A 57671-nucleotide genomic window follows, 5' to 3' on the forward strand; every position below is an offset into this window, starting at 1 on the left:
TTATAAAAAAAGGAGATAAAGATGAAAAGAGCATTGATAAGCGTATATGATAAACAAGGAATTGTTGGATTTTCAGAAAAGTTAATAGAATTTGGTTGGGAAATAATATCCACTGGAGGAACGTACAAAGAACTTAAAAAAGCAGGTATACCTGTCATTGAAATAAATGAAATAACTAAATTTCCCGAAATATTGGATGGGAGGGTAAAGACTTTAAACCCAATTTTACACGGAGGTATCTTATACAGGAGAGATAATGAGAAGGATTTAGAAACCGTAAATGAATACGGATTATGCAAAATAGATATGGTCGTCAATAATTTTTACCCATTCGAAGAAACCATGAAAAAAGAAGGGTTAACTGAAGAAGAGATCATTGAAAACATAGATATAGGCGGTCCTTCAATGCTTAGAGCTGCAAGTAAAAATTTTAAATTTGTAACTGTGATATTTGATCATGAGGATTATGAGATTGTAATAGAGGAGATAGAGAAATTTGGGGATACTACTTTAGAAACTAGAAAAAAACTAGCAGGGAAAGCTTATTCATATACTGCATATTATGATAGCTTGGTTGCAGACTATTTTAATAATACAAATTCTACATTATTTCCTAAACATCTCACAATAGGCTATAAGAAAAACAGCGATCTTCGATATGGAGAAAATCCACATCAAAAAGCAGCACTATATGAAAAAAGTATACAAAATATACCAAATACAATAAATGCTAAGAAACTTCATGGCAAAGAGATGTCATATAACAACATATTTGATGCGAATGCTTTACTGGAACTATTAACTGAGTTTGATGAACCTACAGCTGTAGCTATAAAACACGGTAACCCCTGTGGAATTAGTTCATCACATGATATATATACAGCTTATTTAAACGCATATAACGCCGATACTGAATCAATATTTGGAGGTATAGTCGGCTTAAATAAAGAAGTGGATAAGAAACTAGCCAGTAAATTATCAGAGATTTTTCTAGAGATAATACTAGCACCTTCATTTACCTCAAAAGCACTTGAAATACTACAAAAGAAGAAAAACATAAGGTTGATAGAAATAGATAAATTAAATGAATTCAAGAAAGACAAAATGACTTTTAAAGCAATAAATGGAGGGCTATTATATCAAGAAAAAGATAATTTGCTATTTAATGGTGAATTAGAAGTAGTGAGTAAAAGAAAGCCAACCCAAAGAGAACTTGATGATATGAATTTTGCGTGGATTATTTCTAAATACATAAACTCAAATGGCGTTGTACTAGCTAAAGACAAAACATCTCTTGGAATCGGACTCGGAGATGTAAATAGATATTTTGCAGTTGAATCTGCTTTAAAAAAAGCAAAAGGGAATACTGAAAATTCTGTTTTAGCTTCTGATGGATTTTTTCCATTCGATGACTCAATAAAATTATTAGCACAGCACGGTGTGACAGCAATAATCGAACCAGGTGGCTCAATCAGAGATAAAGAAGTAATAGAAGAAGCTGATAAAAATAATATCGCATTGGTATTTACGGGGATTAGACATTTCAAGCATTAGGAGGTGTGAGATGAAAGTTTTAGTTGTGGGAAGTGGTGGTAGAGAGCACGCAATCATAAGAAAACTATCAGATTCAGAGATAGTTGATAAAATTTATTGTGCACCTGGGAATGGTGGAACTTTAGCACTTGCCGAAAATGTAGAGATAGATTCTTTAGACATAGATAATTTAAAAAAATTTTCTATTGACAATAGTATAGATTTAACCATAGTAGGGCCTGAAGATCCACTAGCTAAAGGAATTGTCGATGAATTTAAAGAAGAAAATTTAGTGGTATTTGGACCAGACTCTAAGTGTGCACAACTTGAAGCAAGCAAAGACTTTTGTAAGAAATTTCTAATTGACAATGGTATTCCTACCGCGAAATATAAAACTTATTACAATTATGAAAAGGCAATAGAGGGATTGAATCAATTTAATTATCCATTGGTTATAAAGGCTGATGGGCTTTGCTTAGGGAAAGGTGTAACCATTTGTGAAAATGAGGAAGAAGCAGTCCAAAATTTGAAGAGCATTTTTATAGATAAAGTATTTGGATCTCAAGGTGAAAAAGTAATCATAGAAGAGTATTTAGATGGAATTGAAGCTTCACTAATGTGTTTTGTATCTCACAATAAAATATATCCAATGGAAAGTGCAAAAGATTACAAGAAAATATATGACGATGATTTAGGACCAAATACCGGTGGAGTGGGGGCATATTCGCCAAGCCCACTATTTACAGATGGATTCAAGACAATAATAGATAATAATATAATAAGAAAAATCGAAAATGGCTTCGAAAAATATGGATTTGATTATACAGGGATACTATTTATTGGATTTATGATTTGCAATTCTACTCCTTATGTATTGGAATTTAATGTAAGATTTGGAGATCCGGAAACAGAGGTAGTATTACCCAGATTAAAATCGGATCTAGCAAAGATAATAATTGACGCAATTGAAGGCAAATTAATAGCAGAATCTTTAATATGGGATGAAAGACCATCTGTTGCTGTAGTTCTAACATCTGGAGGTTATCCAAAAGAATATGTAAAAGGATATGAAATAAGTGGAATAGAAAAGGTGGATAATGATGTATACGTGTTTCACAATGGAACTAAAAGAATTGATGGGAAGCTTTTAACAAATGGTGGGAGAGTTTTAACAATTGGGTGTGTTGATGAAATAAGTAAAGCTATTGAAAAGGTTTATGAAGAGATTAAAAAAATTAATTTCAATAAAATGCAGTATCGAAAGGACATAGGAAAATCTTTCTTTTTGTAGGTATTTTATATTTTAATATATTTTTTCTTTATGATATACTTATCTTAAAGTTAAAATATAGCTTATTCTAAGGAGGAGATGGCTTGAAAACAGATGTTCAAATAGCACAAGAAGCTAAGATGTTGCCAATTAAAGACATAGCAAAAGATTTAGGAATATCAGAAGATGAAATCATTAATTATGGCAAATACAAAGCAAAGATTTCATTAGATGTGTATAAAAGATTAAAAGACAAAAAAGATGGTAAACTTGTATTAGTTACAGCTATAAACCCGACTCCTGCAGGGGAAGGTAAGACTACAACTAACATCGGCTTGTCAATGGCGTTAAATAAAATAGGGAAAACTTCTATTTCAACACTTAGAGAGCCTTCACTCGGACCTAGTTTTGGAGTAAAAGGTGGAGCTGCAGGTGGGGGATATTCACAAGTAGTTCCTATGGAAGATATAAATCTTCATTTTACAGGAGATTTTCATGCTATTACATCTGCTCACAATTTGATTTCAGCTTTACTTGATAATCATATACAACAAGGGAATGAATTGGGCATAGATCCTAGAAGAATTGTATGGAAAAGAGTTATGGACATGAATGACAGAGCCCTAAGGCATATTGTTATAGGGTTAGGTGGCAAACCAAATGGCATGCCTAGAGAAGACGGATTTGACATTACCGTTGCATCTGAGATAATGGCTATTTTCTGTCTTTCTGAAAGCCTTGAAGATTTAAAAGAAAGAGTGGCAAATATAATAGTAGCTTACAAATTTGATGGCTCACCTGTATTTGTCAAAGACTTGAAAGCACAAGGAGCAGTAGCACTTTTGATGAAAGATGCAGTAGCACCTAATTTAGTGCAAACGTTAGAGAACACTCCTGCAATAATTCATGGAGGACCATTTGCCAATATTGCTCATGGAAGTAATTCAATATTAGCAACCAAATTGGCATTAAAACTATGTGACTATACAGTGACAGAAGCAGGATTTGGCGCAGATTTAGGAGCAGAGAAATTCTTTGATATTACATCTAGATTTGGCGGATTCAATCCAGATGCTGCAGTTGTAGTTGCTACAGTGAGAGCTTTAAAGCATCACGGTGGTGCTAAAAAAGATGAATATGGAGTAGAAAATTTCGATTATTTAAGTAAGGGTTTTGAAAACCTTGAAAAGCACATAGAAAATTTGAAAAAATTTGGTGTTCCAGCAATTGTCGCTATAAATCAATTCCCTACAGATACTAAAGCAGAGCTTGACTTTGTAATAAATAGATGCAATGAATTAGGGGCAGAAGCAGTATTATCTGAAGTGTGGGCAAAAGGTGGAGAAGGTGGAATAGAGTTAGCAAAGAAAGTTGTAGAAGTTGTAGAAAAGAATGAGGCTGATTTTAGATTTTTATATGATATTAACGAAACGATAAAAGAAAAAATCGAAAAGATTGCTGTTGAAGTTTATGGTGCAGACGGAGTAGAGTTTACTTCTCAAGCCATGAAGCAGATTAAAGACATAGAAAAACTCGGATTGGATAAAATGCCAATATGCATGGCAAAAACTCAATACTCTTTATCCGATGATCCTACTTTGTTGGGTAGACCTAAAAATTTCAAAATCACTGTAAAAGAGGTAAAGATTTCCAATGGAGCTAAATTTTTAGTTGCTTTAACAGGAGATATAATGACTATGCCAGGACTTCCTAAAGTGCCTGCAGCAAATAGCATTGACATATTGGAAAATGGAGAAATAGTAGGATTGTTTTAAGGCTGGATTTTTTCCAGCTTTTTATTTACTTTTTCGCTTTTATACTGTAATATATATATATATATTAATAAATAAAAGGAGGACAAGAAATGGCATATAATTCAAAGATAAAAAGTAAGCAAGCAGACGAGTTGTTTAAAGCTATATTATTGTTAGAGGATTTAGATGAATGCTATAGATTTTTTGAAGACATTTGCACGATTAAAGAAATACAAGCAATTGCTCAAAGATTCGAAGTAGCAAAGTTACTATTAGCCAAAAAGACTTACAACGAGATAGAAGAAGAAACAGGTGCTTCCACAGCAACTATAAGCAGAATAAATAGATCTTTAAACTACGGTGCAGATGGTTATAAAATTGTATTTGAGAGAATGGGTCTTATAGATAAAAGATAATTTATAGTTTTATACTAAGGTATAAAAGAATCAAAAATTATTGAATCAAAGAAATTTATATTATTATTGAAAGTTTCTTCTGATTTTATAGTGAATCCTATACAATAAATTTTATATAAATATTTATTGATAAGAAAAGATAAATTTTTTTTAAACCTAAAATCATATGCTATAAAATCTGGTTTTGACAAAAAATTTAGAAGTAAATTGGAGAGTAGAAAATCTATGATAGAATATTCTTTCCCTCTAATTAAACTTGATGACAATTGACCTCTTATATAAAGAGGTCTGTTTTCTTTTATCCATCTTAAAACTATAGGATTAAAAGATTCAATCATAAATTTACCATTATATTTGTCTAAGATCTCTACAATATAAAATAAATCATTCATTTTACTGATACTGTTTTTCTTTATTTCTATTATCAGTGGGACTTTATCATTAACTATTGATAAAACTTCAGATAATGAAGAAATATATTCTTCGGAATTCAATAATTTTATTTTTTTTAACTCTACAAAAGTAATTTCGTTTATTTCTTTATTCACTCCTGTAACTCGTAAAAGGTTTTTATCATGAATTATTACTGGAATGTTGTCTTTGGTAAGTCGTACATCACATTCAATACCATAGTTTAAAACAATTGCTCTATTAAAAGCATCAATAGTATTTTCTACATTATTTTTACTGTTATCATGTATGCCTCTATGAGCATATAGATAATTCATATAATAGGTTAAATCTTTTCTATTGAATATCTTTGGTGAAATTAAATATAAATATAATATAATAATTAAAATGAAATAAATTATAAAATTCCTCTCCAATCTTTAATTTACATTATATTTGTTATATACCCATAGATAAGCAGATTGACAATATAATATTGCAGTAATAAAATAAAAAAATAATTTATATTAGGAGATGATTAAATGAGCTTAGATATGTGTTATTTTATAAAACCTGAACAACATAATAAAAAGGATCTAATTAGGATACTCGAGAAAAATACTCAAATTAAATTTGTATCATTAGCTGGAGTGGATTTAGTTGGGCATGAAACAGATGAAAAGATACCTATAAAACTATTTTTAGAAAATATAGATGATTTTCTAGAAAAAACTGCAGTACAAACTGATGGATCTTCAGTTTATTTACCTGAGATAGCAACCCTAAATGATGCTAAGATTGATATGAAAGTTGATTTAGATGTTAACTGGTTTGTAGATTATAATTATGATAATCTAGATGAATCTTCAAAACTACCTGTAGGGACACTGAAGATTCCTGTTTTTTTATATCACAACAACATTGCTGTTGATTCAAGACATATATTGAATATGGCAGTTTCATACTTTGAAAAAGAAATATTAAGATTAATAGAAAACCACAAAGAGCAATTTAGAGACTATGGGATAGAGTTTGAGGATATAGATAAAATAATGATAACATCTGCTACTGAGCTAGAGTTCTGGGTTAAAACACCTGACTACGAAAGGGAATTAGAAGAACTTACCAGTTCTCAAGAGTTACATGAACAGTATTGGGCAAAGACAAGAGCAGAAGTGAGAACTGCACTTGAAAATACATTGCTAGAAATGGAAAAGTATGGATTTAATCCAGAGATGGGGCATAAAGAGGTCGGGGGTGTAAAAGCTAAATTAAATCAAGATGGTTCATTATCTGGAATCATGGAGCAACTAGAGATTGATTGGAAATATGATGATGCACTTCAAACGGCAGATAATGAAATGTTTATTAAGAATATAATCAGAGAAATTTTTAGACAAAATGGAATGGATGTAACATTTCTAGCAAAACCAATTCAAGGGGTAGCAGGAAGTGGAGAACATACACACTTTGGAGTTGTAGTAAAATTAAAAAATGGTAAAAACGTAAATTTATTTTCGCCTGTAAAAAAACATTTTTTAAGCAAAATTGGGTACGGAGCACTTATGGGGGTATTAAAAAACTACGAAATAATAAATCCATTTATAACTTCTTCCAATGAAGCTTTTAAAAGACTTAAAAAAGGATTTGAAGCTCCAATATGCATTGCAACTTCACTTGGGAGTGATTTTGATACACCTTCAAGAAATAGAACTATACTAATAGGATTAATAAGAGATAATGAAAATCCATTAGCTACTCATTTTGAACTGAGAAGTCCAAATCCTCACACAAACACATATCTATGTATAGCTAGTGTTTTGATGAGCATGATTGATGGTATAGACTACGCTCTATCTAACGATATCGACGAAGACAATTTATTAAGAGAACTATCTAAAGAATACGGTGAAGAATATAATTATTTAGAAAAATATAGGGTATATAGAACAGAGAATAATATATTTGATGATTATTCAGATGAAGAAAGAGAAAAAATGTTTGGAAAAGTTCCATTTAATGTTTTTGAAAACGTAAAATATTTCAATGAACAAAAAGAAAAATTGAGTGTTTTATATAAAGGAGAGGTATTCACCCCTAAAATTATTGAGAGCTATACGATAGCTATTATTGACAAATGGTTAACTGAAATTGAATATAGAATTATACCCAATTTCATAAAAGAAATTAGAAATTATAAATTACTTCATAATTTAGATTCATCAAACGAACTTGATATAATAAACTGGGCGAAAATAGAAAGATTAAGAAATGAGCTTATGAAAGATAATTCAAATGTAAACAGTCTATTTACACAGATAAAAAAAGCAATATCTGAAAGAAATTTAGAAAAAGTATCAGAGTTACAAAAAGAGATTTATCAAAAAATGGATTGTTTACAAGAACTTTATAGCAGATATAAGTTGAATTTATTAGATATTTAAACTTTATTGTTTTGAATGAGAGGGTTTTAATCCTCTCATTCTGTACTTATCATATTTTTACCGTTTTTTTTAGCTTTAAGTAGCTCTATATCTGCTTTTTCAATTGCTTTTCGATAATCATCTAAAACTTCATCCAACTCTATTTCATAAACTCCAAAGCTAGCGGTTATATTAATCACTTTATCTTTATAAAATATTACTTTTTTTTCAAGAGCATTTCTTATTCTGTCTGCTACTTTATAGGCATTCAAAGCATCTGTATTATTTAATACAATAATAAACTCATCTCCGCCGAATCTAGCAATCCAATCATCTTCTCTTATGCACATCTTTGCTAAATTAGTAAACGTTTTAAGTGCCTCATCACCTGCAAGATGGCCATAAGTATCATTTATGTCTTTAAAATTATCTAAATCAGCCATGATTATTGAAATTGTAGAATTATTTACAGCAGATTTATAAATATCAGCAGGTAACTTGGTTTCCAAATAATATCGATTATTTGCACCAGTGACTAAATCAACAGACATTGAATTGGGGGTATTTGATAATTGATTATTTAATTCTAGATTTAAATTGTTTTCTACATCTTGTAGTGTTAGGGAATTGGAAGAGTTTTTAATGAATTCTAAAATTAATTTTTCGTTATTCACATATATTGGCACAGCCATAACAATATAGGTATCTTCACCTTTCCCTTCAATTTTGATGCTTGTGTTTTCTGTATTATATGCTTTCATTGAAACGCAATTCTTGCATATTTTATTTCTATTCCAATAGGTATAACATGGAAAATCTTCTAATACAAGTTCATAACTGCTTGATTTGAAATCATATATCTTTTTTGTTACTGGATGGATAATCCTTATAGCGTCATATATATTAGACAATGTATCAATTGTATTCATTAAAGAATCTATGCTTAAAAGCTTTACCAAGCGAATCTCCCCCTATTAGTAGAATTATACTAGATAGTTGTAATGACTGCAATAATAATATTATTATTATTATTGAGAGTTATTAAAAATTTCTTCAATTAACTTTCATTGGAAATTAAACCAATAATGCTATATAATTATTGATAGATTAGTTAGGATGGTGAAATGATGAATTATTTAGAAGGACTTAATGATAGGCAGAAAGAAGCTGTTTTATATAATGAAGGGCCATTGCTCATCATGGCAGGCGCAGGAAGTGGCAAGACGAAAGTTGTGACTCATAAAATTGCATATATAATTGATAAAAATCTTGCAAAACCATCTGAAATTTTAGCTATTACATTTACGAACAAAGCTGCAACAGAGATGAGTGAAAGGGTTGAAAAATTAATTAATGTTGATACACCTTCCATGTGGATAGGGACTTTTCATGCTATATGCGTGAGAATACTTAGAAGAGATATAGACAAATTAGGATACTCGACAAATTTCACTATTTATGACAGAGATGACCAAATCACTCTTATTAAAGAATGCATGAGGGAACTTAATTTAAGCAAAGAAACATATAAAGAGAGCTCAATATTAGCGAAGATAAGCAGTCTCAAAAATTCAGGAATTACACCTGATGAATATATAAATGAAAATTATAAAGACTTTAGAGAGAGAAACATAGGGGAAACTTTTGCATTGTATCAAAAGAAATTAAAGGAATATAATTCCCTTGATTTTGATGATTTATTGATTAAGACGGTGGATTTATTAAATGAAAATATAAACATAAGAAAATACTATCAGAACAAATTTAAATATATTTTTGTAGATGAATATCAAGACACAAACAAAATTCAATATATGTTTGTTAGATTATTAACCACAAATGAAAACAAGATTTGTGTAGTTGGAGATTCTGACCAAGCGATTTATTCTTGGAGAAATGCGGATATATCAAATATTCTTGATTTTGAGAAAGACTTTGATGGGGCAAAAGTAATACTCTTAGAGCAGAACTACAGATCCACAAAAAAAATATTGAAAGTAGCTAATGAAGTCATAAAAAACAATAATTATAGAAAACACAAAGATCTTTGGACCGACAAAATTGATGGAGAAAGTGTTACTTATGCTGAACTGGAGTATTCAGAAGATGAAGCTTATTTTGTGGCAAATAAAATTCATAACTTGTTGTACAAAGGATATAGACTCAAAGATATAGCTATTTTATACCGTACAAATGTACAATCAAGGCCATTTGAAGAAGCATTTATGTCAGAGGAAATACCCTATAAAGTAGTTGGTGGACTAAAATTCTATGATAGAAAAGAAATAAAAGACATAGTTTCATATCTTAAATTTATTCAAAACCCAAATGACAATATCTCATTGAAGCGGATTATAAATGTTCCAAAGAGAGGAATTGGAGATTCTACCATAAAAACTATAGAAGAACTATCTAATAAACGAAATGAATCAATATATGAAACAATGTTAGATAAAAATTTAATCGATGATAATTTAACCAAAAGGGCTGCAAATAGTATTGATTATTTTATGCAGCAAATAAATTTATTAATTGCTAAAAAAGAACTGTTTGGAATAAAAGATTTTTTAGAAGAAGTGATAAATTCTACAGGTTATATAGAAGAACTCGAAAAAGAAAATACAATTGAAGCTAAAACTCGTATTGAAAACATAAAGGATTTTCTATCAGTTGCAGTTAATTTTGAAAACAAGAACCCAGAAGGCAAACTAGAAGATTTTTTAGCTTCTGTGTCGTTATTATCAGATGTAGATAAGACAAATGATCAAGAAAATGCTGTATCTTTGATGACGGTACATAGTGCGAAAGGGCTGGAATTCAAAGTGGTATTTTTAGTGGGAATGGAGGAAGGATTGTTTCCTATATCCAGAAGCTTAGACAGTGAAGATGATCTCGAGGAAGAAAGAAGGTTGTGTTATGTTGCTATTACAAGGGCAAAAGAGAAACTCTTTGTAACTAGTGCTAAAAGAAGGACTATGTATGGAAACACTAATTATACCTTGCAATCAAGATTTATTAAAGAAATGGGAGAACATCTTGAACTTGATGAGCAGATAATCAAGGAAAAGAAGGAAAAGGAGATAAAGGCTAAAGAAAAATTAGTTGACTATATAGATTATACAAAGGACCATTATTATCCTAAAATAAACTATAAAAAAGAAGAAAACAAGCCAAATAATTTCAAAAAAGATAATATTGAAATTGGTGTGAAAGTAGAACACCCTAAGTTTGGAATTGGTATGGTTGTAATGATAAAAGAAGAAGGAAATGATAAAAAAATTACTGTTGCCTTTGATCAAGGAGGAGTTAAAACTCTGCTATATTCAGTCGCACCTATAACTATATTATAGGAGGTATTTATGGACGATTTAAAGAAAATGGAAGAGCTAATTGCCATAATTGAAGATTTAAATTATCACTATTATACATTAGATGAGCCCAAGGTAAGTGACATAGAATATGACAAGTTGTATGATGAATTAGTAGAACTTGAAAAGAAAACAGGCATTGTTTTACCTTATTCGCCTACTCAAAGAGTAGGAGCTCAGATATTGGAAGGATTTCAAAAACACACTCATCTTTCGAGATTATGGAGTTTAGATAAGGTTAGAGACTACAGTGAATTGAGAAACTGGGCAAAAAAAATAGAGCAATTTGTAAATGAATACAACAACTCGAATGCTCAGAAATTACCTGAAGTATCATACGTACTTGAGTATAAATTTGATGGGCTCACAATCAATTTAACTTACGACAATGGAAATTTAATAGAGGCAGCTACGAGAGGAAATGGCGTGGTAGGTGAAGCCATTTTACCACAAGTAAAAACCATAAAATCTATACCTTTGAGAGTCAAATACAAATATAAATTTGAAGTTCAAGGGGAAGCTGTGATGCCTTTAAGTGCATTAGAGGAATATAACAAAACAGCCCCAGAACCATTAAAGAATGCTAGAAATGCTGCTGCGGGAGCACTTAGAAATTTAGATATAAATGAAACTAGGAGGAGGAATTTAAAAGCTCTGTTTTATAATGTCGGCTACATTGAGAATTTTGAATTTAATACTCATATGGAAATGATAAATTTTATTAAAGAAAACAGGATTCCTGTATTTGATTATATTAAATTATTTAAAGATATAGACGAATTAATTGAAGAAATTGAATTTCAAAAAGATCACAGAAAGACTTTAGATATATTGACTGATGGTATGGTAATAAAGATAAATGACTTACGTACTAGAGAAATATTGGGCAGTACAAATAAATTTCCACGGTGGGCAGTTGCGTATAAATTTGAGGCAGAAGAAGTTAGCACTAAGATAATAGGTGTAGAATGGAATGTAGGCAGAACAGCGAAAGTTACACCGACAGCTATATTGGAACCTGTTGAAATAGGCGGAGTGACTGTAAAAAGAGCAACATTAAACAATTATGATGATATAATAAGAAAAAAAGTAAGACTTGGGGGTAGAGTTTTAATTAGGCGATCAAATGATGTAATCCCTGAGATACTTGGAAGTTTACCCACAGAGGAGGCCACAGAAGAGATAGAAAAGCCAACTCACTGTCCAGCATGTGGGAGTGAACTAATCCAAAATGGAGTTCATATATTCTGCCCAAATTCAATTTCTTGTAAGCCTCAGCTAGTATCAAGACTTGTACATTTTGCTTCAAGAGACGCAATGAATATAGAAGGTTTTAGCGAAAAAACCGCTCAGATGTTTGTAGATATTTTAGGGATTACAGAATTATCACAAATATACGATGTAACTTATGAGGATTTATTAAAATTAAATGGATTTAAAGATAAAAAAGCTAAAAATTTACTCAATGCAATAAAGAAAAGCAAAGAAGTGACATTAGATTCGTTTATCTATGCTCTTGGCATAACAAATGTTGGAATTAAAACAGCCAGAGATTTGGCAGAGTATTTTAAATCATTAGATAAATTTATGAATGCAACATATGAAGAGCTTATAGCTATCAAAGACATTGGGGATGTAGTTGCAAATAATATTATAGAATTTTTACATGATGAAAAAATCAGGAATAGTTTAGGACGGCTTTTATCAAAAGGTATCAAGATAAAATCAGTCGAGGAGAATAGAAGAGAAGGCATATTTACAGGGAAAAAAATTGTAATAACTGGAAGTATAGAAGGTATAAAAAGGTCAGAACTTTCTGATATAATAAGAAAAATGGGTGGAGAAGTACAAAGCTCAGTAAGTAAACAAACGGATTATGTTGTTGTTGGCACTGACCCTGGAAGCAAATTAGATAAAGCAAGGGCACTTGGTATTGAAATAATTGATGAAGATAATATAAAATCTATAATTAATGATTACTTAAGAAAGGAGACTGAACAATGATAAGTAAAGAAGAAGTTAAAGACATTGCTCAAATAGCAAAGCTAAAATTTGATGATGACGAATTAGAGAGTTTTACAGAAAAGTTCTCGCTAGTATTAGATTTTGTTCATCATATAAATGTTGTAGACACAGATGGAGTTGAGCCTTGTTATGGAATCGGTGATGAAAATGGATTTTTTAAAGAATATGAAAAAGAACAGACTCTAGATAGGGAAGAGGTACTCAAAAATACAACTGAATCTGAATATGGTTACTTTAAAATACTCAAAGTAGTTGAATAGAAGGGGTGCGGGCATGGATATAACCAATTTAAAATCATGGGAGTTAAGAGATAAAATACTCAACAAAGAAATATCTTCATATGAAGTAACTGAAGCTTTTTTAGAGAAAATAGATGAAGTAGAAGATGAAATAAATGCTTTTATAACTATTGATGCGGATAGAGCTTTAGAGAAAGCAAAACAATTTGATCAAAAGCTCATGGAAGGAGAAGAGATTGGTATTTTAGCAGGCCTTCCTATAGCAATAAAAGATAATATTATGACAAGAAATTTAAGAACGACCTGTGCTTCTAAGATGCTTGAAAAATATATTCCTCCATATAATGCCACCGTAGTGGAAAAAATCACAAGAGAAGATGGAATAATCTTAGGCAAAACTAATATGGATGAATTTGCAATGGGGGGTTCTACAGAGACATCATATTTTGGCCCAACTAGGAATCCTAAAAATAAATCTTTTGTTCCTGGAGGTTCATCAGGAGGCTCTGCTGCTGCAATAGCTGCCCAAGAATCAGCACTTAGTTTAGGGACGGACACAGGAGGATCAATAAGACAACCGGCGAGTTATTGTGGAGTTGTTGGGATAAAACCAACATACGGACTTGTTTCAAGATATGGCGTTGTACCGATGTCGAACTCATTAGATCAAGTTGGTGTTTTTGGGAAAGATGTTAAAGATGCTTATATTGCACTAAAGAGTATAGTAGGGTATGATCCACTTGATGCTACTTCTTCTAAGAAAGCAAAATTAGAGGATATAAAGTTCGAAGAAATATCCTTAAAAGGATTAAAGATAGCTCTCCCTAAAGAGTATGATGAGCTTAGAGTAGAAGGAGATCAAGAGATAAGAGAAGTTTTTAAAAAAAGTTTAAAAGTATTTGAAGATAATGGGGCTACAATAGAGTATGTTTCATTACCTTATTTAAAATACGCACTAGAGACTTATTACTTAATTTCTACTGCAGAGGTTAGTACAAATCTTTCGAGATTTGATGGTATCAGATATGGACATAGAGCTTTAGATTATAATACTTTAGATGAATTATATATTAACTCAAGAACAGAAGGATTTGGTGAAGAAACCAAAAGAAGAATTATGATGGGAACTTATGCACTTTCCCAAGGATATAAAGATGAGCACTATAAAAAAGCTCTAAAGTTAAGGACACTCATAAAAAATGATTATGATAGAGTCTTTAGAAATTTTGATATTATATTATCTATAACTTCACCGATTTTACCATTTCCATTTGATTCAGTAATTAACTCTCCTGTGGATATGTATAAAGCAGATACTTATACAGTTCCAGTTAACTTAGCAGGACTATGCGCTATGAGCGTTCCGATGGGGGAAGTAGATGGTTTACCAGTTGGACTGCAGATAACAGCAAACAGGTTTGAAGAGAAGAAATTATTCACTGCAGCCTATGGCTTTGAAAGGAGTGCTAAATAATGAGCTATAAAACTCTGGTAGGGCTTGAGATACATGTAGAATTGATGACTGAAAGAAAGATGTTTTGTAATTGTAAAAATGAATTTGGGTCTATGCCAAATACAAATGTATGCCCAGTATGTTTAGGGCTTCCTGGAGCATTGCCCGTAATGGATAAGCAAGCTGTAAAGTACGCTATTATGGCTGGGATAGCTTTTAACTGTGAGATAGATAATACAATTATTATGGACAGGAAGAGTTATTTCTACCCTGACTTAACTAAAGGGTATCAAATATCCCAATCTGATTTTCCTCTGTGCAAAGGTGGATTCTTGGAAATAACTTTAAAAGAAGGCACTAAGAAAATTAGGTTAGAAAGAATTCACATAGAAGAAGATACAGGCAAACAAATCCATACAGATCATGGAACAACATTATTAGACTTCAACCGAAGTGGTGTCCCTCTAATAGAGATTGTAACAAAACCTGATATCAATTCAGCAGAAGAAGCAAGATTATTCTTAGAAAAGCTAAAAAACACTATCAAATACATTGGCATATCAGACGTAAAGATGGAAGAAGGGTCTTTAAGATGCGATGTTAACATAAATGTGGTAGATGAAGATAAAGGCATAAAATCTAATATATCAGAAATTAAAAATTTAAACTCTTTTAAATCAGTAGTTAAAGCAATAGAATATGAACAAGAAAGACATATAGCACTATTAGAAAGCGGGAAGAATACTGATAAAGAAACAAGGAGATTTAATGAGCTAACTGGAGAAACTATTTTAATGAGAAAGAAATTCCAAGCTTCAGATTATAGATATCAATTTGAAGCAGATTTAAGCAAAATAAAATTATCTGATGATTGGATAAAAGAGATAGAATCTACTATGCCAGAATTACCAGATCAAAAGAAAAAAAGATTTATAGAACAGTACAATATCACTGAATACGATGCATCGGTATTAACTCAGTCAAAAGAATTGTCTTTCTTTTTTGAAGAACTAGTAAGTCTCATCGAGGATTCTAAATTAGCAGCTAATTGGGTGATGACAGATGTAATGAGAAGATTAAATGAAGAGGACAAAGAAATAGCAAAATTAAATTTGTCTGCTCAGTCATTAGCAGAACTATTAAACTATGTAAAATCAGGCAAAATAAACAATAATACTGCAAAAAAAGTTCTTAGAGAAATGCTAGAAACTAATAAAACTGCTAGCTTTATAATAGAAAAAAATGGACTTATTCAAATAAGTGATGAAGATGAGCTTGAAAAAATAATAGATGAAGTAATAAAAGAGAATCAGCAGTCTATTGAAGATTTTAAGAATGGTAAAGACCGAGCATTAGGATTTTTGATGGGGCAAATAATGAAAAAAACTAAGGGAAAAGCAAATCCTAACACTGCTAATAAAATATTAATAGACAAAATAAATGGAAATTAGTCTTCCATTTATTTTGATATTATAAAAAATAGGAGGGATTTTATGGTCAAAAAACGAAGTTTAACTACTAAAATTCTCGTATCATTAGTATTGGGACTCATTGTTGGAATAATCGTTTATCAATTGCCGGCCTCTAGTTTTAAGGAAACTGTTCTCATTAATGGGATATTCCAGTTATTAGGCCAAGTTTTCTTAAGGGCAATTATGATGGTAGTCATTCCATTGGTATTTGTTTCATTGGTAAATGGTGCTGCTAATATGGGAGACATCAAAAAATTAGGAAGAGTTGGAGTAAAGACCATAATTTTTTATCTTACAACCACAGCATTAGCTGTAACACTAGCTTTAGCATTGGGCTATTTCTTAAAGCCTGGCAGTGGATTGGATATGGGAAGCGTTTCTTCTGTAGAAGTGACGGTAGCAGAGAAAACGCCACTTATTCAAGTGCTTTATGAGATGATACCAAATAACATAATCGCTGCTATGGCTAATGGAAATATGCTCCAGATAATCATATTTGCATTGGTTACAGGAGTTGCCCTCTCTATAATAGGAGATAGAGCAAAAACATTATTAAAAATCTTTGATGAACTCAACGAACTCGTGATGAAACTTGTTGAGATTGTAATGTTATTTGCACCTTTTGGAGTATTTGGACTTATAGCTAGGACTTTTTCCACTGCTGGATATTCTGCTATGATACCGCTGTTAAAGTTTATTTTAGTTGTTTATTTAGGACTGATAATTCATATGGTAGTAGTATATGGATTTCTTCTAAAAGGTTTAGGAAAGCTAAGTGTAACAAAATTTTTCAAGAAATTTTCACCTGCGATGTTTGTAGCTTTTTCTACGGCAAGTAGCTCTGCTACCATACCATTTTCTCTAGACATATGTGAAAACAAAATAGGCATATCTAAAGATATTGCATCTTTTACAATCCCTTTAGGAGCAACAGTAAATATGGATGGTACTGCGATAATGCAAGGAGTAGCAACTTTTTTTGTAGCACAAGTTTATGGTATGGATTTGTCATTTTCAGCAATGCTTACAGTTATATTAACTGCTACACTGGCATCAATTGGAACTGCTGGAGTACCAGGGGCAGGAACGATAATGCTATCGATGGTACTTCAATCTGTTGGACTACCACTTGAAGGAATCGGACTTATCATGGGTATTGATAGAATTGTAGATATGGGAAGGACTGCAGTAAATGTTACTGGAGATGCAGTTTGTACGACTATTATTGCAAAACAAGAGAATGAGTTGAATGAAGAAATATTTAATTCATAAGAAGCTGATTTTCAGCTTCTTTTTTTAAAAATGGGGTATACATTGATGGAGGAGGTGAAGTTATGAAAAAACTAAAAATTGATTTTTTTCACGATGTATTATGAGCATGGTGTTATGCACTTTCGCCTAGGTTCAGGCAATTAAGAAAAGATTTTATAGAAGATGGAATTGAACTTGATATTTATCATCATAGTTTTGCATTAGCAAAAGAAAAAGTTGATCTATCTAAAATGTTTGGGGACAAAGAAAGAGCAAAAAAAGAGATTTTAGAGCATTGGAAAGCTGCAAATGATAATTCAGATGAAAAACTCATTAATTACGAGCTTATGGCAACACGTACCCATGATTACCCATATTCAATGCCAGGTCTTATAGCTTGCGAAGCTGCAGCTATTATGGGAGGAGAAGAAACCCATTGGGACTATTTTGATAGAATACAAAAAGCACATTTAACAGAATGCTTGGATATAACGACAGAAGAAGTTCAAATAATGTGTGCGAAGGATATAGGGTTAGATGAAAATGCTTTTAGAAAATTGCTAAATGATGAAAAAACAAAACAATTAGTTGAGCAAAATTTAGAGCTCGCTAGGGACTGGGGAATAACTGGTGTTCCAAGCCTTGTAATAGATGAAAAATATCTAATATCTGGGGCTTTGAAAAAAGAATCCTTGAAAAAACAACTATTAAAAATTGCAAACGAAGAAATGCTTTAATAAATATGCTCCTTCTAATTATTAAAATACTTAAATATCGAAAGAATAATACGATATATAAAGTATAATGATATTTTAGGAGGAGCTTATTTATGGGAACAGTAGAAAAAGACACTAAAGGGAAGAAAAAGGGAAAAGTGGAAAAGTCAATAAAAACGAGATATTAGATAACACACAAAGCATTTCCTCGGTATCTCAAGAGATTAGCGCAAGCACAGAAGAACTCTCTGCGTCAACTTAAGAAGTGACATCAGTTACTAGCAACTTCTTAGAATATGCAGATAAATTAAAGGGCTTAGCAAATGAACTTAGTAAATTAATAGAAATATTTAAGATTTAGAGCTAGATTATCTAGCTCTTTCTTGTTGTATAAGTGTATAATAAATCTATGAGAATTATTTGCATGAGGAGGAGTAATATTGGAAATTGGCAAGTTACCAAATGAAGTCTTAGAGGAGATAGTCATAAATAACATTAAATATAAAAGACAAGAAGTATTATTAGGATCTAAAGTTGGAGAAGACACTGGAATTGTTGATTTTGGTGACGATTATTGTGTTGTAAGCACAGACCCAATAACGGGAGCCACTAAAAATCTAGGGAAACTCGCTGTATATGTAACTTTAAATGATGCAGCTACGAAGGGAGCTGAACCTATAGCTTTACTCATAACACTTTTATGCCCAGTTGACATAAAAAAAGAAGAAATAGACTTAATCATGAAAGAAGCTTCTGAGACTGCTAAAGAAGAAAAAGTTGAAATCATTGGTGGACATACAGAAATAACAGATGCTGTAAATAGAGTAATCATAAATTCAACAGTTTTAGCAAGATTAAAAAAGCGATATTTGACTGACTATAATGACATAAGGATAGGGGATAAATTGATAGTCACTAAATATCTAGGATTAGAAGGAACAAATATATTAGTAAATGAGCTAGGAGAGAAAGCTTTCGACATTTTGACAAAAGATGAAATAGAACTATCTAAACAGATTATACACAATATATCTGTAGTGAAAGAAGGCAAAATTGGTAAAGAAAATGGAGCATTATATATGCATGACATCACTGAGGGAGGTTTATATGGAGCTGTTTGGGAAGCTTCAAATGCTATTGGAAAAGGCATTATAATTTATGAAGAAAAAATTCCTCTGCTAAAGGTAACTAGGAAAATATGTGATGCATTTGAATTAAATCCTTTTAAGTTTATATCAAGTGGAAGCATGCTCATGATAGTGCCAAAAGAGAGACTAGATGAAATACTCTTTTCATTAGAAAAGGATAATATATTAGCAACATGTATTGGAGAAATAGTTGAAGAAGGGGTAGTATCTATAAAAGAAGGCTTGGAAAAACCAATAGAGTCACCAAAAAGCGATGAGCTTTACAAAGCTCTTAAACAGATAAAATGATGTTACATTATCATTACAAATTGTCAAATTGCTTGAAAGCTATATATTAAAGTGATATATATAAACTAAAGAAGGCAGTTGGCTATTTGGTTAAGAAATGGAAGGAGTATAGACATGAAGAGAAGACATATTGCTTTATTTCTGATTATGTTTTTGTTGGCTTTTAATAAAAGTGCATATGCGAGTGAGTTTTTTAACGTTGGCATGGATGGAAATAACTTAAAAGTTAGGCAGGTTTCTGTACTTTTAGATGGCAATAGATTAGATTCTGAAGTTCCGTCATTTATCGTTGGAAATAGGACTTTAGTACCTATTAGATTTATAGCAGAGGACTTTGGCGCAATGGTAAATTGGGAAGAAAAGACAAAAACAGTAACCGTAGTAGATGGGCCAACAGTTGTCATTTTAACTGTAGATAGCAATAAAGTATTAGTCAACGGAGTAGAACGAATTCTAGACGAATACTCTATACCAAAACTAGTTACATATAATATTGACGGCAAACCAGATGCAAGAACTATGGTACCAGTTAGATTTATTTCAGAAGTATTAGGTTACGAGGTCGGCTGGGATCCAGAGAACTATACTGCTAAAATAAACACATCAACTGTAGTGAATATAACAAATATTAGAACAGTTTATGACTCAAATGGAAATCATCAAATTGCTATAGACAGTGACCAAAAATTAAATTATGAGGTAAGCTATGATTCTATAAATAAGAAATATAACATTGAATTTATAAACGCTAAATTAAACATATCTGGAAACAATCAGACCACATTTGAAAATGAAGTTGGTGGAACTTTTATTCAAAGGATATTTTCTCAGCAAACATCACTTCCTCCAAATCCTTATAAAGTCAGTTTAAGTATTGTGATGAATGATGAAGGCAAAGAGATTTTCAATACTACATCAGATGAGAGATCGTTGATTGTTTCGTTTGAACCCAACAAACCAGTTCCTACTATAAATAACATAACTAACATAAGCTTAGGTTTTATAGATGGCAAAGAAGCAGTTGTGTTGAAAGGTGTAAAAGGAAATGATTATAAAAGCTTCATATTAGATAATCCAACAAGATATGTTTTAGATCTGAAAGATACAACACTACTAGGTAATCTATATCAAACTTTTGATTACAAATTAGGATTTATCAATTCGGTTAGGGTTTCACAATTTACACCTGATGAAAACTATGATCCTAATGATAAGATAGTAAGAGTAGTATTAGATATAAACTCTGGTGTAAGCCCAAAAGTAAATATAGTTTTTAAAGACGATGAGATTTACTTAGTGCCAGAGAATACTCTTTTTAACTATATAGATTACAATGCTCATTCTTCATCTTTTGATTTTTCTATACCTTCAATGGCTTTAAATTCTGTAATAACAGATTATGTTGAGCCAAAAAACCAGCTAATATTGTCTTTTGACAATGGGCTGATAGATATTCCAATTGGAAAATACAACATTAACGATAATTTTATAAGCACTATAGAAATCGAGAAAACACTAAATACAACCATTATAACAATGAATTTAAATAAAAAGATAAGTTACAATCTAGATACAAATAGTTCTTTCTTTAAAATCAATGTGAAATCAGAGGATACTATTCCAACAAATCCGTCAGGGAAGACAATCGTCATTGATGCTGGACATGGTGGGAAGGATCCTGGAGCTTTATCAATCTTAGGGTTTAAAGAAAAAGATATTAATTTATCTATAGCACTAAAACTAGAAAATGCTTTAAGGCAAAAAGGATACAATGTGATTATGACAAGAAATAATGATACTTATGTTGATCTATATGAAAGGCCAAAGATTGCAAATCAAGTAAAAGCTGATCTGTTTATAAGTATACATTGCAATTCAACTCTTTTAAGTTCAGTAAATGGGTTAGAAATACTTTATTGCCCTGCAACAGAAAGTCAATATAAAACAGTAGATCAGTATCCTTTGGCAAAATCCATTCATGACTCGATTATAAGCTCTACAGGAATAAATTCAAGAGGGATAAAGAAAAGATCAGATTTGGCAGTATTGAGATTGACTGAAATGCCTGCAGTACTCATAGAAACTGCTTTTTTATCAAACGCAGATGATTCTCAAAAATTAATTCAAGACTCATTTCAGGAAAAAGTTGTTCAGGGTATTGTAAATGGGGTTGAACAATATATAAATCAGTATTAAAATAAGGGAAGGGATACCTTCCCTTTATTAATTGAAAGGAGATTTATAAATTGGAAGCTTTTTTGGGATATGCACTTATTTTTTTTGCTAGAGTACTAGATGTTTCTCTTTCTACTGTAAGAACTTTGATGGTTGTTCAAGGTAGAAAAATCCAAGCTGCAGCAATTGGATTTTTTGAGGTTGGGGTCTATGTTACAGTACTAGGAAAAGTTGTCAATAGCTTAGACAATCCTTTAAATTTACTTGCTTACTGTCTTGGATTTGCTGCGGGAAATTATGTAGGTATAACAATAGAAAATAAAATAGCACTAGGAAATCTATCAGCACAAATTATTCCTGGGGAAGACACTAAGAATGAGCTTTTGGAAGCATTAAGAGCGAATGGTTTTGGAGTAACAGTTCTTGTAGGAGAAGGATTAAAGGGGAGCAGAGAAATATTCAATGTTGTACTAAATAGAAAAGACTTAAGAAAGCTTAGAGAAATTGTCGAAAATATAGATAAAGAAGCATTCTTAACAGTAAACAACATAAGTCCTATAAGAGGTGGATACTTTAATGCAACTAAAAAATAAATCTCCTTACTGGAGATTTTTTTCATATGGGATTATTAAAATATTGAGGAGAGATAAAATTGAGAATTGATAATAGAAATTATGATGAAATGAGAAAGATAAATATAACAAGAGACTATTTAATGCACCCTTATGGTTCTGTTTTAATCGAAGTGGGAAATACAAAAGTAATATGTACTGCGATGATTGAAGATAAGGTTCCTATATTCTTAAGAAATAGTGGTATGGGCTGGATAACAAGTGAATATTCTATGCTGCCAGCCAGTACAGCAGTGAGAAAAGTAAGAGACTCAGTAAAAGGCAAAATAGATGGCAGAAATCAAGAAATACAAAGGCTTATAGGAAGATCTTTAAGAAACGTAGTAGATTTGAAAAAACTTGGAGAAAGAACAATTTGGATAGATTGCGATGTTATACAGGCTGATGGTGGGACGAGGACAGCTTCAATAACAGGAGCATATATTGCTATGGTAGATGCTTTGGTTAAGAAATTTAAAAATGATGATGAATATTTTCCGGTTAACGATTATTTAGCCGCAGTAAGTGTAGGAATTATTGAAAGCGGGCCAGTATTAGATTTGTGTTATGAAGAAGACTTTAAAGCACTAGTTGATATGAATGTTGTTATGACAGGTAAATGTGAATTTGTCGAAATACAAGGAACTGGAGAAAATAAATCTTTTTCAAGGAATGAATTAAATGAGCTTTTAGATTTAGCGACAAAAGGGAACAATGAAATTATAGATCTAGAAAAAAGCATATTTGGGGAAATAAACAAATATATAGGTGATAAATAATGAAAAAATTGGTACTGGCAACAGATAATGAAAACAAAATAAATGAAATTAAAGATATTTTAAGTGATTTACCAATAGAGATTTTATCCAAGGCTGAGATAGGTTTAGAAAATTTAAAAGTAATAGAAGATGGAAAAACCCTAATAGATAACAGCCTAAAAAAAGCGAGGGAAATCTCAAAGCACACTGACTATCTAGTAGTGGCTGATGATACGGGATTGTTTGTAGAAAAACTTGATGGCAATCCAGGAGTATATTCATCAAGATATGCAGGAGAAGACGGCAATGACAAGAAAAATGTGGAATTACTTCTTAAAAATTTAAACGGAGAAGAAAGCAGAGCTTATTTCGAAACTGTTATTTGTCTAATCACAGAGGATAAAAAAGAGTATATTGTATCTGGAAAATGTTTCGGAAAGGTATTGGCTACAGTAAGAGGGGAAAATGGGTTTGGATATGATCCTGTTTTTCTTCCAGATGGATTTGACAGGACATTTGCAGAATTAGGGAGTAAACAGAAAAATGAAATCAGCCACAGGAGAAAAGCTATTGAAAATTTAAGAGAAATTTTAATTCAATTACTAGGTGAGAAAGATGAAAATACTTGTGGTAAGTGATACTCATAGAAGAATATCATCATTGATAAAAACAGTTGAAAATGAGAAATTTGATAAGCTGTTTTTTTTAGGAGATGATGTAGAAGATGGTGAAGAAATAGCAAATAGATTAAATATAATAGAAAAATACATCGTGCGAGGCAATGGAGACTTTTATGCAAATTACCCTGACAAAATAGTTGTAGAAATACTTGGACACAGGATGCTATTAGTTCATGGGCACAAGGAGAATGTTAAATTAGATTTAAAGCAACTTATGGTCTTAGCTAAGAAAGAAAATGCTGAATCAGTTTTTTTTGGGCATACACATATTGCCTTAATAGATAGAGTGGAGAATATTCTGTTTTTAAATCCAGGCAGTACAACATTTCCGCGAGGAATGGATTATAAAAAGACTTTTGCTGTATTAGATGTAACCAAAGAACATATTTGGGCAGATATAAGGAATATTTCAAAATGATTTCATAGGCATAATTTTTAGAAAACTCATAAAAATTATATTTTGATTAATTAGAAAATTCGTGTTATAATTTAAAAGCATGGAATTATTTGATTTGTGTTTGATTTAAAAAGTAGTTTACTTTTAAATAAAATTCTAGTTAGGGGGAATGCATGTTGAAATCGTATTCAACAGATAAGATTAGAAATGTATCTTTATTAGGGCACAGTAGCAATGGTAAGACAACGTTGACTGAAGCTCTACTATTTCAAGCAGGGGTAACAACTAGACAAGGGAAAGTAACAGAAGGAAACACAATGTCAGATTTTGATAAACAAGAGATAGCTAGGAAGGTATCAATAGCTACTTCTATAATTCCAGTTGAATGGAATAATATAAAAATAAATGTACTTGACACACCAGGGTATTTTGACTTTATTGGTGAAATGTATGGTGCAAAAAGGGCATCGGAAAGCTCTGTGCTACTAGTAGATGCATCTGCTGGTATAGAAGTAGGTACAGAGAAAGCTTGGAAGAATGTAGAAAAATACAAGACTCCTAGGATGATTTATGTAAATAAGATGGATAAAGAAAATATCAACTTTGACAAATTAGTTGAAGATTTACAATCTACATTTGGAGAGAAAATTATACCTTTTGCTTTTCCTATTGGAGAAGCTGAGAACTTTAAAGGCTTTGTCAGTGTAATTGATGAGAAAGCATATGAATACTCTGGCAAGACTAGAAAAGAAGTAGAACTGACAGATGATCAAATGCAAAGAATAGAAGAAATTAAAGAAAAAATAAAAGAAATAATAGCTGAAACTGATGAAGCTTTAATGGAAAAATACTTTGATGGTGGTGATTTTACACCTGATGAAATAGAAAAGGGAATAAAGTTAGCTGTTAAATCAACAGATTTGGTACCACTCATATTAGGTTCTGCGGAAAAGACAATCGGAGCAGACTATCTAATGGATTTGATCATAAAATACATGCCTTCTCCTGCTGACATGGAAAGTGTAACAGGTAATTGGAATGATAAAGAGATCGTGAGAAAGATTGACGTAAATGAACCTTTTTCTGCTGTTGTATTTAAGACCATTGCAGACCCATTTGTTGGGAAAATCTCGATCTTTAAAGTACTATCAGGAAAAATCACAAAAGATACAGAAGTATTCAATTCTACAAAGGAGAAAAGTGAAAAGCTAGGTGGTTTATTCTTTTTAAGGGGTAAAAACCAGATTGAAGCCACTGAAATTTTAGCAGGGGATATAGGAGCAACTTCAAAGTTAAATTATACTCAAACAGGAGACACCTTGTGTGATAAAAATAATCCTATAGTGTATGAAACAATAAGTTATCCTCAACCTACACTTTTTATGGCGATAGAGCCTAAAAATAAAGGCGATGAAGAAAAAATTTCAGCTTCATTGTCAAAATTGATGGAAGAAGATCCTACATTCCTTATACAGAGAAATTCCGAAACCAAACAATTATTAATTGGTGGTCAAGGAAATGTACAATTATCAGTTATAGTAGATAAATTGAAACAGAATTTTGGAGTAGATGTTGTATTAACTAGTCCTAAAATTGCATATAGAGAAACCATAAAAGGAACAGCATCAGTACAAGGTAAACATAAAAAACAATCCGGTGGAGCTGGGCAATATGGTGATGTTCATATCAGGTTTGAACCATGTGAAGAAGACTTTGTTTTTGCTGAAGAAATATTCGGAGGTTCTGTACCGAGAAACTTTTGGCCAGCTGTTGAAAAGGGAATAAGAGAGTCTTTAGAACATGGAGTATTAGCAGGGTATCCAGTGGTAAATGTTAAAGCGGTTTTATTTGATGGCTCTTATCATGAGGTTGATTCAAATGAAATGGCATTTAAAATAGCAGCTTCATTAGCATTTAAAAAGGGGATGGAAGCCGCGAAACCAGTTTTACTAGAGCCTATAGTTAGGGTAGAAATTGTAATCCCAGAGGAATACATGGGAGATGTAATGGGAGATATGAACAAGAGAAGAGGCAGGATTTTAGGTATGGAACAACTACCAGATGGAAGCCAAAAAATAGTAGCTGAAGCACCTCATGCTGAAATGTTTGAATATGCCATTGATTTAAGAGCTATGACTCAAGCAAGAGGAAGTTTTACTATGGAATTTGCAAGATATGAAGAAGTACCTGCTATGATAGCAGAAAAAATAATTGAGAAAGCTAAAAAAGAAAAAGAAAATCATTAAAAGGTGGAGTTTCCACCTTTTTTGACTATATAAAACTTCTAAAAAATAATTGATTTAATTAAAGAAACTGTGGTATAATTACGGTGACAATTACAAAAGAGTTTTTGTTTTGTAAACTGTCAAACGATAAAGGCAAACCTACTGAAAGGTAGGGACGCAAAGCTATAGGGCCTTAAAAGGCAGCCAGTTACCGAAAGGAGAGTTTACTATGTCCAAAAAACTCGTTTGTTTATTTTTGTGTGTGCTTATAATTTTTAGTTTACATGGGGTGGTTTCAGCGAGTTCTGATTTTAACACAACGATTTTGGGGAATAGAATAAAAGTAGAATCAGCTGAATATGGCGAAGGCATGAGATTGATGGTTCAATATGGCAATAGTAAGTATTATTACAGCATGAAGAACAATATTGAATATCTGCCAATTCAATTAGGCAAAGGAACCTATGAGGTTAAGTTATTAAAAAATATTGAGGGAAATAGATATAGCGTTGTTGACAAAGAATATTTAAATATAACTGAAGTCCCACAGGATGTATACTTATCTTCTTCACAACCTGTTGTTTGGGAAAACAATGAAGAACTTTTAGTTTTAGCCAAAGAAATAATAAAAGATAAGAACACCGATGAAGAAAAAGTAAAAGCTGTTTATGAATATATAGTAAGCAATATAAAATATGATAAGTTAAAGATTGAAAATTTACCAGATGATTATGTTCCTGATTTAACTACAATTGTTAATGATAAAAAAGGAATATGTTATGATTATTCGGCTTTGTTTGCAGGTATCTTAAGATCAGAAGGCATTCCTACAAAATTGGTAAAAGGCTATAAAAGTGATTTGAAAAACTATCATGCATGGAATGAAGTATATCTCGATGGAGAGTGGCATATAGTGGATACCACGTATGATAGTGCATATGTCAGTAGAAGACTTAAAACCTCTATGTTTAAATTAGATTCAGATTACAATAAAATTAGAGAATATTAATTAAGCCGAAAGGCTTAATTTTTAGACTTAAAAGACAAAGATAGTCAAAGTCAGGAGGTGAACGCCATGGCTGGTTTAAGTAATCTTATAGAAGAATTCATTAAAAATTTAATAGATGAAATGAATGGTGTTGTTGAAATTCAAAGAAATGAGCTAGCCAGCTATTTCGATTGTGCTCCATCTCAAATTAATTACGTATTAAGCACTAGATTTACTCCGTATAAAGGTTATTATATAGAGAGTAAAAGAGGTGGAGGTGGGTATATAAAAATAGTAAAGGTTGATTTAAATGAGAGCAATGGTTTCGATTTTGAGCATATAATAAATGATTTGATTGGCGATTCTATAACAGAAGCTAAAGCAATTGACATAATTGAAACATTTTATGAAGAGGGGCTCATTTCGAAAAAAGAAGCTAATACAATTAAAGCTGCTATTAGCGACAGAGCTTTCGGAACACTGATAGAGGATAGAAATAGGCTGAGAGCTAATATATTAAAAAATGTAATATTAATACTTGTAGAATAGAGGGATATTATGATTTGTGAATCATGTAATAAAAGAGAAGCGAAAATACATTATAAGTCAGTAATAAATGGAGTAGTTACGGAACACCATCTATGTGAGATTTGTGCTGCAGGATATAAGGAAGATTTAATCAATAAATTTCCACTTCATAAATTATTTAGTAGCATTTACTCAAGCCCAGATGTTACATGCCCTAATTGTGGATTAAGTTATGAAAAATTTAGATCTACTGGTAAACTTGGGTGTTCAGAATGTTACGAAGCATTTGGTGATGATTTAAAAAACATGATTAAGGGTATACATGGACATACTAAACACAATGGGAAAATGCCAAAACGGGCATATCCGTTATTAAAACTAGAAATAGATATTGATAAGCTTACTGCTGAACTTGATAGAGCTATAAGAAATGAAGAATATGAAAAAGCTGCTCTGTTGAGAGATGAAATAAAAGACTTAAAAATTAAATTGGATTTAGTTAACAGGAGTGATAAAAATGACAAAATGGATTAAGGATAGTGAAGAAGATCCTGTTGTAATCAGCTCAAGGATAAGACTTGCGAGAAATTTAAAAAATGATACTTTTCCATTATATTCTTCAAAAGAAGAAGCAGCAAATACTTTAGAAAAAATACAAGAAGTTGTGCAAGAAATTTTTTCTGATGGAGAGTATGAGTTTTACAATCTTGAGCAACTAGAACCACGGGATAGAATGAGATTTATGGAAAACCATCTAATCAGTCCAGGCTTGGTTGAACAAACAGGTAAGAGTGCTTTTTATCTAAGAAATGATGAAAGAGCTACTATAATGATAAATGAGGAAGATCATCTGAGATTGCAAACATTGCTTCCGGGATTAAGGCTAAATGAAGCATGGGAAGAATGTGAACAAATAGATGATTATCTGGAATCTAAATTAGATTATGCATTTCACCCTGAATATGGATATTTAACATCGTGTCCCACGAATGTAGGGACTGGGTTGAGAGCATCAGTTATGCTTCATTTGCCAGCAATGACTATGACGGGATATATTATGGGTTTAATGGATGCTTTAAAGAGAATTGGATTAACCATAAGAGGAATATATGGAGAAGGGACAGAAGCTGTAGGGCATTTATATCAAATATCAAATCAATTGACATTAGGAGAAACTGAACAGGAAATAATTAAAAAAATCGATGAAATAGCTACAGAAGTTAAAAATAGAGAGAAAAATACTAGAAACTTTATAATGGAAAATAGAAAAATTGAAATTGAAGATAAAGTTTATCGAGCAATTGGGATTGTACAAAACGCTAGAATGATAACTTCCAATGAAGCTATGGAACAAATATCCATTGTAAAACTTGGAGCAGATTTAGGGTTGATTGAAGGTGAAAAATACAACAATCTTATTGAATTGATGATGAATATAAAGCCTGGTAATATTCAATACAGGTCAAATAAGACTATGGATAGAACAGAAAGAGATGTATTAAGAGCAAATATTATAAGAGAATATTTTAGATGAGGAGGTTCTCGTATGGGAATGAATGGAAGATTTACTGAAAGTGCACAAAAAGCAATACTATTAGCACAAGAAGAAGCCAAGAAATTTAATCATAATTATATAGGTACAGAGCATTTGTTATTAGGGTTAATAGCAGAAGACCAAGGGCTTGCTGCAACAACTTTAAAAGAATTTGGGATCACTTTAGATAAAATTAGAGCTGAAGTGTACACGATAGTAGGCATGGGGGAAGAAGGATCTGAAGTTTTGGGGTACACTCCAAGAACTAAGAGAGTATTTGAATTGTCTTTTCAAGAAGCTAGAAATTTAGGTCATAATTATGTAGGAACTGAACACATATTATTAGCTTTAATAGTTGAAGGCGAAGGAATAGCAACTACGATTTTGAAACGACTTGGAGTAGATCCACAAAAGTTAGCACAGAGGATTGTTGCGAAGATAACAGATCCAACTAATTATAATAAAAACTCTCAAGAGGAGAAAGAAACACCAAATCTTGAAAAATACACTGTGGATTTAAATAAAATGGCAGAAAACGGCGAAATTGATCCTGTCATAGGCAGATCTAAAGAGATAGAAAGAGTTATTCAAGTCTTAAGTAGGAGAACTAAAAATAATCCTGTGCTCATAGGTGAGCCCGGTGTTGGGAAGACTGCTATAATTGAAGGTTTAGCTCAAAAGATAGTCGAGGGTAATGTACCAGATGTTATAAAAGACAAGAGAATATTGACTTTAGATTTACCAGGGTTGATAGCTGGAGCAAAATACAGAGGGGAATTTGAAGAAAGACTAAAAGCTGTCATGAAAGAATTAAAAGAAGCTGGAGATGTGATTTTATTTATAGACGAACTTCATACAATTGTAGGAGCAGGTGCTGCTGAAGGAGCAATTGATGCATCAAATATATTAAAACCAACCCTTGCAAGAGGTGAGCTTCAAATAATTGGTGCTACAACAATTGATGAATATAGAAAATATATTGAAAAAGATTCGGCACTTGAAAGGAGATTACAACCCATAATGGTTGATGAGCCTAGCGTAGAAGACACAATAAAAATACTTCAAGGTTTAAGAGATAGGTATGAAGCTCATCATGGCGTAAAAATAACCGATGATGCTATTCAAGCAGCAGCGGAACTATCGTATAGATATATTACTGATAGATTTTTGCCTGACAAAGCTATTGATTTAATCGATGAAGCTGCATCTAAATTAAGAGTTAATAACTATGTGCCTCCATTGGAATTGAAAACATTGGAAGAGAGGCTTGAAGAGTTGCAACACGAGAAAGAAGAAGCTATAAATACTCAGAATTTTGAGAAGGCAGCAAGAATTAGAGATGAAGAAAAGTCGATAAAAGAAGAAATGGAAAAGAAGAAAATCCAATGGGAGAAAAAAAGACACGAAACAAATCTAGTAGTTGGATACAACGAGATAGCAGAGATTGTATCCCAATGGACAGGAGTTCCTGTAACAAATATGACTACTGAGGAAAGCGAAAGATTATTAAACTTAGAAAAAGAACTTCACAAGAAAGTAGTCGGACAAGATCAAGCAGTAGAAGCAGTGTCAAGGGCAGTACGAAGAGCTAGAGTGGGGTTAAAAGATCCTAACAAACCAATTGGTAGCTTTATATTTGTTGGTCCTACGGGTGTGGGAAAAACTTATCTAGCAAAAGCTTTAGCTAAAGCACTGTTTGGTGATGAAGATGCTATGATAAGGATAGATATGAGTGAGTATATGGAAAAACACTCTGTATCAAGACTTGTTGGGTCCCCTCCTGGCTATGTAGGATATGAAGAAGGAGGACAACTTACAGAAGCTGTTAGAAGAAAACCTTATTCAGTGGTTTTATTTGATGAGATAGAAAAAGCTCACCCAGATGTATTTAACATGCTTTTACAAATTCTTGACGAAGGTAGGCTTACTGACTCTAAAGGAAGAACAGTGGATTTTAAAAACACAGTCATCATCATGACATCAAATGTAGGAGCAACATCTATTAAGAAACAAAATATACTCGGGTTTTCAACCGGAGAGGAATCAGATAAAAAAGAATATGAAAAGATGAAAGAAATAATAACTGAAGAGTTAAAACGAACATTCAGACCAGAATTTTTAAATAGAATTGATGAAGTGATAGTTTTCCACGGACTTGAAGAAGGACAAATTTTTGCAATAGTTGATTTGATGGTTAAAGAATTGGAAGAAAGATTAGGAAAATTAGGTGTGAGAGTAAAAATATCAGAGGACACAAAGAAATATATCGCAGAACAAGGTTTTGATTCCGTATTCGGAGCAAGACCACTTGAGAGAACAATAAGAAAAATGATAGAAGATAGACTTGCAGAAGAAATCTTAAAAGGCAATATTCATATAGATGATGAAGTTGAAATAGATTATGATGGTGAGAATTTAGTTTTTAAAAAGACAGCATTAAAACAATAATTTGGAGGAAAGTTAAGTGCCTAAAAGATCGAACGTATATAGATGTAAGAGCTGTGGATATGAAATGGTAGGGTTTTTAGGCAAATGTCCACAGTGTAATGAGTTTGGGACCATGGAAATTGTTCAAACAGATATATTAAAGGAAAACAAGCATAAACTTGAAAGCATTCCATTAAAACTCATTGATGCAGATGCTACAAATAGTGAAAGAATAAAAACTAATATAAGTGAATTTGATAGGGTAATGGGCGGGGGGATAGTCAGAGATTCAGTGACTATCCTCACTGCAAAGCCTGGAGCAGGCAAGTCAACTCTCCTATTGCAAGTAGCAAATATATTAGCATCACAAGGATTAAAAGTGTTATATGCTTCTGGAGAAGAATCAAGTTCTCAAATAAAATCTAGAGCATTGAGGATCTTAGACAATATAAATGAAAATTTGTTTGTTCTCTCAGATAATCGCCTTGATGAAGTAATTGAAACTGTAAACAAATTAGATGCTCAATTTGTAATTGTAGACAGCATTCAAACATTTACAATTGAGGAGGCGCTCCCTTCAAGAGCCGGTTCACCTACTCAAACGATGGGATGTGCCTATGAATTAGTTAAATTAGCAAAAGAAAGCAAAAACCCACGTGTAGTTTTTATAGTAGGTCAGATGACAAAAGAAGATGAGCTAGCAGGAGTAAGAGCACTAGAACATTTAGTTGATTGTGTTTTAATGATAGAAGGAGAATCTGGGGAAGAATTAAGAAGCTTGATTTCAACTAAAAACAGATATGGATCGACAGGAGAAATTGGGTTTTTTAGTATGACTGAAAAAGGGATGATTTCAATTGATAATCCAAGTGAGTTTTTTATGACAAAAAGAAGCGAAGATGACAATGTATCAGGCAGTGCATTGACTGTTGTAAAGGAAGGAACAAGGCCAATTATTTTAGAAATTGAGTCCTTAGTTTCTCACTCATTTACACCATATCCATCTAGAATAAGTGATACTTTAAAAAGAGATCATCTAAACACTTTGATTTCAGTACTAGAACAACGAGGAGGAATAAACTTATACGATAAAAATGTTGTCATCAAGACAACAGGAGGTATAAAACTAAAAGATCAAGCCTCAAATTTAGCAACAATTATAAGTATAGCTTCTTCATGTTATGATGTTCCTATAAATACAGATACTGTTTTTCTGGCAGATGTTGGGCTAACGGGAGAACTAAAAAAGATACCATCTCTAGAGCCAAGGCTTAGAGAAGCGGAGAGAATGGGGATAAAAAAAGCTTATGTAGCTGATGAAGTTAAATTACATACTAAATTTAGCAATCTTAATGTAATAAAGCGAAAATCATTAAAAGATGTACTGATCGATTTTTTTAAATAGTGGGGGTAACCCCCCACTATTATTTCATTGTATATATTCCGAGGATTCTATCTCTTTCCAATTCTTTTTTAATAGTATCAGAAAGATTAAAACCAAGTGTTTCAGCTAGAGAACTTAAGAAAAATATATACGATCCAATTTCTTCTTCTAATTTTTCTCTGCATACATTGCATATATTCCCTCTTACATGAGAATCTAATTTTTGCGCTAGTTCTTCTAAAGTATCTGATTCGAAATCTTGTTTTTTAGCCGATATTTCAATACAACCACAATTAGTAACTGATTTTGCAACGGCTCTATTTATTCTAGCATTATATTCATCTAGTTTAGTCATTATATCTAATATACTTTTATGGCGTATAGAAACTTCACTAGATAAAGCTTGTAATTCATCTATTATATTATTTTGTTCAATTGTTTCCATAAGATCACCCTTTCTTATCATCATTATAAAAAATTATATTGTGCTTTGTCAAATATTATGCATTAATAAATTTATTATTTTCTTGCATTTAGCGGCGGGCAATTAATATTAAAAAAATAATTGACTATACATATAAATATATGATAATATATAAACTTTACATTCTCTTTGGATTGGTTTATAATTTAAGTAAGTAAACTTTATTTAAGGAGGAAATTTAATGTTTAAAATTGGCGATAAAATTGTATACCCAATGCATGGAGCTGGAGTTATAGAGGATTTGGAAATTAAGGAAGTATTGGGAGAAAGAAGAGAGTATTATATATTGAGAATGCCAATAGGAGACATGAAGGTAATGGTGCCGGTTGAAAATATAGAAGAAGTTGGTGTGAGAGATATAATAACAAAGGAAGAAATAAAAGATGTCTTTGAAATTTTGGAGGATAAAAAATCTAAGATGCCTGATAATTGGAATAGAAGGTATAGATCAAATCTAGATCTTATAAAGACAGGAGATATAAACCAAATAGCTGAAGTGGTTAGAAATTTGAGCTTATTAGATAAAGAAAAAGGACTTTCAACTGGTGAGAGAAAAATGTTAAATGATGCCAAAAAGATACTTTATTCAGAACTCGTACTTGCTTCTAATTTATCAGTTGCAGAAATAGAAAAATTAGTTGATCAAGCTATTTTTAATGAAGAAATTTAAAAATGACTGGAAAGTTGAGGAAATAAAAAGTATAATACTTTTATGATGAGGAGGTGGTAGGATGGTAGAAAAAATAGTTAAAGCTATCATCACGTCTATAGGGTTGGCCTTAGGTTTTTTTATTTATAGCCTATTAGAGAATTTAAATGTGTTTGAATTCACTGGAATTAATGAAATTATTGTAATTATTATTTTTATCATTATTAGCGGAATTATATTTTATTTTTTAGCTCCTAAGTTTATCGAATTAGCTCAATATTTAGCAAAGAGAATTGAAAATGAACTTCAAAAATTTACAATTCAAAACATTGCTTTTAGTGCAATTGGTCTAATAATAGGATTGTTAATTGCATATTTATTGAGTCAACCTTTGTACATGATAAAAGTACCATACATTGGTCTTGCTGGATCAGCATTGCTTTATATTTTTTTTGGGTACTTAGGGATTAGAATTCCAGCTAAAAAAATTGATGACATAAATGCAAGCATTAGAAATATTTCTCAAGATAGTGAAAACATAAGAAAAAGTGTAAAAGATAGATCAAAGTCAACAAAATCAACACCTAAGATACTCGATACTAGTGTGATTATAGATGGTAGAATAGCAGACATAGTAAAAACTGGATTTATAGAAGGACCATTAGTAATTCCTGAATTTGTATTAGAAGAGCTTCAGCATATAGCTGATTCATCTGATGCTTTAAAGAGAAATCGCGGTAGGAGAGGACTTGATATTTTAAATAGGATTCAAAACGAATTGGATACAGAAATAATAATTCACGATAAAAAATTTGAAGACATAGCAGAAGTGGATTCTAAGTTATTAAAACTAACTCAAATGCTAAAAGGTAAAATAATAACTAACGACTATAACTTGAACAAAGTTGCCGAAGTACAACGAATAGAAGTATTGAACATTAATGATTTAGCAAATGCATTAAAACCAGTTGTATTACCAGGAGAAGAGATGATAGTTCAAGTGATAAGAGATGGGAAAGAATCGGGACAAGGATTAGCATATTTGGATGATGGGACTATGATTGTCATTGAATCCGGTAGAAAATATATAGGAGAAAACATTGATGTCATTGTTACATCTGTACTTCAAACCTCAGCGGGCAGAATGATTTTTGCGAAACCAAAGGGATAAGATAGAGGTGAGATAATGTATAAAGGTAATTTTGTTTCGGTTATAATAGCTTCAGCAGGCATGAGCAATAGAATGGGAAGCGGAATAAATAAACAATTTATATTGATTGACAACAAACCAATATTAGCACATACAATAGAAAAGTTCGATAAATCAAAATTCATTGATGAGATAATAGTAGTAGCCAGAGCTACTGAGATAGATTACTGTAAAAAAGAAATAATTAAAAAATACGGGTTCACTAAAGTCACCAAAATAGTAAAAGGTGGAAAAGAACGACAGGATTCTATTTACAATGGGATACTCGCATTGAGCGATAAGTCGGATATAGTGTTAACTCATGATGGGGCAAGGCCTTTCTTAAGGGAAGAATTGATACTAAAAGGCATCAATGGAGCAATAGAATTTGGAGCATGTGTGATAGGAGTGCCAGTTAAAGATACTATAAAAGTTGTAAATGAAAACAATCAAGTTCATCATACTCCTAATAGAGCTTTACTTTGGGCTGCACAAACACCACAGTGTTTTAAAACTGATATATTAAAAAAAGGTTATGAGTACGCAAGTAAAGAAAGCATAGTAGCTACAGATGATAGCTCATTAGTAGAGAAATATGGCCACCCTGTAAAAATGATAATGGGAAGTTATGACAATATAAAAATAACCACTCCTGATGATTTAATCATAGCTGAGTCTATTTTTAAAAATATGAATTTAAATGAAAATAATGATGGGTTTGGAGGTATTCTATGAGAATAGGTTTTGGAATGGACGTTCACCAATTCAGCGAGCAAAGAGAATTGGTGCTAGGAGGGGTTAAGATACCGCATCAAAAAGGACTATTAGGGCACTCTGACGCGGATGTTCTCATTCATAGCATTATGGATGCCATACTTGGAGCATTAGCATTAGGTGATATTGGGAAACACTTTCCTGATACAGATATGGCTTATAAGGATATTTCAAGTATGAAACTTTTAAGCAAAGTATATGACATAATGTCATATAATGGTTACAAAGTTGGCAATATAGATGCGGTTGTCGCAGCTCAGAACCCAAAACTATCGCCATACATTCAACAGATGAGGGAAAACATAGCAAATATATTAAATACAGAAATAGAAAATATAAGTGTAAAAGCTACAACTACTGAAAAATTAGGATTTGAAGGCAGAGAAGAAGGCGTGACAAGTTATTGTGTATGCCTGTTAGAAAAAGTTATTGACAATAAAAAAATTTTTGTATAGACTATAAAATTAGTAGCGATGAGAGGAACTAGTAGTCAATTATGGCATAAAGAGAGGGAACTTATAGCTGAGAAGTTTCTTGCCTGATAGTTGATGAACCCAGCCTAGAGCATTTAGCGAAAGCTTAAACGTTTGGCGCGTTAAAGCCTGTGAGTGAATCTAATTTTTAATTGGATTAACAAGAGTGGTACCGCGGATTTGACCTTTCGTCTCTTTTTTTAAGATGAAAGGTCTTTTTATTTAGTTTAAAAGGAGGAGTTAAGCGATGAAAATGTCAAACCTTTATATGCCAACATTAAGGCAAGACCCTGCCGAAGCTGAAATACCAAGTCATCAGCTCTTATTAAGAGCAGGTATGATAAGGAAATTAGTAAGTGGTGTTTATTCGTATCTACCATTGGGGTATAGGACAATTAGAAAAATTGAAAATATCGTAAGAGAAGAAATGGATAATAAAGGAGCTCAAGAATTGTTGATGTCAGCAATTCAGCCAAAAGAATTATGGGAAAAATCTGGAAGATGGGATAATTTTGGCCCTGAAATGTTTAAATTAAGAGATAGAAGTGAACGAGAATTTTGCTTAGGACCAACACATGAGGAGTACTTTACCAATCTAATAAAAGATGAAGTAAATTCTTACAAGCAACTTCCACTAATTATTTATCAAATTCAAACTAAATACAGAGATGAAAAAAGGCCAAGATTTGGATTGATCAGGGCAAGAGAGTTTATCATGAAGGATGCATATAGTTTTGATGTTGATGAAGATGGTATGAAATTATCCTATCAAAAAATGTGGGATGCTTATGATGCAATATTTACAAGGCTAAAATTGAACTATAAAGTAGTACAAGGCGACACTGGTGCTATGGGCGGAAAAATTTCTCATGAGTTTATGGCAATGAGTGAAGTAGGAGAAGGAAGAATTGCATATTGCAAAGCTTGTGATTATGCTGCAACTGATGAAAAAGCAGATGTAGTTATAAACATTGAAGATGATGAAAAACTTCTTGATATTGAAAAAATCTATACTCCAGAAATTAAAACTATTGAAGATTTAACAAATTTCTTAAAAATTGACAAGAGAAAATTTGGAAAGGCTATTATTTTTAAAGCAGCTGGTAAACCAATTGTAGTGTTGATACCAGGAGATAGAGAATTAAATGAAACAAAACTAATAAATTATCTTAAAATTGCTGAACATGAACTTGAGATGGCTGATGAAGATACAATCAGAAAGATAACTATGGCAGATAAAGGTTTCACGGGACCAATTGGACTTAAAGACGCTAGGCTTATTGTTGACAAGACAATAACTAAGATCAGAAACATTGTAGTAGGAGCAAATGAAACAAATTATCACTTAAAAAATGTAAACTACGGAAGAGACTTTCAAGCAGAGGTTGTAGACGATCTATTGTTAGTTGAAGAAGGAGATACTTGTCCAAATTGCGGAAGTAAACTCTATATTGACAGAGGAATTGAGGTAGGGAATATATTTCAGCTTGGTACTAAATACTCCAAGAGTTTAAATGCAACATTTCTTGATGAAAATGGAAAAGAAAGAGAATTTGTAATGGGAAGTTATGGAGTAGGAGTGTCAAGATCTGTAGCCGCAATTGTTGAACAGTATCACGATGAAAAAGGTATAATATGGCCATTTGTAGTTGCACCATATCATGTGATAATCACTGTAGTAAATACAAAAAAGGAAGAACAAATTGCTTTAGGTGAAAGACTTTACAATGAATTAAAAAATAAAGGTATTGAAGTATTACTTGATGATAGAAATGAGAGCGCTGGTGTAAAATTCAATGATCGTGATCTCATTGGAATACCAGCAAGGATAACAGTGGGTAAGCTCGCTTCTGATGGGATTGTAGAATTTTCATTGAGAAAATCAAGTGAAAAAGAAGAGTTAAAAGCAGAAGATGTTTATGATAGAATATTATTAGCATTTAAACAAGAAGGATTTGAGCTAAAGTAAATAATCGAGGAGGAAAAAAATGAATAATGTAAGAGTAAGGTTTGCACCAAGCCCTACAGGTTACCTTCATATAGGTGGTTTGAGAACTGCATTATATAATTATTTATTTGCAAAGAAAAACAATGGGAAGTTTATATTGAGAATAGAAGATACAGATCAGACAAGATTTGTAGAAGGGGCAATTGAAAACTTGATAAATTCATTAAATTGGGCAGGTATAGCCTATGACGAAGGAGTTTTTATTGAAAATGGAGAAATTGTTGAAAAAGGAGATTACGGACCATACATTCAGTCTAAGAGATTAGAAATATACAAAAAATACGTAGATGAATTAATTGAAAAAGGTCATGCATATTATTGCTTTTGCACAAAAGAAAGATTGGATAAAGTTAGAGAAGAACAAAAAATAAGTGGGCAGATTCCAAGATATGATGGATTTTGTCGAAATATTCCCTTAGAAGAAGCTAAAAAAAGGATAGAAAATGGTGAAGAATATGTTGTAAGACTAAAACTACCTCACAATAGAGATATAGATTTTTATGACATGGTAAGAGGTAATATAACAATAAACACCTCGGATATGGATGATCAAGTCCTATTAAAATCAGATGGATATCCCACTTATCATTTAGCGGTAGTAGTAGATGACCACTTAATGGGTATCACTCACATTGTAAGAGGAGAAGAATGGCTTCCTTCTACGCCAAAACATGTGTACTTGTATGAAGCATATGGTTGGGAAAAACCGACATATGTGCATTTGCCTACAGTACTAAACAAAGACAGAAAAAAACTTTCAAAAAGACAAGGTGATGTTTCAGTAGAAGACTTTAGAAATAAAGGATATTTACCTGAAGCTTTAGTAAATTATTTAGCATTAGTTGGTTGGAGTCCAGAAGACAATGAAGAAATCATGTCCTTAGAAGATATGGTAGAAAAATTTTCTTTTGAAAGAGTTTCAAAGACAGGTGGAATTTTTGACATAGATAAATTAAACTGGATAAATGGTCATTATATAAGAAATTCATCAACTGAGAGGATAAGAGAACTGGCCATTCCTTATTTAATTAAAGAAAACCTAATAGATGATGAATTTGCCCATGAAAATATACAATGGCTTGATTGCTTAGTAGAAACACTAAAGGAAAGTATATCTACCATAAGCGAGATCCCTCAAAAAGCTGAATTTATTTTTTCAGAAGAAATAGAAATAGAAGAAAAACTATACAATGAATTTTTAAACAATGAGAATACAAAAATCCTAATGAGTGCCATTATCGAAGAAATAACAAACATAGATGAATTTGACTTAGAAGAGGCAAAAACATTTATGAAAAAAATACAGCAAAAGACTGGCATAAAAGGGAAAAATTTGTTCATGCCTACTAGAGTCGCGTTGACAGGTAGTGAACATGGGCCTGAATTAGTAAATATATTATATCTATTAGGGAAGGATAAGATAATTAAAAGGGCAAGAAAAGTTATTGAAAAACTATCCTGATATTATATAATATGATTAACGTAAAGGGCTTACTAGGACTTAACATAGGAGGATGTTTATGGAGCTTTACAATTCCCTTACCAGAAAAAAAGAAGAATTTATACCACTTGTAGAAGGAAAAGTTACAATGTACAATTGTGGACCTACTGTGTACAACTATATACATGTTGGAAATGCTAGGCCACTAGTTGTATTTGACACTTTAAGAAGGTATTTTATATATAAAGGTCTAGATGTAAAAATGGTAATCAATTTTACTGACATAGATGATAAGATAATAAATAAAGCAAACGAAGAGGGAAAAGACACTAAAGAAATAGCACAAACCTACATCGATGCTTTTATGGAAGATGCTACAGAGTTGAATTTGTACGAATATGAGACCATTCATCCTAGAGCAACTGAATACATCGACAAAATGATAGAATTCATACAAGGGTTAATCGAGAAAGATGCAGCATATGTAGTTGATGGAAATGTGTATTTTAGAATAAATCGAGCTAAAGACTATGGGAAATTAAGTAAAAAGAACATCGATGAACTCTTAAGTGGTGCGAGGATTGAAATTAATGAGGACAAGGAGAACCCATTGGATTTTGTTCTTTGGAAAAAAGAAAAACAAGGCGAACCTTCTTGGGACAGTCCTTGGGGTAAAGGAAGACCTGGGTGGCATATTGAGTGTTCAGTTATGGCAAAAGTGTTATTAGGTGAAACGATAGATATTCATTCGGGAGGAGAAGATTTGCAATTTCCACATCATGAAAATGAGATAGCACAATCTGAAACTCTTACTGAAAAACCATTTGCTAGGTATTGGCTTCACAATGCAATGCTCACAGTAGACAACAAAAAGATGTCCAAATCACTTGGAAACTTTTTTACGCTTAGAGATATAAAGAAGTACTATGACTTAGAAGTCTTAAGGTTTTTCCTATTGTCTGCTCACTACAGATCACAAATCAACTTTAGCAAAGAGGCGATGGAGCAATCAAAAAGTGCGTTAGATAGGCTATACAATGCAAAAAAGAATTTAGAGTATAATATAGAGAATATCTCTGATACAGAAGATGAAAAAAGCGACTATTTAGAAATAAAAGAGAAAGTAGACAGTTACAAAGAAAAATTTATAAAAAGCATGGAAGATGACATAAACACAGCTGATGCAATAGCTTCAATATTTGAACTTGTGAGGTATTTAAATCAAAATCTTAATGAAATAAAATCTAAGGAAGCCCTTCTTTACGCATATAAAGTGTTTATGGAGCTAAATAAAGTTTTAGGCATCTTATCAAAGAAAGAAGAAATTTTGGAAGAAGATATCCTAAAGTTAATTGAAAAAAGAAACTATTATAGAAAGAATAAAGACTTTGCTAAAGCAGATGAAATAAGAGATGAATTGAAGAATAAAGGAATCATTCTTGAAGATACAAAAGACGGTGTAAAATGGAAAAGAATTTGATGAATTTTCTAAACATCTCTAGACAGCTGAACATAAATCTAAAATTCGAAGATATTGACAGACTTCATCCGCTTCAACTAGCATATATAGGCGATGCTGTTTATGAAATAATGGTAAGAACAGCTATTTTGGAAGTTGACTTAAATGTAAATAAGTTAAATGAAAAGGCTAGAAAATATGTCAAAGCAACATCACAAGCTAGTGCTGTTAAATCTTTAGAGGGCTTTTTTAACGAAAAAGAGCTCTCTATAATAAGGCGAGGGAGGAATGCAAAAATTAATTCCTCCCCTAAAAATACCGAAATCATTGATTATAAATATGCAACAGGCTTGGAATGCTTATTCGGATATTTATATCTGACAAGTCAATTTCAAAGGATAGAAGAAATATTTTTAAAAATATACGATGCAGGCGAAGGGGAATTGAAATGAAAGTTGAATTATTAAGATATACGCCAGATGGAGAAAAATTGATTGCTTCTGCTGCCAAACTCTGTTATTCACAAGTGGGAATCACAGAAATTGAAGAAAATCAAGATGAAGAAAAAGTTGAATCTTTTTTAAATATGCTTGTTGATTTAGGGCATGAGAGCCCTATAGAGCATGTAAGTTTTACATTTGGAATAGAAGGTGTTTCTAGAGTATTGACACATCAGCTTGTAAGACACAGGATAGCAAGTTACTCTCAGCAATCTCAAAGGTATGTTAAACTTGAACAATTTGAATACATAATTCCACCTAGCATATTAGAAGATGATGAAGCTAGTGAAATATTTTTAAAGATGATGAAAGAAGACCAAATAGCATACAATAGAATAGCTCAGATACTAACAGAGAAAAAGAAAAATCAATATATATCTGAAGGGTTAAGTGAAAAAAAAGCTAAATCTAAAGCAGAGAAGGAAGCAATAGAAGACGCTAGATATCTCTTTCCAAATGCTTGTGAAACTAAAATAGTCATGACCATGAATGCTAGAAGTCTTATGAACTTCTTTACTTTAAGAACATGCAATAGAGCTCAATGGGAAATTAGGAATTTAGCAATAGAGATGTTGAAAGAAGTAAAGAAAGTGTATCCAATATTATTTAAAAATGCAGGGCCTAATTGCATAAATGGGCCATGCAAAGAAGGTAATATGACTTGTGGCAAGATAAACGAAGTAAGACAGTTTTTTGAAGAGCTAAACAATATAAATTAAGTGGAGATAGAAAATGGAAGAGAAAAATACGAATTATATAGTTGGGAGAAACCCTGTGCTTGAACTATTTAAAACAGAGGAGCAAATTGACAAACTCTATGTTTTAAAGGGAGAAACCAAGGGATCAATAATTAAAATAATTAATCAAGCTAAGGAAAGAAACATAATCATCCAATATGTAGAAAGAGAGAAACTAGACTATCTTTCAAATGGACTAGCTCATCAAGGCGTGGTAGCAGTGGTGACAGGATATAAATACAGTGAGATAAGTGAAATATTGGATTATGCTAAAGAAAAGGGAGAAGATCCATTCATTGTGATCTTAGATTGTATTGAAGATACACACAATTTAGGCGCGATAATAAGAACTGCAGAATGTGCTGGAGTTCATGGTGTCATCATACCGAAGAGAAGAGCAGCAACAGTTAATGAAACAGTGATAAAGACATCTGCTGGAGCGGCATTATACATGAGAATAGCTAAAGTAACCAATATTTCTGCTACTATAGATGAATTAAAAAAGCATGGATTGTGGATCTATGGGGCTGATACGACGGGAGAAAACTTGTATTATCAGTCAAATTTAAGAGGCTCTGTTGGATTAGTAATCGGGGCTGAAGGCAAAGGAATTTCTAGATTGGTCAAGGAAAAGTGTGATGGATTGGTAAAAATACCCATAAAAGGGAATATAGAGTCACTCAATGCTTCGGCAGCTAGTGCTGTATTAATTTATGAAGTAGAAAGACAGAGAAATGAAAGCAAAGGATAAAGAATACCTATATGTTGATGGGTACAACATCATAAACTCATGGGATGAATTAAAAGAACTTTCTAAGACCAGTTTAGAAGAAGCTAGAATTAGATTACTTGAAATTCTTTCAGAATACCTACACTATTCAAATATAGATATAACCGTAGTATTTGACGCTTATATGGTTAAGGGCAACACAACAAGCATATATGATTATAAAGGAGTAAAAGTTGTCTATACTAAAGAAAATGAGCTGGCAGATCATTACATTGAAAGGAACCTTGACGAAATTGGCAGGGAGAAAAAAGTAACAGTAGCTACGTCAGATAGGATAGAACAAGATATAATCATGCAAAAGGGAGGGATAAGAATATCGGCACTAGAACTAAAAGCAGAAATTGAAAATGCCAAAAAAACAATTGAGAGAAAACGTATAAAAATGAATTTACAAAATAACATCCAAGTTGGAAAGCTAGAAGATGTATTAAAAAAAGCATTAGAAGAATGGGAAAAGGACTAATTACTTCAGGAGGCCTACTTAATGGATTTAAACATCAAAAAAAGTAATTTAAATGATTATTGCAATATGACAGATGAACAAATAGTAAAACTAGCTCAAGAAGATGATAAAGAAGCACTTGATTACATAATTAGAAAATACACTAAGATCATTAAACACAAAGTAAAAAATTATTATATTTGTGGAGCTGATAAAGATGATGTAATCCAAGAAGGATTAATCGGATTATATGAAGCTATAATAGCATTTAATGAAGAAAAATTCTCTTCTTTTAATTATTTTGCTAATATCTGTATCACAAGGCAAATAATCACAGCTTTTAATGCTGCAAATAGGCCTAAAAATGGACCTCTTAATAATTACATATCATTAAACAAAGAAATATTTGGGCAAAGCTCAGATATGAAATATGAAGAGGTCATAACGTCATTGAACAATATTGATCCATTAGAAATCTACATTGTACAAGAAGAAATCAGAAACTTTGAAAAGAAAATTGATGCACTTTTGAGTGACTTCGAGAAAAAGATTTTTTCAATGTATATAGCAGGACACTCATATAGTGAAATGGCAAATATATTGGGATGTAAAACAAAAAGAGTAGACAATGCATTGCAAAGAATAAAGAAGAAAATTGAAACTTATCTAAGACCGATTAGAGATAGATGATTAGCATTTGACAATATCTCAATTTTATAGTACAATTAAATACTGTAAGCCCACGTAGCTCAGTAGGTAGAGCACTTGCATGGTAAGCAAGAGGTCACCGGTTCAAATCCGGTCGCGGGCTCCAAAAGAAAAGAAACACTAGGGCGAGTTTTCTATAATGAAATAATATTAGGATTAGGAGGAATAAAAAATGGCAAAGCAAAAATTTGAAAGAACAAAACCCCACGTAAATATTGGGACAATAGGACACGTAGACCATGGTAAGACTACATTAACAGCAGCAATCACATTAGTATTAAATAAAAGATACGGTTCAGGTGAATTCGTAAGCTATGACAACATAGACAAAGCACCAGAAGAAAGAGAAAGAGGAATAACAATCTCAACATCACACGTAGAATACGAAACACCAAAAAGACACTATGCACACGTAGACTGCCCAGGACACGCTGACTATGTAAAGAACATGATCACAGGAGCAGCACAAATGGACGGAGCAATACTAGTAGTATCAGCAGCAGACGGACCAATGCCACAAACAAGAGAACACATACTACTATCAAGACAAGTAGGAGTACCAAAGATAATAGTATTTTTAAACAAAGCAGACATGGTAGACGACCCTGAATTAATCGAACTAGTAGAAATGGAAGTAAGAGAACTACTAAACGAATATGAATTTGACGGAGACAACACACCAATCATAGTAGGCTCAGCACTAAAAGCGCTAGAAGATCCAGACGGAGAATGGGGAGACAAGATAATAGAATTAATGGAAGCAGTAGATGAATACATTCCACAACCAGAAAGACAAACAGACAAACCATTCCTAATGCCAGTAGAAGACGTATTCTCAATCACAGGAAGAGGAACAGTAGCAACAGGAAGAGTAGAAAGAGGAACAATCAAAGTAGGGGAAAGCGTAGAAATAGTAGGATTAACAGAAGAACCAAGAACAGTAGTAGTAACAGGGCTAGAAATGTTCAAGAAACTACTAGACGAAGCACAAGCAGGAGACAACATAGGAGTACTATTAAGAGGAGTACAAAGGAACGAAATCGAAAGAGGCCAAGTACTAGCAAAACCAAAGACAATAAAACCACACAAGAAATTTGACGCAGAAGTATATGTATTAAGCAAAGAAGAAGGCGGAAGGCACACACCATTCTTCAATGGATACAGACCACAATTTTTCTTTGGGACAACAGATGTAACAGGGAACATTCAATTGCAAGAAGGAGTAGAAATGGTAATGCCAGGAGACAACGCAAGATTTAGCATTGAACTAATCACTCCAGTAGCAATGGAAGAAGGACAAAGATTCGCTATAAGAGAAGGCGGAAGGACAGTAGGAGCAGGAGTTGTAACTAAGGTTTACGAATAAAAATTAGGTCTTTTGACCTAATTTTTTTATGAAATGTATACGTGGAGTTGATTTTTATGAGAGTTAGAAAAAGTGTACTAATACTTCTTGTAGTATCAATATTATTAGTTAGCTCTTTTATAGTTTTCAAAGAAGAGAGAGATGTGAGATATACTGATGCAGAGCTCGAGGAAATGTCTGCTGATGATTTATATGAAGTACTCACAAAAAATGGACTACAGGTGGATGAAAATTTAAAAAAAATACTCACTGAAGATCAGCTAGTAGAATATATAAAAAGTGACTTTCATCTTCTAAAAAACGGTGGGACCTCAAGAAATTATTCAGAGTATGAAAAGCTGGCGGATGACATAAAGAATATATACGAAAATAATTTAAGAAAATAATTGAAGCATTACGTCGACTTTGCAAATAAGACGGTGTCTTTATGCCAGTAGAATTCGTATTATCAATCACAGGAAGATAGACAGTAGAAGCAGGAGTTGCAGTTAAGGTTATGAAACATATCATGTTTTAAAATTTTAATTGACATGAATATTGATTTATGATAGTTTATATAAGTAGCTTAAAAATGGGCAATTGTGTCCAAGTCTATGTACGGATAGATAGCTTATTTAGGGGGTGTGGTAGTTGAGAGATAGAGTAACATTAGCATGTACAGAATGCAAACAAAGAAATTATGTAACTAAAAAGAACAAGAAAAACACAACTGAGAGAATAGAACTTAAAAAGTACTGCAAATTCTGCAAAACACATACCGTTCATAAAGAAACAAAATAATATATTCCATAAGGATGTGAAAAGATGGCACAACCAACAGAAAAAACAAAAAAAACTGGGAAGCTCTCTTCTTATTTAAAAGGTGTAAAAGCAGAATTAAAAAAGGTCGTATGGCCTAATAGAAAAGAATTAACTAACTACACTGGCGTTGTATTATTTATGAGTGTGTTAGCTGCTATAGTGGTATATATACTTGATATCATAGTAGGAGGAGCGCTATCCTTAATAATTTCGTAGTATAAGGGAGGGAAGGGGCAAATAGTCCCTATGAAATGTCGGAAAAGGACCTAAGCAGGGAAGAAAGAGAGAAAAATGCTAAGTGGTATGTTGTACATACTTACTCCGGGCATGAAAATAAAGTAAAAGCGAATTTAGAGAAAATGGTTGAAAATCGGGGAATGAGAGACGATATATTTGAAGTAGTAGTGCCTACTGAAGAATATATAGATGCCAAATCTGATAAAAAAACTATTAAAGAAAGAAAAAAATTCCCGGGCTATGTCCTTGTTAAGATGATTATTAATGATGAATCATGGTACTTAGTTAGGAATACCAGAGGAGTTACAGGATTTGTCGGACCTTCCTCAAAACCGATTCCATTAACTGATGAAGAGGTTAAGGCACTAGGGGTTGCTAAAAAGGCTAAAGTAATAGAATCTGATCTAAAAGTTGGAGAAGCAGTAAAAATAAAATCAGGACCATTTGAAAATTTTGCAGGAAATATAGATAGCATAAACCTAGAAAAACAAAAAGCAAAAGTTTTTGTATCTATGTTCGGAAGAGAGACTCTGGTTGAATTAGAACTTGATCAAATAGAAAAAATTTAGTTGATTTATAAGCAATTTTGCTTTATAAATATATTTATGTAATGGCAAATGCCATATAAGGAGGTGGAAATTTTGGCTAAGAAAGTAATGGCTGTAGTTAAGTTGCAAATACCAGCTGGTAAAGCTACTCCGGCTCCACCTGTAGGTACGGCTTTGGGACCACACGGAGTTAATATTATGCAATTTACAAAAGAATTCAATGCAAGGACACAAGACCAACTAGGAATGATCATACCAGTAGTACTAACTGTATATCAAGATAGATCATTCTCGTTCATCACTAAAACACCACCAGTGCCAATACTCATTAAAAAAGCACTTGGGATAGAATCGGGTTCTAGTGAACCAAACAAAAAGAAAGTTGGAAAGCTTACACAAGCTAAGATAAAAGAAATAGCTGAAGTGAAAATGCCTGACTTAAATGCTGGAAGCCTAGAAGCTGCAATGAGTATGGTTGCTGGGACAGCAAGAAGTATGGGAGTGGAAGTAGAGAAATAAACAAGTGGGAGGAATTTCCGTTAATACCACAAGGAGGTAATTAGATGCCAAAGAGAGGTAAAAAATATCAAGATAGTTTAAAGCTTATTGAAAAAAGTAAGGTTTACGATGTTGATGAAGCATTGGAGTTAGTAATCCAAACTGCAAAAGCAAATTTTGATGAAACAATCGAACTCTCAGTAAGATTAGGGGTAGACCCAAGACATGCTGATCAACAAGTAAGAGGTGCAGTAGTACTACCACACGGAACTGGAAAAACTAGAAAAGTTTTAGTAATAGCTAAAGGCGATAAGTTAAAAGAAGCTGAAGAAGCAGGAGCAGATTATGTAGGTGGAGAAGAATTAGTTACAAAGATTCAAAATGAAAACTGGTTTGACTTTGATGTAGTAGTTGCTACACCAGATATGATGGGTATTGTTGGAAGAATTGGTAGAATTCTTGGACCTAAAGGATTAATGCCAAACCCAAAATCAGGTACTGTTACATTTGATATAGAAAAAGCTGTAAAAGATATTAAAGCAGGTAAAGTTGAGTACAGAGTTGACAAAGAGAGTATAGTACACGTACCAATTGGGAAAAAATCATTTGGAGTAGAAAAGCTAAAAGATAATTTTGTTGCAATAATTGATGCTTTAATTAAAGCAAAACCTGCAGCAGCTAAAGGGAAATACTTAAAGTCAGTTGTTGTATCTAGCACTATGGGACCTGGCATAAAAATAAACCCAGCTAAACTTAGTGACTAATTAATTGAATTAAAATCAAATATTACCGCAGACAGTAGGTGCTATATGCTTAATATCCTACCGAGGAATTAAACCATGAAAATTTGGTCTCTTCACAGTCTGCGAAAGAGACCTTTATTATTATACACTTTGGAGGTGATAGCAAGTGAAGGAACAAACTCTTCAAGCTAAATCACAAATCGTTGAAGAAATCAAAGAGAAAATTGAATCATCTCAATCTTTAGTTTTGGTTGACTACAGAGGATTAAATGTTGCTGAATTAACTGAACTAAGAAAGAGATACAGAGAAGCTGGAGTGGAGTATAAAGTTTATAAAAATACAATGATGAGTTTTGCATTTAAAGATCTTGACTTAAGAGAATTTGAGGATTACCTAAAAGGACCATCAGCAGTAGCTTTCAGCATAAATGATCCAGTATCAGCTGCTAAGATTACAACAGAATTTGCTAAGACAAATGATAAATTGAAAATCAAAGCTGGTATAGTTGATGGAAAAATAATTGACGAAAAAGGAGTAAAAGACTTAGCGGAATTACCACCAAGAGAAGTCTTGATAGCACAAGTACTTGGCGGATTCAACAGTCCAATTCAAGGATTTGCAAATGTATTACAAGGAACAATGAGAGGATTAGTAATAGCGCTTAATGCAATAGCAGAGCAAAAAACAGCATAAAAAAAATAAAAAATATGGAGGTAAACATAAATGGCAAGTGAAAAAGTATTAAATTTAATTGAAGAGGTAAAGAATTTAACAGTATTAGAATTATCAGAATTAGTAAAAGCATTAGAGGAAGAATTTGGAGTTAGCGCAGCAGCACCAGCAGTTGCAGTAGCAGCTCAAGCAACTGTAGCAGCACCAGCAGCTGAAGAAGAAAAAACTGAATTTGATGTTATTCTTCAATCAGCAGGAGCAGAAAAAATAAAAGTTATTAAAGTAGTAAGAGAATTAACTGGTTTAGGATTAAAAGAAGCAAAAGATTTAGTTGATGGAGCACCAAAACCAGTTAAAGAAGGAGCTTCAAAAGAAGAAGCTGAAAGCATTAAAGCAAAATTAGAAGAAGTTGGAGCAACTGTAGAAGTAAAATAGTTTATAAGACTTAAAAATTAATATTTGACTTACACAAAAAGGTGTGATAATATAATATATTGCATAATAATTATTATAATAGGCGATATATATTTATCACGCCTTTTGTAGTTTTTGGTTTTTTAACACCAAGAGCCACGGGCTTTTGGTTATTTTAGTTTATTGAGGGGTGAAGATTTAATGGTACATCCTGTAACATTAGGTAAGCGGGAAAGAATGAGTTACTCAAGAATAAAAGAAGTGCTAGACTTACCCGACTTAATTGAGGTACAAAAATCTTCCTACAAGTGGTTTCTTGAGGAAGGCTTAAGGGAGGTTTTTGATGACATCTCTCCAATTCAAGACTACACTGGCAATCTAATCCTAGAATTCGTTGACTATTACATTGACAGTGAAGTTAAATATGATGAAATGGAAGCAAGGGAAAGAGACGCAAATTACTCTGCAGCACTTAAAGTCAAGGTTAGACTGATAAACCGTGAAACTGGAGAGGTTAAAGAGCAGGAAGTATTTATGGGAGATATTCCATTAATGACTGATAAAGGAACATTTGTAATCAATGGAGCGGAACGAGTAGTAGTTAGTCAATTAGTAAGATCTCCTGGAGTTTATTTTGTAGAAAGCATCGACAAGTCAGGTGAAAAAGTTTACTCATCAACACTTATTCCAAACAGAGGAGCTTGGCTTGAGTATGAAACCGATGCTAATCACGTTATACATGTGAGAATTGATCGTACGAGGAAAGTTCCTATCACGACACTTTTGAGGGCGTTAAAAATTTCTTCTAATGCTGAGATCATAGACTTATTAGGAGAAACAGAAGAATTATTATTAACAATTGAAAAAGACACAACTACCAACGAAGAAGAAGCATTATTGGAAATTTATAAGAGATTAAGACCCGGAGAACCGCCTACTCTTGATAGTGCAAAGACTTTATTAAACAATCTTTTCTTTGATCCACGCAGATACGACTTAGCAAAAGTTGGACGATATAAATTCAACAAAAAATTAAGTTTATATAATAGAATTACAGATAGAAAATCAGCTGAAGATATCATTAATCCAGATACAGGCGAAATCTTAGTTGAAACAAATGAAATCATAACAAGACAGAAAGCAATTGAAATTGAAAATACTGGGATAAACTCAGTCAAAATAATTTTAGATGATGGCAGAATAATAAAGGTATTATCCAATAATTTTGTAAGCGGGGAAGCATTTAATTTACCATTTTCATTAGAAGAACTTGGGTTAAAAGAGAAAGTTTATTATCCGCTGATGAAAGAATTAGTAGATAATTACAAAGGGGAAGAGCTAAAACAAGCTATTAGAGATAGAATAAAGGAATTGTCACCCAAACATATATTAGTAGATGACATAATAGCAAGCATGAATTATGAATTCAATTTATTTTATGGAGTAGGCAATTCAGATGACATCGACCATTTAGGAAACAGAAGGTTGAGAAGTGTAGGAGAATTGTTGCAAAATCAATTTAGAATTGGTCTAGCAAGAATGGAAAGAGTAGTTAGAGAGAGAATGACAATTCAAGATATGGATGTTGCCACTCCTCAAGCTTTGATAAATGTAAGACCAGTCACAGCAGCCATTAAAGAATTTTTTGGGAGCAGCCAATTATCTCAATTTATGGATCAGACAAATCCTCTAGCGGAGCTAACTCACAAGAGAAGAATGTCAGCATTGGGACCTGGGGGATTAAGTAGGGATAGAGCTGGATTTGAAGTCCGTGACGTTCACAACTCTCACTATGGAAGGATGTGCCCTATTGAGACACCTGAAGGTCCAAACATTGGACTGATAACATCTCTTACAACATATGCTAGAATAAATGAATATGGATTTATAGAAGCTCCTTACAGGAGAGTAAAAAATGGACAAGTTACAGGAGAAATTGATTATCTCACTGCAGATGTAGAAGACGAATTAATAATAGCTCAATCAAATGAGCCATTAGATGAAGAGGATCGATTTATAAATAATAGGATTGTAGCTAGAGGTAAAATGGGCATTGTAGATATATTTAGGCCTGAAGAAATAGATTATATGGATGTTTCGCCGAAACAAATAGTATCTGTCGGGACTGCAATGATACCATTCTTAGAAAATGATGATGCTAATAGAGCGCTTATGGGTTCAAACATGCAGCGTCAAGCTGTCCCATTGCTTAAAACAGAAGCTCCTATAATCGGCACAGGTATTGAATATAAGGCAGCAAAAGATTCAGGAGTTGTAGTCATATCTAAAAATGCAGGGATTGTTGAAAAAGTTTCTGCAGATGAAATACTCATTAGAAGAGATAAAGATGGGCAGATCGACAGATATAAGCTGTTGAAATTCAAGAGGTCAAACCAAGGAACAACTATAAATCAAAGACCTATTGTACAACTTGGAGAAAGAGTTAGTGAATCGCAAATTATTGCAGATGGGCCAAGTACAGACCAAGGAGAAATAGCTTTAGGGAAAAATCTTTTAATCGCATTTATGACATGGGAAGGATATAACTATGAAGATGCGGTACTTCTAAATGAGAGACTGGTTATTGAAGATGTCTTGACATCAGTTCACATTGAAGAATATGAATCCGAGGCAAGAGATACTAAACTAGGACCAGAAGAATTCACTAGAGATATACCTAATGTAGGCGAAGACATGCTCAAAGATCTAAATGAAAGAGGAATAATTAGGATTGGAGCAGAAGTCAAATCTGGCGATATATTGGTAGGCAAAGTAACTCCAAAAGGAGAGACCGAATTAACTCCAGAAGAAAGACTTTTAAGGGCAATATTTGGGGAAAAAGCCCGTGAGGTAAGAGACACATCGCTTAGAGTACCTCACGGAGAAAGCGGAATAGTAGTTGACGTAAAAATCTATACCATGGAAAATGGAGACGAATTGCCTCCAGGAGTTAATGAAATGGTAAGGGTTTATATAGCGACTAAAAGAAAGATAAATGTAGGAGACAAGATGTGCGGAAGACACGGGAATAAAGGTGTTGTTTCGAGAATTCTACCAAAAGAAGACATGCCATACATGCCAGATGGAACTCCAGTTGACGTAGTATTAAATCCTCTTGGAGTACCTTCGAGAATGAATTTAGGACAAGTGTTAGAAGTACATTTAGGTTTAGCAGCTAAAAAATTAGGTTGGCATATAGCGACGCCAGTCTTTGATGGAGCTAATGAAGAAGACATAATGGAAGCATTGAGAACTGCAGGCTTCCCTGAAAATGGGAAAATCGAGCTAAGAGATGGAAGAACCGGAGAAAAGTTTGCAAATCCTGTAACAGTAGGATATATGTATATGCTAAAACTCCACCACTTAGTAGATGATAAAATTCATGCTAGATCAACTGGACCATATTCTTTAGTCACTCAGCAGCCACTAGGTGGTAAAGCACAGTTCGGAGGACAAAGATTTGGTGAAATGGAAGTTTGGGCATTGGAAGCATATGGAGCAGCTCACACACTACAAGAAATTTTAACAGTTAAGTCAGATGATATTGTTGGAAGAGTAAAAACATATGAAGCTATAGTAAAAGGCGAAAACATTCCAGAGCCAGGTATACCAGAATCATTTAAAGTTTTAATTAAAGAGCTTCAAAGTTTAGCATTAGATGTAAAAATCATTGGAGAAGATTCTGGAGAAATTGAATTAAAAGAATCAATTGATGATGATGTCACAGAATATGATTTTGCAGAAGGATCTGTTTCAGAATTTGGCTTAGATGATATAGACGAAGATGAAGACAACAGTGTAATTGATGATGAATTTTCAAAACATAAATCAAAGGATGAAGTACCAGAAGGTTTTTTAATAAAGGAAAAAGATGATGATTTTGATGAATTTGTGGATGAAGATTTTTAATGAAATTTCTATTAATATTATGAAAGGAGAGAGTGCTCCTTGTACGAATTAAATACATTTGATTCAATAAGAATTGGGTTAGCATCTCCAGAAAAAATCAGACAATGGTCTAGAGGAGAAGTAAAAAAACCCGAAACCATTAACTACAGAACGCTAAAACCAGAGAAAGAAGGACTTTTTTGTGAAAAAATATTTGGTCCAGTAAAAGACTGGGAATGCCACTGTGGGAAATACAAAAGGGTAAGGTATAAAGGTGTTATTTGCGACAGATGTGGAGTAGAGGTAACAAAGTCAAAGGTAAGAAGAGAAAGACTTGGACATATTGAATTAGCAGCTCCTGTTTCTCATATTTGGTATTTTAAAGGCATACCAAGTAGAATGGGGCTTATGTTAGATATGAGTCCTAGAGCTTTAGAAAAAGTGCTCTATTTTGCATCATACATTGTATTAGAGGCAGGAGACACCCCTTTATACGAAAAACAATTATTAACAGAAGCAGAATACAGAGAATCTTTGGAAAACTATCCAAATAAATTTAAAGCTCAAATGGGAGCAGAAGCAATAAAGTATTTGCTACAAAAAATCGACCTCGACAAAGAATCTGAAGAGCTTAGATCTCAACTTAAAGATGCAACAGGGCAGAAGAGAATCAGAATAACAAGAAGACTTGAAGTCGTTGAATCATTTAGACAATCTGGAAACAGACCAGAATGGATGATACTTGATGTCATACCAGTTATACCACCTGATTTAAGACCAATGGTTCAACTTGATGGTGGCAGATTTGCGACTTCAGACTTAAATGACTTATACAGAAGAGTTATAAATAGAAATAATAGATTAAAAAGACTTCTTGATTTAGGAGCACCTGATATAATTGTAAGAAATGAAAAAAGAATGCTTCAAGAAGCCGTAGATGCATTGATTGACAATGGCAGAAGGGGAAGACCTGTCACAGGCCCTGGAAATCGACCACTAAAATCACTTTCTGATATGCTAAAAGGAAAGCAAGGTAGATTTAGACAAAACTTACTTGGCAAAAGGGTAGATTATTCGGGAAGATCTGTTATAGTAGTAGGTCCTGAGCTCAAATTTTATCAATGTGGCCTTCCAAAGACAATGGCATTAGAGTTATTTAAACCATTTGTTATGAAAAAATTAGTTGAAGATAATTTAGCTCACAATATAAAATCAGCTAAAAGAATGGTAGAAAGAGTAAAACCTCAAGTATGGGATGTGTTGGAAGAAGTAATAAAAGACCATCCAGTTTTATTAAATCGTGCCCCTACGCTTCATAGATTAGGGATACAGGCTTTTGAACCAGTATTAGTTGAAGGTAAAGCTATAAAATTACATCCACTCGTTTGTACAGCCTACAATGCTGACTTCGATGGAGACCAAATGGCAATACACGTTCCTCTTTCACAAGAGGCACAGGCAGAAGCAAGACTTTTAATGCTTTCAACTAACAATATATTAGCACCAAAAGATGGTAAGCCAATCACAACTCCATCACAAGACATGGTATTAGGGAGTTATTACCTTACAGTCGAAAGAGATGGCGAAGAAGGTGAAGGTAAGTACTTTAAAGACTTTGATGAAATGCTTCATGCATATCAAAATGGAGATATTGGCATACATGCTAGAGTAAATGTAAGAATGAAATTAAATGATGAGGACAGAGGCAAAATAGTAAATAGCACTGTTGGAAGATTTATTTTCAATGAAAACATTCCGCAAGATTTAGGCTTTGTCGATAGATCTAAAGATAAATATTCTCTTGAAATAGATAGAGTGGTAGATAAAAAGTTTTTAGGAATTTTAGTTGATAAATGCTTTAGAAAACATGGAAATGCTGCAACTGCAGAGATGTTAGACCACATAAAGGAAATGGGGTACAAGTACTCAACCATTGGAGCTATTACGATATCTATGGGAGATGTAATAGTGCCCGATGAAAAATATGTCCTAATAAGAAAAGCTGAAGAAGAAGTAGATAAACTCGAAAGATCATATCGAAGAGGATTGATATCTGATGAAGAAAGATATGAAAGAGTAATTGAGATTTGGAATAAAACCACTGATGAAGTAACAGATGCTCTTATGAATAGTCTAGATCCGATGAACAACATCTATATTATGGCACTATCAGGAGCGAGAGGTAGCAAAAACCAAATCAGACAGTTAGCAGGGATGAGAGGGCTGATGGCAAGTGCATCAGGTAGGACAATAGAAGTTCCTATCAAATCAAACTTTAGAGAAGGACTATCCGTACTTGAATTCTTCATCTCAACACACGGCTCTAGAAAAGGGTTAGCAGATACAGCTTTAAGAACAGCTGACTCAGGTTATCTTACAAGAAGATTAGTAGATGTAAGCCAAGACATAATAGTGAGAGAAGAAGATTGTGGAACAGATCAATATCTGACAGTAAAGGCATTTATGGATGGTAAAGAAGTAATCGAAGAACTAAAAGATAGAATAGAAGGCCGCTACGCTTTTGAAGATATAATAAATCCAGAGAATGGTGAAGTAATAGTAAAAGCAAACACCATGATCACAGATGATGAAGCGGAATTCATTCAGAATATAGGCATTAAAGAAGTAAAGGTAAGATCAGTGCTCGGATGTAAGACAAAACATGGAGTTTGTTCACATTGTTATGGGAGAAATTTAGCAACTGGGAAAGAGGTAAACATTGGAGAAGCAGTAGGTATTATTGCTGCTCAATCAATAGGTGAACCTGGTACTCAACTTACCATGAGAACATTCCACACAGGAGGAGTAGCAGCTGCTGAAGATATTACACAAGGTCTACCTAGAGTCGAAGAATTATTTGAAGCTAGAAAGCCTAAAGGACTTGCGATGATTTCTGAAATCGGTGGGATAGTTTCGATAAATGAAGGTAAAAAGAAGAAAGAAATCACGATTACTTCTGAAAGCGGAGAAAAAGTAACTTATACAATCCCAAATGGAGCAAGAGTAAAAGTTAAAAATGGAGACGCAATAGAAGCTGGTGATGAAATAACTGATGGAAGTGTAAATCCACATGACATTTTGAAAATCAAAGGTGTCAAAGGAGTTCAGAATTATATAGTAAAAGAAGTTCAAAAAGTGTATAGACTTCAAGGTGTAGATATCAATGACAAACATATTGAAATGATAGTAAGGCAGATGTTATCTAAAATAAAGGTAGAAAGTTCCGGAGATACAGATATGCTGCCAGGAAGTTTAGTAAGCATAATTGAATTTGAAGAAAAAAACAGAATAGCTGAAGAAAGAGAACTTGAAAAAGCAGTAGGAAGAGTAGCTCTTCTTGGAATCACAAAAGCTTCCTTAGCAACTGATTCTTTCCTTTCAGCTGCATCCTTCCAA

General features: G+C 32.7%; 51 protein-coding genes, 1 tRNA gene, 2 pseudogenes, 1 riboswitch and 2 other annotated features (2 of these 57 cut by a window edge). Of the genes and pseudogenes, 51 read left to right on the forward strand and 3 right to left on the reverse strand.

Annotated features, from left to right (window positions below):
• The 5 genes from purN to E4100_RS01125 form a co-directional block, all read left to right on the forward strand.
• Positions 1-50: the final stretch of a phosphoribosylglycinamide formyltransferase gene (gene purN / locus E4100_RS01105; protein WP_135269994.1), read on the forward strand. The gene continues 607 nt to the left of window position 1, outside the view; the window shows 50 of its 657 coding nt (coding positions 608-657); the start codon falls outside the window, past its left edge; its stop codon occupies positions 48-50.
• Positions 22-1554 (forward strand): bifunctional phosphoribosylaminoimidazolecarboxamide formyltransferase/IMP cyclohydrolase, encoded by a 1533-nt coding sequence (purH, locus tag E4100_RS01110; RefSeq protein WP_135269995.1) that lies wholly within the window; start codon positions 22-24, stop codon positions 1552-1554. Before purN ends, purH begins: the two co-directional genes overlap by 29 nt.
• A gap of 10 nt (positions 1555-1564) precedes the next feature.
• A complete protein-coding gene (purD, locus tag E4100_RS01115; RefSeq protein WP_135269997.1) occupies positions 1565-2824 on the forward strand; it encodes a phosphoribosylamine--glycine ligase in 1260 nt (419 codons plus the stop codon).
• An 83-nt stretch (positions 2825-2907) separates the two neighbouring features.
• Positions 2908-4578: a formate--tetrahydrofolate ligase gene (locus tag E4100_RS01120; protein WP_135269999.1), complete on the forward strand. Its 1671-nt coding sequence runs from the start codon at positions 2908-2910 to the stop codon at positions 4576-4578.
• An 89-nt stretch (positions 4579-4667) separates the two neighbouring features.
• Positions 4668-4973 (forward strand): YerC/YecD family TrpR-related protein, encoded by a 306-nt coding sequence (locus tag E4100_RS01125; protein WP_135270000.1) that lies wholly within the window; start codon positions 4668-4670, stop codon positions 4971-4973.
• Between the two features lie 14 nt (positions 4974-4987).
• Here the strand turns inward: E4100_RS01125 and E4100_RS01130 are convergent, their stop codons facing one another.
• Positions 4988-5701, reverse strand: coding sequence for a glycerophosphodiester phosphodiesterase family protein (locus E4100_RS01130; RefSeq protein WP_135270002.1), 714 nt, complete (start codon positions 5699-5701; stop codon positions 4988-4990).
• Between the two features lie 204 nt (positions 5702-5905).
• On the opposite strand from E4100_RS01130, the gene E4100_RS01135 reads away from it, so the two are divergent.
• Positions 5906-7807 (forward strand): type I glutamate--ammonia ligase, encoded by a 1902-nt coding sequence (locus tag E4100_RS01135; protein WP_135270003.1) that lies wholly within the window; start codon positions 5906-5908, stop codon positions 7805-7807.
• A gap of 35 nt (positions 7808-7842) precedes the next feature.
• Here the strand turns inward: E4100_RS01135 and E4100_RS01140 are convergent, their stop codons facing one another.
• Positions 7843-8745, reverse strand: coding sequence for a GGDEF domain-containing protein (locus E4100_RS01140; protein ID WP_135270005.1), 903 nt, complete (start codon positions 8743-8745; stop codon positions 7843-7845).
• Between the two features lie 168 nt (positions 8746-8913).
• On the opposite strand from E4100_RS01140, the gene E4100_RS01145 reads away from it, so the two are divergent.
• The 21 genes and pseudogenes from E4100_RS01145 to radA all read left to right on the forward strand — a co-directional run bounded on the left by E4100_RS01145 (position 8914) and on the right by radA (position 33474).
• On the forward strand, positions 8914-11136 hold the full coding sequence (locus E4100_RS01145; protein WP_135270007.1) for an ATP-dependent helicase: 2223 nt from the start codon (positions 8914-8916) through the stop codon (positions 11134-11136).
• A 9-nt stretch (positions 11137-11145) separates the two neighbouring features.
• Positions 11146-13158, forward strand: a complete 2013-nt coding sequence (gene ligA / locus E4100_RS01150) for an NAD-dependent DNA ligase LigA (RefSeq protein ID WP_135270009.1) — start codon at positions 11146-11148, stop codon at positions 13156-13158.
• Positions 13155-13439, forward strand: coding sequence for an Asp-tRNA(Asn)/Glu-tRNA(Gln) amidotransferase subunit GatC (gene gatC / locus E4100_RS01155; protein ID WP_135270011.1), 285 nt, complete (start codon positions 13155-13157; stop codon positions 13437-13439). Before ligA ends, gatC begins: the two co-directional genes overlap by 4 nt.
• 13 nt (positions 13440-13452) lie before the next feature.
• Positions 13453-14892 carry an Asp-tRNA(Asn)/Glu-tRNA(Gln) amidotransferase subunit GatA gene (gatA, locus tag E4100_RS01160; protein ID WP_135270013.1) on the forward strand — a complete coding sequence of 480 codons (1440 nt, stop codon included), beginning with the start codon at positions 13453-13455 and terminating at the stop codon, positions 14890-14892.
• The gene (gene gatB, locus E4100_RS01165) at positions 14892-16322 is read left to right on the forward strand and encodes an Asp-tRNA(Asn)/Glu-tRNA(Gln) amidotransferase subunit GatB (protein ID WP_135270015.1); all 1431 of its coding nucleotides are present in this window, start codon (positions 14892-14894) and stop codon (positions 16320-16322) included. The genes gatA and gatB overlap by 1 nt, the downstream gene beginning before the upstream one ends.
• Before the next feature lie 42 nt (positions 16323-16364).
• Entirely contained in the window at positions 16365-17615 is a 1251-nt protein-coding gene (locus E4100_RS01170) for a dicarboxylate/amino acid:cation symporter (protein WP_135270017.1), read from the forward strand.
• Positions 17616-17734: 119 nt separating this feature from the next.
• Positions 17735-18331, forward strand: a pseudogene (locus tag E4100_RS01175) (DsbA family oxidoreductase); the annotation flags it as partial.
• A gap of 419 nt (positions 18332-18750) precedes the next feature.
• A complete protein-coding gene (locus tag E4100_RS01180) occupies positions 18751-19746 on the forward strand; it encodes an AIR synthase family protein (RefSeq protein ID WP_135270020.1) in 996 nt (331 codons plus the stop codon).
• A 249-nt stretch (positions 19747-19995) separates the two neighbouring features.
• Positions 19996-20412: pseudogene (locus E4100_RS09580) on the forward strand (copper amine oxidase N-terminal domain-containing protein); the annotation flags it as partial.
• Positions 20413-20625: 213 nt separating this feature from the next.
• Positions 20626-21942, forward strand: coding sequence for an N-acetylmuramoyl-L-alanine amidase (locus E4100_RS09585; protein ID WP_425596607.1), 1317 nt, complete (start codon positions 20626-20628; stop codon positions 21940-21942).
• A gap of 50 nt (positions 21943-21992) precedes the next feature.
• A complete protein-coding gene (locus E4100_RS01190; protein ID WP_209315202.1) occupies positions 21993-22514 on the forward strand; it encodes a DUF2179 domain-containing protein in 522 nt (173 codons plus the stop codon).
• A gap of 59 nt (positions 22515-22573) precedes the next feature.
• The gene (gene rph, locus E4100_RS01195) at positions 22574-23311 is read left to right on the forward strand and encodes a ribonuclease PH (protein ID WP_209315203.1); all 738 of its coding nucleotides are present in this window, start codon (positions 22574-22576) and stop codon (positions 23309-23311) included.
• Positions 23311-23928: an RdgB/HAM1 family non-canonical purine NTP pyrophosphatase gene (gene rdgB, locus E4100_RS01200; RefSeq protein ID WP_135270023.1), complete on the forward strand. Its 618-nt coding sequence runs from the start codon at positions 23311-23313 to the stop codon at positions 23926-23928. The genes rph and rdgB overlap by 1 nt, the downstream gene beginning before the upstream one ends.
• The gene (locus E4100_RS01205) at positions 23906-24388 is read left to right on the forward strand and encodes a YfcE family phosphodiesterase (protein WP_135270025.1); all 483 of its coding nucleotides are present in this window, start codon (positions 23906-23908) and stop codon (positions 24386-24388) included. The genes rdgB and E4100_RS01205 overlap by 23 nt, the downstream gene beginning before the upstream one ends.
• 155 nt (positions 24389-24543) lie before the next feature.
• The gene (gene fusA / locus E4100_RS01210; RefSeq protein ID WP_135270183.1) at positions 24544-26613 is read left to right on the forward strand and encodes an elongation factor G; all 2070 of its coding nucleotides are present in this window, start codon (positions 24544-24546) and stop codon (positions 26611-26613) included.
• 121 nt (positions 26614-26734) lie between these two features.
• A riboswitch (cyclic di-GMP riboswitch) is annotated at positions 26735-26808 on the forward strand.
• 13 nt (positions 26809-26821) lie between these two features.
• A complete protein-coding gene (locus E4100_RS01215) occupies positions 26822-27601 on the forward strand; it encodes a transglutaminase-like domain-containing protein (RefSeq protein WP_135270027.1) in 780 nt (259 codons plus the stop codon).
• Positions 27602-27667: 66 nt separating this feature from the next.
• Positions 27668-28129 carry a CtsR family transcriptional regulator gene (locus E4100_RS01220; RefSeq protein WP_135270029.1) on the forward strand — a complete coding sequence of 154 codons (462 nt, stop codon included), beginning with the start codon at positions 27668-27670 and terminating at the stop codon, positions 28127-28129.
• Between the two features lie 9 nt (positions 28130-28138).
• Positions 28139-28642, forward strand: a complete 504-nt coding sequence (locus E4100_RS01225; RefSeq protein ID WP_135270031.1) for a UvrB/UvrC motif-containing protein — start codon at positions 28139-28141, stop codon at positions 28640-28642.
• A complete protein-coding gene (locus E4100_RS01230; protein ID WP_135270033.1) occupies positions 28626-29642 on the forward strand; it encodes a protein arginine kinase in 1017 nt (338 codons plus the stop codon). Before E4100_RS01225 ends, E4100_RS01230 begins: the two co-directional genes overlap by 17 nt.
• A 12-nt stretch (positions 29643-29654) precedes the next feature.
• Entirely contained in the window at positions 29655-32090 is a 2436-nt protein-coding gene (locus E4100_RS01235) for an ATP-dependent Clp protease ATP-binding subunit (protein WP_135270034.1), read from the forward strand.
• A 16-nt stretch (positions 32091-32106) separates the two neighbouring features.
• Complete coding sequence (gene radA, locus E4100_RS01240) at positions 32107-33474, forward strand: DNA repair protein RadA (RefSeq protein WP_282097100.1); 1368 nt, start codon at positions 32107-32109, stop codon at positions 33472-33474.
• Between the two features lie 19 nt (positions 33475-33493).
• Here the strand turns inward: radA and E4100_RS01245 are convergent, their stop codons facing one another.
• On the reverse strand, positions 33494-33898 hold the full coding sequence (locus tag E4100_RS01245; RefSeq protein WP_209315204.1) for a nucleoside triphosphate pyrophosphohydrolase family protein: 405 nt from the start codon (positions 33896-33898) through the stop codon (positions 33494-33496).
• A gap of 220 nt (positions 33899-34118) precedes the next feature.
• On the opposite strand from E4100_RS01245, the gene E4100_RS01250 reads away from it, so the two are divergent.
• The 24 genes from E4100_RS01250 to rpoC form a co-directional block, all read left to right on the forward strand.
• The gene (locus tag E4100_RS01250; protein WP_135270036.1) at positions 34119-34607 is read left to right on the forward strand and encodes a CarD family transcriptional regulator; all 489 of its coding nucleotides are present in this window, start codon (positions 34119-34121) and stop codon (positions 34605-34607) included.
• Positions 34608-34668: 61 nt separating this feature from the next.
• Complete coding sequence (locus tag E4100_RS01255) at positions 34669-35757, forward strand: PIN/TRAM domain-containing protein (protein ID WP_135270038.1); 1089 nt, start codon at positions 34669-34671, stop codon at positions 35755-35757.
• Between the two features lie 15 nt (positions 35758-35772).
• Complete coding sequence (gene ispD, locus E4100_RS01260) at positions 35773-36510, forward strand: 2-C-methyl-D-erythritol 4-phosphate cytidylyltransferase (RefSeq protein ID WP_135270040.1); 738 nt, start codon at positions 35773-35775, stop codon at positions 36508-36510.
• Positions 36507-37004 (forward strand): 2-C-methyl-D-erythritol 2,4-cyclodiphosphate synthase, encoded by a 498-nt coding sequence (ispF, locus tag E4100_RS01265; protein ID WP_135270042.1) that lies wholly within the window; start codon positions 36507-36509, stop codon positions 37002-37004. Before ispD ends, ispF begins: the two co-directional genes overlap by 4 nt.
• A 9-nt stretch (positions 37005-37013) precedes the next feature.
• Positions 37014-37221 (forward strand) — a binding site (T-box leader).
• A 48-nt stretch (positions 37222-37269) separates the two neighbouring features.
• Positions 37270-38991 (forward strand): proline--tRNA ligase, encoded by a 1722-nt coding sequence (locus E4100_RS01270; protein ID WP_135270044.1) that lies wholly within the window; start codon positions 37270-37272, stop codon positions 38989-38991.
• A gap of 19 nt (positions 38992-39010) precedes the next feature.
• Positions 39011-40492 (forward strand): glutamate--tRNA ligase, encoded by a 1482-nt coding sequence (gltX, locus tag E4100_RS01275; protein ID WP_135270046.1) that lies wholly within the window; start codon positions 39011-39013, stop codon positions 40490-40492.
• 58 nt (positions 40493-40550) lie between these two features.
• Positions 40551-41951, forward strand: coding sequence for a cysteine--tRNA ligase (gene cysS / locus E4100_RS01280; RefSeq protein WP_135270048.1), 1401 nt, complete (start codon positions 40551-40553; stop codon positions 41949-41951).
• Positions 41936-42382 carry a Mini-ribonuclease 3 gene (locus E4100_RS01285; RefSeq protein WP_135270050.1) on the forward strand — a complete coding sequence of 149 codons (447 nt, stop codon included), beginning with the start codon at positions 41936-41938 and terminating at the stop codon, positions 42380-42382. Before cysS ends, E4100_RS01285 begins: the two co-directional genes overlap by 16 nt.
• Complete coding sequence (gene thyX / locus E4100_RS01290; RefSeq protein ID WP_135270052.1) at positions 42379-43149, forward strand: FAD-dependent thymidylate synthase; 771 nt, start codon at positions 42379-42381, stop codon at positions 43147-43149. Before E4100_RS01285 ends, thyX begins: the two co-directional genes overlap by 4 nt.
• Before the next feature lie 13 nt (positions 43150-43162).
• Complete coding sequence (gene rlmB, locus E4100_RS01295; protein WP_135270054.1) at positions 43163-43918, forward strand: 23S rRNA (guanosine(2251)-2'-O)-methyltransferase RlmB; 756 nt, start codon at positions 43163-43165, stop codon at positions 43916-43918.
• Entirely contained in the window at positions 43902-44420 is a 519-nt protein-coding gene (locus tag E4100_RS01300) for an NYN domain-containing protein (protein WP_135270056.1), read from the forward strand. Before rlmB ends, E4100_RS01300 begins: the two co-directional genes overlap by 17 nt.
• Before the next feature lie 21 nt (positions 44421-44441).
• Positions 44442-45089, forward strand: coding sequence for an RNA polymerase sporulation sigma factor SigH (gene sigH, locus E4100_RS01305; RefSeq protein ID WP_135270058.1), 648 nt, complete (start codon positions 44442-44444; stop codon positions 45087-45089).
• Between the two features lie 48 nt (positions 45090-45137).
• Positions 45138-45213 (forward strand) — tRNA-Thr (locus E4100_RS01310).
• Between the two features lie 66 nt (positions 45214-45279).
• Positions 45280-46473, forward strand: a complete 1194-nt coding sequence (gene tuf / locus E4100_RS01315) for an elongation factor Tu (RefSeq protein WP_135270060.1) — start codon at positions 45280-45282, stop codon at positions 46471-46473.
• A gap of 56 nt (positions 46474-46529) precedes the next feature.
• Complete coding sequence (locus tag E4100_RS01320; RefSeq protein ID WP_135270061.1) at positions 46530-46859, forward strand: hypothetical protein; 330 nt, start codon at positions 46530-46532, stop codon at positions 46857-46859.
• 244 nt (positions 46860-47103) lie between these two features.
• Positions 47104-47253 carry a 50S ribosomal protein L33 gene (rpmG, locus tag E4100_RS01325; RefSeq protein ID WP_135270063.1) on the forward strand — a complete coding sequence of 50 codons (150 nt, stop codon included), beginning with the start codon at positions 47104-47106 and terminating at the stop codon, positions 47251-47253.
• A 24-nt stretch (positions 47254-47277) separates the two neighbouring features.
• On the forward strand, positions 47278-47490 hold the full coding sequence (gene secE / locus E4100_RS01330) for a preprotein translocase subunit SecE (RefSeq protein ID WP_135270065.1): 213 nt from the start codon (positions 47278-47280) through the stop codon (positions 47488-47490).
• A 35-nt stretch (positions 47491-47525) separates the two neighbouring features.
• Complete coding sequence (gene nusG, locus E4100_RS01335; protein WP_135270067.1) at positions 47526-48080, forward strand: transcription termination/antitermination protein NusG; 555 nt, start codon at positions 47526-47528, stop codon at positions 48078-48080.
• Between the two features lie 72 nt (positions 48081-48152).
• Positions 48153-48578, forward strand: a complete 426-nt coding sequence (gene rplK, locus E4100_RS01340; protein WP_135270068.1) for a 50S ribosomal protein L11 — start codon at positions 48153-48155, stop codon at positions 48576-48578.
• 44 nt (positions 48579-48622) lie between these two features.
• Positions 48623-49321, forward strand: a complete 699-nt coding sequence (gene rplA / locus E4100_RS01345) for a 50S ribosomal protein L1 (protein ID WP_135270070.1) — start codon at positions 48623-48625, stop codon at positions 49319-49321.
• Positions 49322-49328: 7 nt separating this feature from the next.
• Positions 49329-49449: a sequence feature (ribosomal protein L10 leader region), on the forward strand.
• Positions 49450-49466: 17 nt separating this feature from the next.
• Complete coding sequence (gene rplJ / locus E4100_RS01350; RefSeq protein WP_135270072.1) at positions 49467-49994, forward strand: 50S ribosomal protein L10; 528 nt, start codon at positions 49467-49469, stop codon at positions 49992-49994.
• Positions 49995-50024: 30 nt separating this feature from the next.
• Entirely contained in the window at positions 50025-50408 is a 384-nt protein-coding gene (gene rplL / locus E4100_RS01355; protein WP_135270074.1) for a 50S ribosomal protein L7/L12, read from the forward strand.
• A gap of 180 nt (positions 50409-50588) precedes the next feature.
• Positions 50589-54296 carry a DNA-directed RNA polymerase subunit beta gene (rpoB, locus tag E4100_RS01360; RefSeq protein ID WP_135270075.1) on the forward strand — a complete coding sequence of 1236 codons (3708 nt, stop codon included), beginning with the start codon at positions 50589-50591 and terminating at the stop codon, positions 54294-54296.
• Between the two features lie 39 nt (positions 54297-54335).
• Positions 54336-57671, forward strand: the 5' portion of a protein-coding gene (gene rpoC / locus E4100_RS01365; RefSeq protein ID WP_135270077.1) for a DNA-directed RNA polymerase subunit beta'. The gene runs 222 nt beyond the window's last position; only the first 3336 of its 3558 coding nucleotides appear in the window; it begins with the start codon at positions 54336-54338; the stop codon falls past the right edge of the window.

Origin of the sequence: Soehngenia longivitae (assembly GCF_004684055.1) — a bacterium.
Taxonomy (GTDB): Bacteria; Bacillota; Clostridia; order Tissierellales; family Tissierellaceae; genus Soehngenia; species Soehngenia longivitae.

Bases quoted from the DNA above. Each gene is read 5' to 3' on its own strand.
- purH (WP_135269995.1), top strand. From the start codon at position 22: ATGAAAAGAGCATTGATAAGCGTATATGATAAACAAGGAATTGTTGGA.
- purD (WP_135269997.1), top strand. From the start codon at position 1,565: ATGAAAGTTTTAGTTGTGGGAAGTGGTGGTAGAGAGCACGCAATCATA.
- E4100_RS01125 (WP_135270000.1), top strand. From the start codon at position 4,668: ATGGCATATAATTCAAAGATAAAAAGTAAGCAAGCAGACGAGTTGTTT.
- E4100_RS01130 (WP_135270002.1), bottom strand. From the start codon at position 5,701: ATGAATTATCTATATGCTCATAGAGGCATACATGATAACAGTAAAAAT.
- E4100_RS01135 (WP_135270003.1), top strand. From the start codon at position 5,906: ATGAGCTTAGATATGTGTTATTTTATAAAACCTGAACAACATAATAAA.
- E4100_RS01145 (WP_135270007.1), top strand. From the start codon at position 8,914: ATGAATTATTTAGAAGGACTTAATGATAGGCAGAAAGAAGCTGTTTTA.
- ligA (WP_135270009.1), top strand. From the start codon at position 11,146: ATGGACGATTTAAAGAAAATGGAAGAGCTAATTGCCATAATTGAAGAT.
- gatC (WP_135270011.1), top strand. From the start codon at position 13,155: ATGATAAGTAAAGAAGAAGTTAAAGACATTGCTCAAATAGCAAAGCTA.
- gatA (WP_135270013.1), top strand. From the start codon at position 13,453: ATGGATATAACCAATTTAAAATCATGGGAGTTAAGAGATAAAATACTC.
- gatB (WP_135270015.1), top strand. From the start codon at position 14,892: ATGAGCTATAAAACTCTGGTAGGGCTTGAGATACATGTAGAATTGATG.
- E4100_RS01170 (WP_135270017.1), top strand. From the start codon at position 16,365: ATGGTCAAAAAACGAAGTTTAACTACTAAAATTCTCGTATCATTAGTA.
- E4100_RS09585 (WP_425596607.1), top strand. From the start codon at position 20,626: ATGAATGATGAAGGCAAAGAGATTTTCAATACTACATCAGATGAGAGA.
- rdgB (WP_135270023.1), top strand. From the start codon at position 23,311: ATGAAAAAATTGGTACTGGCAACAGATAATGAAAACAAAATAAATGAA.
- E4100_RS01205 (WP_135270025.1), top strand. From the start codon at position 23,906: ATGAAAATACTTGTGGTAAGTGATACTCATAGAAGAATATCATCATTG.
- E4100_RS01215 (WP_135270027.1), top strand. From the start codon at position 26,822: ATGTCCAAAAAACTCGTTTGTTTATTTTTGTGTGTGCTTATAATTTTT.
- E4100_RS01220 (WP_135270029.1), top strand. From the start codon at position 27,668: ATGGCTGGTTTAAGTAATCTTATAGAAGAATTCATTAAAAATTTAATA.
- E4100_RS01225 (WP_135270031.1), top strand. From the start codon at position 28,139: ATGATTTGTGAATCATGTAATAAAAGAGAAGCGAAAATACATTATAAG.
- E4100_RS01230 (WP_135270033.1), top strand. From the start codon at position 28,626: ATGACAAAATGGATTAAGGATAGTGAAGAAGATCCTGTTGTAATCAGC.
- E4100_RS01235 (WP_135270034.1), top strand. From the start codon at position 29,655: ATGGGAATGAATGGAAGATTTACTGAAAGTGCACAAAAAGCAATACTA.
- E4100_RS01245 (WP_209315204.1), bottom strand. From the start codon at position 33,898: ATGGAAACAATTGAACAAAATAATATAATAGATGAATTACAAGCTTTA.
- E4100_RS01250 (WP_135270036.1), top strand. From the start codon at position 34,119: ATGTTTAAAATTGGCGATAAAATTGTATACCCAATGCATGGAGCTGGA.
- E4100_RS01255 (WP_135270038.1), top strand. From the start codon at position 34,669: ATGGTAGAAAAAATAGTTAAAGCTATCATCACGTCTATAGGGTTGGCC.
- ispD (WP_135270040.1), top strand. From the start codon at position 35,773: ATGTATAAAGGTAATTTTGTTTCGGTTATAATAGCTTCAGCAGGCATG.
- ispF (WP_135270042.1), top strand. From the start codon at position 36,507: ATGAGAATAGGTTTTGGAATGGACGTTCACCAATTCAGCGAGCAAAGA.
- E4100_RS01270 (WP_135270044.1), top strand. From the start codon at position 37,270: ATGAAAATGTCAAACCTTTATATGCCAACATTAAGGCAAGACCCTGCC.
- gltX (WP_135270046.1), top strand. From the start codon at position 39,011: ATGAATAATGTAAGAGTAAGGTTTGCACCAAGCCCTACAGGTTACCTT.
- cysS (WP_135270048.1), top strand. From the start codon at position 40,551: ATGGAGCTTTACAATTCCCTTACCAGAAAAAAAGAAGAATTTATACCA.
- E4100_RS01285 (WP_135270050.1), top strand. From the start codon at position 41,936: ATGGAAAAGAATTTGATGAATTTTCTAAACATCTCTAGACAGCTGAAC.
- thyX (WP_135270052.1), top strand. From the start codon at position 42,379: ATGAAAGTTGAATTATTAAGATATACGCCAGATGGAGAAAAATTGATT.
- rlmB (WP_135270054.1), top strand. From the start codon at position 43,163: ATGGAAGAGAAAAATACGAATTATATAGTTGGGAGAAACCCTGTGCTT.
- E4100_RS01300 (WP_135270056.1), top strand. From the start codon at position 43,902: ATGAAAGCAAAGGATAAAGAATACCTATATGTTGATGGGTACAACATC.
- sigH (WP_135270058.1), top strand. From the start codon at position 44,442: ATGGATTTAAACATCAAAAAAAGTAATTTAAATGATTATTGCAATATG.
- tuf (WP_135270060.1), top strand. From the start codon at position 45,280: ATGGCAAAGCAAAAATTTGAAAGAACAAAACCCCACGTAAATATTGGG.
- E4100_RS01320 (WP_135270061.1), top strand. From the start codon at position 46,530: ATGAGAGTTAGAAAAAGTGTACTAATACTTCTTGTAGTATCAATATTA.
- secE (WP_135270065.1), top strand. From the start codon at position 47,278: ATGGCACAACCAACAGAAAAAACAAAAAAAACTGGGAAGCTCTCTTCT.
- nusG (WP_135270067.1), top strand. From the start codon at position 47,526: ATGTCGGAAAAGGACCTAAGCAGGGAAGAAAGAGAGAAAAATGCTAAG.
- rplA (WP_135270070.1), top strand. From the start codon at position 48,623: ATGCCAAAGAGAGGTAAAAAATATCAAGATAGTTTAAAGCTTATTGAA.
- rplL (WP_135270074.1), top strand. From the start codon at position 50,025: ATGGCAAGTGAAAAAGTATTAAATTTAATTGAAGAGGTAAAGAATTTA.
- rpoB (WP_135270075.1), top strand. From the start codon at position 50,589: ATGGTACATCCTGTAACATTAGGTAAGCGGGAAAGAATGAGTTACTCA.